Consider the following 57671-nt stretch of genomic DNA (forward strand, 5'->3'; position numbering starts at 1 on the left):
CAGTGAATCAAGACAATGTGTTTTAAAATAATCCATAAAAAATCAATTTATTTCAAATGATTTCAAAAGTGAGTTTTAACAAAACAGATGCTTGAAAATCACTTTTTTGAAGTATTTCTTTCAACAAATGCAATGCTTCTTAGTGAATTAATTTGAAATAATATGAAATAAAGTGGTTGTAAATGAAAAAAGTTTGTGCTATTCTGGGTCTATAATAAATGGCTAAGGAGAATGAAGATGAAGTTAGCAACGAGAATCAATTCATTTTTATCAATTTACGAAAATGATTTAGACAATGTATTTGGCGCATTCAAAGAATTGGGGCTTGATTATGTAGATTTAAATTATCCGGAGCACGTCGGTGGGACGGCTGCCTCTGAAATGAAAGAGAGATTGGAACAAGCTGATTTGAAATTGAATGGTGTTGCATTGCGATTTAGAGAAGAATTTATCAACGGTGAATTAGGCAATGCTAACTCACAGGTTGCGCAGCATGCCTTAACGTTATGCAAAGAAGCTGCTGATTATTGTCGTGCAGCAGGTGGAGAAGTCGTAACCATTTGGCTTGGTTTTGATGGCTTTGACTATAGTTTTCAAATCAATTACCAAAAGGTTTGGAATCAGATTCGAGATGCCTTTATTGAAATTGCTGACTACGCACCAGATTTGAAAATCAGTATCGAGTACAAACCATTTCAACCAAGAGCCTATGCGTTCATTGATAGTATGGGTGTCACTGGAATGATGCTTAATGAGATCAACCGCAAAAATGTAGGTGTGACCCTTGATTATTGCCATATGCTAATGAAACACGAAAATCCTGCTTTTGCTGCGGATCTGTTCGCGGGAAAAGGGTTATTATACGGTGTGCATCTGAATGATGGGTATGGGTTAAACGACGATGGATTGATGATCGGTTCAGCAACACCCTTCAAAACATTAGAATTCTTGTATTATGTCAAAAAGCATAACTATGACGGTGTGATTTATTTTGATACGTTCCCTGTAATTGAACACGCCTCAAAAGAGTGCGAACAAAACATGAAAATGATCAAGCAAATGGATCAAATGATCGATAACGTAGGCTTGGCTGCGATTCAAGCTGTGATCGATCAAAACGATGCAGTCGCAGCCAATCAGTTGCTGCTTGAATTTTTGTCACCAACAAATCAATCAAAATAAAAGGAGTGGGGAAGATGGATTACAAAGTGATGGCAAAAAATATTTTAGAAAAAATAGGCGGAGCGGAAAATGTTCGCAATATGACACATTGTGCCACTCGGTTGCGCCTAACGTTACATGACACCGCAAAAGCGGATGATCAAGCCGTCGAGAATATCGACGGAGTGATCAATGTCATTAATAAGGCGGGCCAGTACCAGCTTTTGATTGGGACAGAAGTTGGAAAGCTCTATGATGAGTTTGAGCCGTTAGTTAAAGGTAACGAAAGTTCTGGTAGCCCTACCAAGGAAGAACAAGCTTCTGGCAGTATTATCAGCAATATTTTTTCTGCCGTATCTGCTATTTTTGCGCCACTACTCCCAGTTTTGGCGGGCTCAGGGATTTTAAGAGGACTGCTGATTTTGTTTGTTCAGCTCGGGATTATCAGTGAAGACAGCGGCACTTATTCGATTTTATTTGTTGCTTCTATGAGTGTATTTTATTTCTTGCCCGTATTGTTAGCGTTTACTTCGGCGCGGCGGTTTGGTGCCAGTCCGTATATCTCGGCATTGATCGGGGCTGCGTTAATCAATCCTGATTTTATTGCATTGATGGGAGGAGCAGGCAACGGTGCAACGACGGAGTTTTTTGGGATTCCAGTCGTTTTGATGAACTACAATTCGACTGTCGTACCAATCATCCTTTCGATTTGGGCTTTTTCATACCTCTACAAATTCTTAGACAAACACATACCGGAGACTTTAAAATTAGTGGTCGTTCCGTTAGTCTCACTAGCTATTATGGTTCCATTGACAGTGATCGTTATTGGACCAATCGGGGTCTATAGTGGCGAAGCAGTTGCTAATGTGGTGAATTGGTTGATCGAGCGTAGTAGTGTGCTAACTGGAATCTTAGTTGGTGGTGGTTGGAGTGTTCTCGTAAGTTTGGGCATCCACTGGGCAGTCAATCCAATCATGATCAATAACGTTTCGACCTATGGCTTTGATTACATCGTTCCTTTTACTTTTGCATGCAACTTCGCCGTGATAGGTACAACGATTGGCGTTTACTTTAAAGCGAAAGATAAAAAACTGCGAAGCTTTGCTTTAACTGGCTTAGTCACGATCGCATTATCAGCGATTATCGAAGCTACTTTGTTCGGCTTACTTGTAAAAAATAAAAAACTTTTCTTAGCGCAAATTATTGGTGGTGCTGTGGGTGGTGCCTATTTAGGGTTGATGCAAGTTGTAACGAATGCCTTTGTCTTTGGTAGTGTCACCACTTTTCCCGCCTTTGTAGGCTCAACTTCCTCGAATTTCATACAAGCGATGATCGGCTTACTGATTTCAATGGTGGTTTCAGCAGTCTTAGCATTTGTATTTACCAATCGAGACGAGACATTGGCGTAGAAAGCAGGGGAAATATGGGTCTATTTAAGAAGAAAAATGTTATTTATGCACCAGCTAAGGGCGTGGTGAAAAGGATTGAACAAGTGAAGGACGAGATGTTTTCAACCAAACTATTAGGCGATGGGTTTGCTGTGGTACCAACAGATGATCTTGTTACAGCACCGATTGAAGGAACAGTGGTCTCTGTGTTTCCTACAAAACATGCGATTTCGTTAAAAGCCAAAAATGGCTTAGAAGTTCTAGTCCATATTGGGATCGATACTGTGGAGCTAAATGGCGCAGGGTTCGATACCAAAGTTTCTGAAGGTGACAAAGTTACTGCCGAGAGTGTGTTGGCAAACGTTGATTTTCCATTTCTGGCATCACAGGGCAAAGAAACGGATGTAATCGTTGTTTTCACTAATTCCGCACAGCGAACCTTAGTGATTACAGAGAAGCAAGGGCGTTGTGGACAAGCGATTGGCGTTATTAATGAGTGAGAGCATTTGCTGACAGGAGGTAGTGTTTTGAAGAAAAAAATCTTGTGTCCATCTATGATGTGTGCTGATTTTTCAATGCTAAAGGACGAGGTTGCCGCTTTACAAGCGGCGAAAATCGATATTTTTCATCTTGATGTTATGGACGGACGATTTGTTCCGAATTTTGGTATGGGACTTCAAGATATCGAAGCTATTTGCAAATGGTCAGAAACCTTAGTTGATGTCCACTTGATGATTGAAGATCCGGGAGCGTATGTAGAGAAATTTGCGGATATGGGTGTAGATATCATTTATTTTCATCCGGAAGCAGATCGCCATCCTACAAGAACTATCAACAAAATCAAGCAAAAGGGAAAACAAGCCGGAATCGCCATCAATCCTGGAACAAGTGTAGCAATGATCGAAGAACTGCTGCCATTGATCGATTACGTGATGGTAATGACTGTTGATCCCGGTTTTTCAGGTCAAGCATATTTGACACATGTGGAAGGAAAAATAAAGCAGCTTGCTGCAGTTAAGGAACGTTATTTCTACCAATTGATGGCAGATGGAGCGATTTCGCCTGCCGTAATGACTCGCTTAAGCGCCTTAGGCGTTGATGGGTTTGTTTTAGGGACCTCCGCTCTTTTTGGAAAAGAAGAATCGTATCAAGAACTGATCTCAATATATAAAGAGGAGGATCAAGCATGAAACTAGCAATCGATTGTGATCATGTTGGGTTTGAATTAAAAACTGATATCATCACCTATTTGGAGTTGTTAGGGCACACGGTACAAGATTTTGGGACACAAAGTGCTAAACGCGTTGACTATCCCAATTATGCGGCGGCTGTTGCAGAAGCGGTCGTAACCCAAAAGTGTGATTTGGGAATCTTGATTTGTGGCACAGGGGTTGGTATCTCAATTGCTGCCAACAAAATCAAGGGCATCCGAGCCGTGGTGTGCAGCGAACCCTATAGTGCTAAGCTCTCAAGAGAGCATAACAATACCAACGTACTGGCGTTTGGTTCGCGCGTCGTGGGCATCGAACTAGCGAAAATGATTACTAAGGAATGGCTGGCTGCTGAGTTTGAAGGTGGTCGTCACCAAAAACGGGTAGCAATGATTGGTCAGTTAGAAGTAGAATGATCAAAGGTTAGAGGATTCGCTAATGCGAATCCTCGTCTTTTTTTGTTAATGAGAAATTTATCTTATAATCGAGAGCAAATTGACGAACAATGAAAGTCCTTGCTCATACCAAGAGAAAAAGTATGGTATAATTTGAAAAAAAGTGAAGTTGACTAATTAATGGAGGTTGCTATGATTCCATATGAAAGACAAGAAAAAATTTTAGAAGCTTTGGCTCAAGATGAACTGTTAAAAATAGAGCAATTGCAAAGCATTTTGCCTACTGTTTCTATCTCAACATTGAGGCGGGATTTAAAAGAATTAGAAAAATCAGGAAGGGTTGAATTGTTGGCTGGTGGCGCAGTGAAGATTTGTTCAACGGCTTCCGAAATGCCGATTGCAGCTAAGGCTGCTTTGTATTCCCAAGAGAAAGAAGCGATCGCTACTTTGGCTGCTGAGTTGGTTCACGATGGCGATGTGATCTACCTAGATTCTGGTTCGACTTGTACAGCGTTACTGCATAAAATCATTAATAAAAAAATCACGATTATTACTACCAATACGAGTGTCTTTACAATTCAACAAGAAACTCCTGCCGAGATTTTACTTCTTGGTGGCCGATACAATCCCGTTATTTCATCCTTGAATGGTCCATTGACGGATGCAAATTTACAAACGTTTAACTTTCAAACAGCTTTTTTAGGTGCTAATGGTATTGATGCTGAAAAAGGTGTAAGCACCCCCAACTTGGTAGAGGCGAACAAAAAGCGTGAAATTCTAAATAATGCCAAAACCGCCTATTTATTGTGTGACAGCTCGAAATATGGACAAGTCGCCGCGGTAAAAGCTTTTAGTACAGAAGACGTTGTCATTATTTCTGATGCTTATAACGATAAGATTGGAGAACTGACGCAAATCATCTATCCGAATTAAAAACAGGATGGCATCTGAGTGGTATTGGTAATGTTGGAAATACAATTTAATAAAACGCATAATGGAAAATGAGTTTGGCGATGATCAAAACCAGTTAGGGATTATACCTAACTGGTTTTTTTTATTAAGGCAGCAAATTTGCTGATAGTTCCTTTATTCAACAACGTTGATTGCTGTATCGATGAATGGTGGAGTGACTCATGGTTCTTTAGATACCAGGGCGCAAAAATCAGTGGATTTATTAGTTAAAAATAACGTTGTTATCGTACTATTGATGAATTTCAATACCTTTATCAAGTGGTTTGTTGTTTTAAAATCATTGTTTTGGCGCTATTTTTCGTATTTAAAGATAACAAAGACATTTTTATATAAAAACAAAAATTTTGTTGACAGACAAAATGAAAGCGTTTATATTGGATATGTGGTTACTACCAGTTGAGAGTAAGGGGAGGACATAAGATGCTTGGTTTGGTTTTAACAGGTCATGGAGGATTTGCGCAAGGGATGGAAAATGCGCTTGCGATGATTGCAGGGCCGCAAGAACAGTTTCTAACAGTGCCGTTTTTAGAGGAAAATCCGTTAGCTGACTTTGAAAAAGAGTTGCAAGGAGCAATCGATCAATTAAAGGAAACCTGTGATGGGGTCGTGATTTGTGCAGACCTTGTGGGCGGGACCCCTTTTAATGTTGCGATGACCGCTGCCAATGAGGACCCGCAAGTCGAGGTCATCGGCGGCAGCAATCTGCTGATGCTAGTGGAAGGTTCGTTGACTAGATATACAGCAGCTGATCCAGAGCGTTTTTGCCAAGAACTGGCAGAGATTGGCAAGAGCGGTATTTTTCACGGAAAGATCAAAGGCCATGGGGAAATCAAGGAGGAAGAAGGGATTTAACGATGTGGGAAATGATCTTAGCAGCCTCAATCGTGGTGCTTGTTTTTCTCTTTCTCTTTTTGGGGGTCTCGTCTTTCTTGAATGGGAAACATCTGAAAAAGCAAAAAGGCTATTTCGCTGAATTGCAGCAGTCCTTGAAAAAGGGGCAGAAAATCAAATTATACGGCGGCATTATTGGGGAGATTCAAGCACTTGGGAAAGAGACAGTGGATCTAAGGGTGAAATCGGGAACGGTGATTGAAGTAGAACGTAGTGCGGTTGCAGAAATCATGCAGTAAATAAAAGGGGGAAATATTTATGGGAGAACCAAATATTTTATTGACGCGAATCGACAATCGGTTGATTCATGGGCAAGTTGCCACACAATGGAACGGTACGTTGGGGGCAAATCTAATTTTAGTGGCAAATGATAAGGTCGCCAAAGACAAAGTCAGACAAGGGTTGATGGATATGGCGGCGCCAGCTGGCGTCCAAACGAGGTATTTCTCGCTTCAAAAAACCATCGAGATCATTCATAAAGCATCGCCAAAACAAAAAATTTTCATGGTGGTTGAAAATCCGCAAGATGCGTTGAAATTAGCTGAAGGTGGGGTGCCGATCAAGAAACTGAACATTGGGAATATGCATATGTCAGAAGGGAAAAGACAGGTTGCTACGACAGTTGCCGTCGATGAAGCAGATGTCGATGCCTTTAAAAAACTGAAGGAAATGGGGGTGCAATTAGTGATCCAGCGGGTTCCAACGACACCTGTTGAAGATGAAAAGAAATTGTTTCAGTAATGCAGAGGTAAGGAAGGAGAAAGAAAATGGATTACACGATTTTTCAAATCATTTTAGTCTTCATAGTCACATTCATTGCCGCGATCGATCAATTTAGTTTTTTAGAATCATTGTACCAACCCATTGTTACTGGGATGGTTATCGGACTTATTCTTGGAGATCTTCAAACCGGCTTGATCGTTGGCGGAACCTATCAGTTAATGACGATCGGCAATATGCCGGTGGGCGGCGCGCAACCGCCAAATGCGGTGATTGGCGGAATTATGGCAGCAATCTTAGCGATCACGCTGCAGCTGGAACCCACAGTAGCGGTTGCTACGGCGATTCCGTTTTCTTTGCTGGGGCAATATGGGGTGACGATTATCTTCTCACTAATGTCGCCAGTGATGTCAAAAGCCGACAGCTACGCCCATGATGCCAATACGAAGGGCATTGATCGAATCAATTATTTAGCGATGGCGGGTCTTGGAACGATCTTCGGCTTGATCGTGGTCTTATTCTTTATCGGCGGTGCTGCCTTCGGGAATCAGGCGGTCGCAGCGATCCCTCAATGGTTGATGGGTGGTCTCGGCGCAGCTGGGGGCATGATGCGGTATGTCGGTTTTGCGATTTTACTAAAAGTGATGGTTTCCAAAGAAATGTGGGGCTTCTTCTTTATGGGGTTTGGTTTAGCCACGATCGTAATGGCGGCACCTTCTTTGCAAGGACCAGCCTTGATCATTCTAGCCTTTATCGGTTTTGCATTAGCCTTTTGGGATTATCAAATCCAGTCCAAGTTTAAAGTAGCAGCAGCCAATACCTATGATTTCGGAGGCGATGAAGATGGCATATAATATTCCCGATTCTTATAGCGAACAAGCGCCCGCAGAACAACTGGATAAAAAGACCTTGAACAATATGGTCTGGCGTTCCTTATTTCTACAAGCCTCTTTCAACTATGAGCGAATGCAGGCAGGAGGCTGGTTATTCAGTATTTTACCGGGCTTGAAAAAGATCCATAAAAATGAAAAGGACTTGGCTGCTTCAATGAGCCATAACTTAGAGTTTTTCAATACCCATCCATTTTTGGTGAACTTTGTGATGGGGATCATTTTATCGATGGAACAAAACAAAGCCGATATTCCCATGATTCGGGCAGTGCGAGTCGCCGCGATGGGACCGTTAGGCGGGATCGGTGATGCGTTGTTCTGGTTTACCTTGGTACCAATCACGGCGGGTATCACAGCCAATATGGCGATCAGCGGCAATATCGCTGCACCGTTTATATTCTTACTGGTATTCAATGCGGCCCAATTTGGTTTGCGGTACTTCTTGATGCACTGGTCCTATCGTTTAGGGACAGATGCAATTGGCATCTTAACGGAAAATGCCAAAGAGTTTACCCGAGCAGCGAGTATTTTAGGGATTTTTGTTGTCGGTTCCTTGACCTGCGTGTATGGAGCGACGTCTTTGGATATTCAGATCCCTAACGGCACTACCAATGAAGTGACGCAAGCGACGACGATCGTGGATGATCAAGCAGCCATTGCCGCTTACGAAGACATGCTGTATACCACGGATGAGAATGGTCAATTGACCGACACATTGCAAGAAAATGCTGCGGTCAATGAACTGGCTAACGGCAAATATGAATTGACGTTTAACAAAGTCAACGAAGTGCCTGTGACGATCGATATTCAAAAAATCCTCGATGGGATCTTGCCGCAAGTGATTCCATTGACCATCACATTGATGCTGTATTTCTTCTTATCAAAACGCGGCTGGACGCCGTTGAAATGTATCGCTTTGCTGCTAGTGATCGGCTTGATCGGTTCTGGCTTTGGCCTGTATCCATCCATTTGGCCGCAATAAGCAAGCTAGCAGAAGAAACGACGCAACACGTAGGAGGAGTTTTGCTAAGCAAGCAACAGCTGACTTTTCAGCTTAGCTCGTGCTGGCAATTGGTTCATTTTCCTGCGTGAAAAGACACAAATTCAGGAAACAGAGCCCCTGTAGACGATTGTTTGACACGCCTATCGGGAAATAGTACACTCGTTATGTGGTAGTAACCAGTTTGGAGGGGCTTATGAATATCAATAAAAATCGACAACCATTATACGATCAATTGTTAAATTTACTGATTGAAAAAATCGAAAATGAAATGGAAGCAGACACAATGCTTCCCTCAGAAAGAGAGCTGTCAAAGCGCTACGGATTAAGTCGGACCACCGTTCGCTTGGCTCTACAGGAGTTAGAAAAATTAGGCTATATTTATCGCCAACATGGCAAAGGCACCTTTGTCTCGGATATCCGCAAGCAGGCAACCAATTTATCAGGTTCGTATAGTTTTACCGAACAGATGAAAGCACTAGGAAAACAACCAGAAACTAGAGTATTGGCATTCAAAAAAATGGAAGCGACAAAATATTTTGCCACTCAGTTGCAAGTTTCCATCGGCGAGCCGATCTACAAGTTAAAACGATTGCGTCTTGCTGATGGCCAACCGATGATGATCGAGCGTTCTTATCTGCCCGTCAAACGCTTCATGCATTTAACGAGTGAGATGATCGAGCAAAAACCATTGTACGATATATTCCATGAAGACTTTCATCAAGTGATCCGCCTCGCGGACGAAGAATTTTTTGCCAGCATTGCCAGTGCGAAAGATGCGGCATTGCTGAAAATCCACGAAGGTGCGCCAGTGTTGAACCTGGTACGCAGCACGTTCAATATTGAAAATGAAGTGATCGAATACACCTTGAGTGTTGCCCGAGCAGACCAATTTAGATACAAAGTCCGCCACTTGCGTAACGACGAGTAGCGCATTTCCTAGACAGTCTGAAATGATCCACTCGAGCAAAGAAAAGGCGTGTATTCAAAACCAGTGAGGTCGGGGAAGGTTGCCCTTTGGGTGATCGCTAAGCATTCATCCAAGACAAGCGCTCCTCGCACCGTCACTGGGAATACATACTGGAAAAACAGTAGCTAGGAGGAAGAAAGATGTTTCAACTGTCAACAAAGGAATTAGCAGAATTAGGTGCGGAGATTACAACAAGAGAAATCAAACAACAGCCAGAACTTTGGCACGAAACCTTGACGATCTATCAAGAAAAGCAAGAGGCGATCGCGACTTTCTTACGTACCATCAAGCAAAAGACGGATAAACGCATTCGGGTGGTCTTCACGGGAGCGGGGACGTCGCAATATGTTGGAGATACGATCGTTCCTTACTTGAATAAGACGGGCGCAACTGCGGATTATCTTTTTGAAAGTATTGCTACGACGGATATTGTCGCAGCTCCAGAACAAGTTTTATTTGCGGATGAACCAACACTGCTCGTTTCTTTTGCTAGAAGCGGCAATTCACCAGAAAGTTTAGCAGCGGTCAAAATCGTCGATCAATTCGTTGCCGACAGTTATCATTTGACGATCACTTGTGCAGCCGACGGATCTTTGGCACAACAAGCTGTCGCTGATGAAACGAGCTATCTGTTATTGATGCCTGAGAGGTCAAATGATGCTGGCTTTGCAATGACGGGAAGTTTTTCTTGCATGGCTCTTTCCGCACTGCTGATTTTTGACCAGACGCCTCTGACAGAAAAGAGGCATTATGTTGAAACCCTTAGCCGATTGGGGCAAGAAGTGATCGACAGAGAAACAGAACTCCAAGTACTGACGGACCGTTCCTTTAAGCGGATCGTTTACCTTGGGTCAGGCACGTTGTCGGGGTTGACCAGGGAAGCACAGCTAAAAGTATTGGAACTGACTGCGGGAAAAATCGCCACCGTGTTCGATTCTTCGATGGGCTTCCGTCATGGACCGAAATCATTCGTAGATGATCAAACCCTCGTCTTTGTCTTTGTCAGCAATACGCCCTACACGCGGCAGTATGATCTTGATATGTTGGAAGAATTAAAGAGTGATGGCATCGCCGCCGCAGTGACTGCCATCGGACAGCCGGCAGCCGTGAATTTTTCAGGAACAAACTTTTTCTTTCCAGCTGATACATCATTGCCAGACGGTTATCTAGCCTTAGCAGACATTGTCTTTGCACAAACGATCGCACTGTTGGCATCGATCAAAGTCGGGAATACACCCGACACCCCTTCGCCAACGCGTACCGTCAATCGGGTGGTCAAAGGCGTGACGATTCATCCGTATAACAACGAACGATGACTGAGAAAGCCCACCACGAGCACGTATCTTTTCGTGTACGAAGTCGATACGTGCGGTGGTCAATCAGTTGAACGGCTTCATCAATAGACATTTTTATACGTGCTGACAACCGTTTCACCAACGCTGAAAAAAGTGAAAGCGGTTGATTCTTTGGCATGGACAAAAAAGGAGGAATTTTAATGAAAGCAACTGTAACGAAAGCCAAAAAAGCAGCGATGGATCGTCTGTCAACGAAAGAAGGAGTGATCGCAGCTTTAGCGATCGACCAACGAGGTGCCTTGAAAAAAATGATGGCAGCACTGGGCGCGGAGGCTGATGCAGAAAAAATCAGCCAGTTTAAAACGCTAGTCTCACAAGAATTGACCCCTTACGCGTCTTCTATTTTATTAGATCCAGAATATGGGTTGGCAGCTGCGCAAAGCCGTGATCCAGAGGCGGGGCTTTTGCTGGCGTATGAAAAAACCGGCTATGATGCGACTACGCCGGGACGTTTGCCTGATTTATTAGGGGAATGGTCGGTTGAGCGATTAAAAGCAGCTGGCGCAGATGCTATCAAATTTTTGCTTTACTATGATGTAGATGAAGATGCCCAGATCAATCAGTTGAAACACGTCTTTGTGGAACGACTCGGCAGCGAATGCCATGCGTCTGATCTGCCCTTCTTTTTAGAAGTCCTTTCCTATGATGCTAAGCTGCCTGAAGTCGACTCAAAAGAATATGCGCAACGCAAACCAGAAAAAGTCATCGGATTGATGAAGGAATTTTCAAAACCGCAGTACAAAGTCGATGTGTTAAAAGTGGAAGTACCAGTCAACATGAATTATGTGGCAGGTTTTGCCAAGGGAGAAGCCGTGTATACCAAGGAAGAAGCTGACGAGTATTTCAAAGCGCAAAGCGACGCGACGCATCTGCCGTTTATTTTTCTCAGTGCAGGGGTATCGGCCAGCTTATTCCAAGAAACGCTGGTTTTTGCCAAAGAAGCCGGTTCGACCTTCAATGGCGTCTTGTGCGGCCGGGCAACGTGGAAAGATGGTGTTGAACCTTTTGTAAAACAAGGAACAGAAGCAGCCAAAGAATGGCTAGCAAGTACTGGAAAACAGCACATCGAAGACTTGAATGAAGTGATCCAAAAGACCGCCACTTCTTGGTGGGATAAAGTCGCGGTCGAAGAATAGTTTTTTCGCTGTTTGACAAGAGAAATGGCCAGTAATCAGACATCTTAAGGGCTTTTGAGAAGAAGTGGTAGGCTTCTGACTTAAGGCTCTAGGGTGTCTTTTTCTAGTGAAAAAAGTTGATAGTATAACGGACGCTGACCTCATCTAGACAAAAAAGGGTTAGCAAAAAAATTATGAAAAAAAGTCAGAGCACTATGGATGATTTATCATAATTTTTTCATATAGACTAAGTTAACTTTGCTAGTTAAAAGAAAAAGAAGGGAAGAAAATCAATCCTAAAAGATTTGTTAACAGGTTAAGTCAAAAATCCCTCGAGATCTTTTCTCATTTTTTAGCAGTATTGCCAGTAGAAGATCGCTTGATAAAAAAGCCGTTGCTTGCTATTCTGTTCTGTAAATTGACAGAAGGAGATGGCGTATGAAGCAAATGGCAATCAAAGAGAATCCATTTTTGACGCGTCTGGATTATCAGCGGGCATTGGAAGACATGATCGCTCCTTTGCGAGAAGCGATCTTGGCAGATGACTATCCAGGATTGAATCTAGGTAGCAGTGGGGCCGTATATGATCGAACACGGGCTGAGATGGAAGCGCTTGTGCGTCCTTTGTGGGGGCTGGCGCCTTATTGGAGGGTTTGCCCAGATGATCCGTTACGAGCAGCTTACGTAGAAAAAGTGATAGCAGGGACAGATCCTGAACACGCGTTTTACTGGGGAAGGATCACGGATTATGATCAATACATCGTGGAAGCAGCCGCATTGTCATTGACCCTATTGTTGCAGAAGGACGCTTTTTGGACAGCGTTGCCGCAGAAGAACCAGCGAAAGCTAGTGGCTTGGCTTTCCCAAGCACTTGAGTGCAAGATTCCTAAGAACAACTGGACATTCTTCAAAGTGTTGATACGCGTTGCCTTGTTTCACTGTGGGGAACCGTTGGCAAAAAAAGAATTGTCCCAAGAGTTGGCATTGATCGATTCCATGTACGTTGGCGATGGTTGGTACGTAGACGGGAAAACGACGCAGCGAGATTACTACATTCCTTTTGCGTTTCATTATTACGGCTTGATTTACGCTACATTTATGCAAGACGAAGATCCAGAATGGGCGCAGCGTTTTAAAGAGCGAGCCACGCTATTTGCGCAAGACTTCGTCTATTATTTTGATGAAGACGGCGAAGCCTTGCCCTATGGCCGCAGCCTGACTTATCGGTTTGCGCAAGGGGCATTTTTCTCGGCACTGGTTTTCGCAGACGTCGAAGCGATCCCATGGGGACAGATGCGAGGACTACTGGCGAAGCACTTGCGCAATTGGATGGCACAAGAAATTTTCACTTTCGATGGTCGCTTGTCCATCGGGTACCACTATGAAAATCATGAAATGGCAGAAGGGTATAATGCACCAGGCTCGCCTTATTGGGGGCTGAAGACCTTTTTGCTTTTAGCGGTCGCAGAAACGCATCCTTTTTGGCGGGCTGAACCTGAGCCAATCAAAAGAGAGCCGCAAAAACGGATTGAAAAAGGCAATATGTTGCTGGTGCACAATGAAAAAAGCCATCATCTATTGGGGTATCCTGCAGGCTTGATGCTTGAACAGCAAGCCCATGCTCAAGCAAAATACAGCAAATTCGTCTATTCGAGCAAACTTGGTTTCAGTGTGCCGAAAGCTGGCGTCACGTATGCCGAAGGCGCCTTCGATAGCACATTAGCTATTGCTCGAGATGGCAGCTATTTTCGCACGAAGGGCGCAGTCATGGATTATCGAGTGACGGAAAAAGGGGTCTTTTACCAATGGGCGCCCTTTGAGGAGGTAGTGATTGAAACTGAGATTTATCCCTTTGGTCAGTGGCATGTGCGCGTGCACGAGTTGACGACGACGATTTCGTTGGACCTTCGTGAGGGCGGATTTAGTGTACCGCTGACAGGACGGTTGCCTCAGGCCCAAACAGGACCGACCTGGAGTCGAGTCAGTGAAGAAGGCTTTTGTTCTCAAATCATCAACATCAAAGGCTATCAACAAGCCAGTATTGTTCAGCCAGAAGCCAATACCTCCGTCTTTTTTCCAAGAACCAGTTTTCCATACTTAGCACAACATATCCTGCCAGGGAAGCACCGTTTGATTTGTTTAGTCGGTGGTATCGTAGAAAAAGAAAGGAGCGATCCAAATGATTACGCTAGCAATAAAAAATAAGCAGGACCAGGTGATCGTCGGTCGCATCGACCATGAAAAAGAACCAGCGCCGTTTCAAGTTTCTGGTGATGATTTGGCCGTATTAGCCATTAAAAACTATCCCTATGAGGAAGGAGATAAGATCGTCGTTGAGGTGACAGGGGAAAATCCGTATTATGTCCTTCAGCTTGATGAAACCTTAGCACCGTCACTGATCTATCTTTCCCAATCCACTTGGGAATATCAGATCCCTTGGACGGAATCTCATCGAAAGTCCTCGGTGGAAACGGCCTTTACCTCGCAGCGCCATCACCTGATGGTGCGCAAAGCCCAGGCGTTTGAGATCACAAATTATCAAAATTTATCTTTCAATGCCCATGATCAAAAGTCAGCGACAGGGGCGTATCCTCATGCTTCAGCGAATGTGGAGACGCGAGATGATTCCGTCTTTTTTGCCAAGAATGCGATCGATGGAAAATATGGCAACCGATCCCACGGTTCGTATCCGTTTGCTTCTTGGGGCATCAATCAGCAAGCCGATGCTGCATTGACCATTGATTTTGGTCGTCCCGTCTTGATCGATCGGGTTCGTTTTCTATTACGGGCAGATTATCCCCATGATAGCTATTGGACCAAAGGGACCTTGGTCTTTGCTGATGGAGAAGAGCTGGTGGTGGAAACGACAAATACGGCGTCATTTCAAGAAGTTCGTTTTCCGAAAAAAGAAACGACTAAGCTGACCTATAAAGAGCTGCAAAAAGCAGAGGATGATTCCCCATTTCCAGCTCTTACACAAATCGAAGTATTTGGTTGGAACTGTTAAAAAAAAGAGGACAAGAGCATGACAGGTCTGCATTTGTGGGCAGTTGTCATGCTCTTTTTTTAGGAATCAATGAAGGATGGTCGCTTTTTTTGTTCGTTTACGTTATAATAATTTCAGTTAATATGTTAACAAGTTAAGGAGAGGGTAAACATGCGTCTGCAAGAGAACAAACAACGCTTGATCCTGTTAGGAGAAAAAGTGACCGATGTGTGGTTAGCGGATAAAATCACCGCGTGCATCCAACAGATCGAAAAAAATAGTCAGCGCTTTGGCACACAGTTTCCTTCAGCCTGTGCCACCAATGGCAAATATCGGCTGAAAGGCAACGATGATTGGACCAATGGCTTTTGGACCGGGATGTTGTGGCTCGCCTATGAGTGGACCAAAGAAAAGAACTTTTTGACTCGAGCTATGGAAAATATCGACAGTTTTCAAACGCGTTTAGACGACCATTTTGTATTAGATCATCATGATATTGGTTTTTTATATAGCTTATCTGCCGGTGCGGGCTACAAGATCACTGGCGATGAACACTGCAAGCAAGAAGTCATTCAAGCAGCGGATGTTTTGCTGGCACGGTTTCAAGAAAAGGGGGAATTTATTCAAGCATGGGGCACTTATGGCGACCCACAAGAATACCGCTTGATTATTGATTCGCTACTGAACTTGCCGCTTTTATTTGCAGCAACTCAATTGTCGGGAGAGCCTCGTTACGCAGAGGCCGCGAGTAAGCATTATCAGACAGTCCGAAAGACCGTCATCAAGAATGACGCTACCACCTTTCATACGTATTATTTCGATCCTGAGACGGGGCAGCCAAGTCACGGTGCGACGCATCAAGGAAACAGCGACCAATCGATTTGGGCACGAGGGCAAAGCTGGGCGATTTTAGGGCTTCCTTTAAATGAAAGCTACTTGCATAGCCAGCCTTTTCCAGAAAATTATCCGCAGATCGTGGAGGTGTTCTTAGCGCATTTACCCGCAGATCTCGTGCCGTATTGGGACTTTGATTTTAACGACCAACATCCTGCTGAAAAAGACAGCTCAGCTTTAGCGATCGCAGCTTGTGGCTTGTTGGAAGCAGAGAAAATGGGGGCGTATCCCGATGCTAAAAAAATCGCTAAGGGGATGCTTTACCAATTAGGCGAGCAGTATGCAGCGAGCCAAGTGCCAGAAAATGAAGGCTTATTGCTGCATGGTGTGTATGCTCATGCGGAAGGCAAAGGCATCGATGAACCCAATCTTTGGGGTGATTATTTCTATTTAGAAGCATTGCTCCGATTGGCATTGCCTAATTGGCGAAGATACTGGTAAAGGGGAAGACGACATGCGAACGTTTGAGATAAAAGAAGATTTTTTGTTAGATGGAAAACCAATCAAATTGATTAGCGGAGCGATCCATTATTTCCGCATGACATCGGCGCAATGGGCAGATAGCCTCTACAATCTAAAAGCACTGGGAGCCAACACAGTTGAGACCTACATTCCTTGGAATCTCCACGAACCTCGTGAAGGAGTCTACGACTTTGAAGGAATGAAAGACATCTTTGCTTTTGTAAAGCAAGCCCAAGCGCTAGGCTTGATGGTCATTTTGCGGCCTTCCGTCTACATTTGTGCTGAATGGGAATTTGGCGGGCTGCCAGCTTGGCTGTTAAACGAACCGATGCGGTTGCGCTCAACCGACCCACGCTTCATGGCAAAGGTGCGTAACTATTTCCAGGTCTTGCTGCCAAAGCTTGTGCCGTTGCAGATCACCCATGGGGGACCAGTGATCATGATGCAGGTGGAAAATGAGTACGGCTCTTATGGAATGGAAAAAGCGTATTTGCGCCAGACCAAGGAGTTGATGGAAGAATGCGGCATCGATGTACCCTTGTTTACTTCAGATGGGGCATGGGAAGAAGTCTTGGACGCTGGGACATTGATTGAAGACGATGTCTTTGTCACAGGCAATTTCGGCAGTCGTTCCAAGGAAAATGCGGCTGTGATGAAAGAGTTTATGGCAAAACATGGCAAAAACTGGCCCATCATGTGCATGGAATATTGGGATGGCTGGTTCAACCGCTGGGGTGAGCCAATCATCAAGCGAGACGGTCAAGACTTAGCCAATGAAGTCAAAGAGATGTTAGCAGTCGGTTCCTTGAATCTTTACATGTTCCATGGAGGCACGAACTTTGGCTTTTCCAATGGCTGTTCCGCTCGGGGGGCGCTGGATCTACCACAAGTGTCCAGCTATGATTACGATGCTTTACTGACAGAAGCAGGAGAACCTACCGACAAATACTATCAGGTACAAAAAGCCATAAAAGAAGCCTGTCCCGAAGTGTGGCAAGCCAACCCACGGACCAAGCAATTAGCGGCATTAGGAACCTTTCCCATCGAAAACAGTGTCTCGTTATTGGCCATCAAAGACCAGCTGATGACACCGCAAGAAAACATGTATCCACTAACAATGGAAGCTGCCAGTACAGGCTACGGCTATTTGCTCTATTCGGTTCAGTTAAAAAACTATCATCGAGAAAACAAATTAAAAGTGGTAGAAGCTAGCGATCGGCTGCATATTTTTACCGACGGCCAATTACAGGCGATCCAATACCAAGAGACGCTAGGCGAGGAGCTATTGATCCAAGGGGCACCAGATAAAGAAACCATCGAGCTAGATGTCTTAGTTGAAAACTTAGGGCGCGTGAACTACGGGTTTAAATTGAATGGGCCTACACAAGCTAAAGGCATCCGTGGAGGTATCATGCAAGACATTCATTTTCATCAAAGCTATCATCATTACCCATTGACGCTTTCCGCAGAGCAGCTGCAAGCCATCGATTATCAAGCAGGAAAAAATCCGACACACCCCTCCTTTTATCAAACGACCTTCACGCTGACAGAGGTGGGAGATACGTTCATCGATTGCCGTGGGTATGGCAAAGGCGTCGTTATCGTCAACGGCATCAATCTTGGTCGCTATTGGCAACGTGGCCCCGTGCATTCCTTATACTGTCCGAAAGAATTTTTGAAAAAAGGCAGCAACGAAGTCGTAGTATTTGAAACCGATGGCGTGGAGATCAAGGAGCTCGTTTTCTGTGATCAACCTGTCGTGGAATAAAAAGATAGAAGTAGAGACCCAAATTTACGCGGGCTCTACTTCTATTTTTGTTTTGAAATATTTCCAATGCTTGTAGCTGACGATGTATTCAGCGACACTTCCATCTGCCAAATAGGAGTGCTTGACTTGTTTGACCGCAGGCTCTCTGAAGCTCAGTTGCAATAAGTTCAACAATTCAGCGTCATCAGGAAAGACGATTTCGTTGGTTTCAACAGAAGCTAATGAGAAAAGGTCGATCGCAAAGTCTTTTCGGACCCGCTCATAAACACTGGCATACCGGTTGAGGTTTTTGGCGATCGGTTCTTTCATCAGCTTCTTCGGCAAATGAGTGATGTGAACCAAGAAAGGAACTTCGCCAAAATAGCGGACCCGTTTGATTCGGTAGTAGGAAGCACTGGCAGCCAAGCCTAATTCTTTCAAAATCTCGGGGTCATTTCCTTCTTCCACCGCAAGGACCTTGACCTTTTCTTGGTCTAGTGAATGCAGCTCGATGTCGGAAAACTTCACACTCTGAGATACTTTTGCTTTTGAAACAAAGGTCCCTTTGCCTTGGATGCGATACAGATAGCCAGCACTCGTCAATTCATTCAACGCTTTGACTGCCGTGATCGAACTAACAGAATACATTCGCTTGATATCCGCCTCTGAATAAAACTTATCGCCGGGAATGAATTTATGGTCTTTGATTTCTTGTAAAAGATCTTGCTTGATCTGCTCATACTTTGGCAACACAGTGGTTTCCCTCCATTCCATATGAATACATCAAGCATAACATGTTAAATCCTTTCCTGCCACTTAATTATTGTAGAAAATATGTTGTTTTCCAGTCTGTACAGGCCTAAAAAATAAAATTCAATATGTTAAGATATTAGGTTTACGGATGGCTTGCCATGTGGTATAGTATCCTTACAAGGAACATAACATGTTAAGTGGGGCGACCTACGGAGTAGGAGGGAAATTAGTGGAAAACATTGTATTGATCAGTCATGGCGGCATGGCAGAAGGGGTCAAAAGCAGTCTGGAGATGATCGTAGGCCAACAAGCAAACGTTCACACCGTTTCATTGCGACCAGATAGTGACAATCTGCAGTTTGAAAAAGAATTGAACGAGAAAATGAAAGCCCTTAACGGTTCAACATTGATTATTGCGGATCTATTAGGAGGAACCCCGTGCAACGTTGCAGTCAAGAATTATTTAGAGGATGACAAAGTGGCGATTTTCGCTGGAATGACATTGTCCGTAGTGATCGAGGCAGTCGTCAATCAACGAGCGACGATCAACGAGCTGCTTTGCTTAGCCAAAGAAAACATCGTTGATGTCAAAGCAGGGATGAACCAGGCAGAACAAGAAATTTTAGAAGAAAAGCAAGAGGAATTAGGGGATTACAGTGCGTATGCTGGACAAGAAAATATTGTCAATAGTCGGATCGATGAGCGCTTGATCCATGGACAAGTCGCCGGTATCTGGTCCACCAGTTTAAACACGCAACGGATCATCGTGGCTAATGATGAAGCCGCCGCAGACCCATTACAAAAATCTTCTTTACGAATGGCAGCGCCAACTTCGATGCGACTTTCCGTCCTTCCAGTGGCAACTGCAGCCAAGAATATTCGCGCTGGTCGTTACGGCAAGCAACGGTTGTTTTTACTTTTCAAAAATCCCCAAGATGTTTTGCGTTATATTGAAGCAGATGGACCGATCAAAGCGATCAACGTTGGCAACATGAGCTACAAAGAAGGCGCACGGGAAGTGACCAAAAGCATTCAAGTGCTGCCAGAAGAAGAGCCGATCTTTGAAGCGATCGCCGCAAAAGGCATCACCGTCACGGCACAGCTTGTACCCAATGAACCATCGATCGACTTTATGAAGAAATTACGAGGATAAATCAGGCAGCGCTTCGATCGAGGAGAATATGTAGCGGAAGATTTGTCAAAAAACGAGTGTTTTTCACGATTTATCTGAGGCGACACAACGATCGATAACCAGTCAGTTAAGACTCGTTCATACAATTAGGAGGAAAATTCATGCATTTAGCAGCGTATCAAATCATTCTTATTACTGTTTATGCTTTTATTGCTATTAATGATTCACTTATTTCCAATACGTTGACCCAACCAGCGATCGCCGGAATGATTTCTGGAATGATCATGGGGGACTTGAAGACCGGTTTGATGGTCGGCGGTACCTTGCAGTTGATGCGTTTAGGGATCGCCGCATTTGGTGGTGCATCCGTCCCAGATTATTTTACCGGCGCAGTACTGGGAACGGCGTTTGCCGTGATCTCAGGAAACGGCGCGGAATACGGCATTGGCTTAGCAGTTCCAGTGTCCTTACTGATGCTGCAACTGGACGTCGTGGCTCGTTTTTGTAACGTATTTCTACTACACCGAATCGATAGAGCCATCGACAACATGCAAGTCAAACGAATCCCACGGTTAGTTTTATCGGGTTCTTTCTTATGGGGATTGTCACGGGCGATTCCGATTTTATTGATGCTTTTAGATGGAGATGCAGTCGTTACGACGATTACCGATAACACGCCAGAATGGCTGATGACTGGACTAAAAACCGCTGGTGGCGTCTTGCCAGTCGTCGGGGTAGCGATCTTATTGCGCTACTTGCCAACAAAGCACTACATTCCTTATTTGTTATTAGGCTTCTTTTTAGCTGCGTATCTGCAAGTCCCAATGCTCGGCGTTTCCATCATTGGGCTCGTAGCAGCAATGTTAGTCTTTAAACGAGATAGCGAAAAAGGCACCGTTGCAACGGCAGCTGCTGGAGATTTTGAAGGAGGATATGATGGCGATGAGTGATCAAAAACTGACAAAAAAAGAGTTGAATACCATTAGCTGGCGCTATATTTTGGCAAGCCAATTAAACTGGAACTATGAGCGAATGATGAGTTCAGGTTACCTTTACGGCATCCTGCCCGTCTTGAAAAAATTCTATGGCCACGATGAAACCCAGCTGCAAGATATGCTGCGGACCCACAATCAATTTTTCAATACCAATGCGATCTTTGGGAACTTGATCATGGGAATCGATGTCGCGATTGAAGAACAAGACGGACACAAAGCCAAAGAAACGATCATCGCCTTGAAAACGGCCTTGATGGGTTCCTTGGCCGGTGTCGGTGACTCCTTGTTCCACGTGATTTGGGGAACGATCTTTGGCTCTGTTGCTGGCACATTGGCGCAAAACGGTTCCGTCGTTGGCTGTGTCATCTGGATCATCGCCAACATCGCGTTACTTTTCGGTCGGGCAGCGTTGCTACCTCTAGGTTACAAACAAGGGGTCAAATTAGTGACGACCTTGAAAGACAAATTATCGGCCTTCACCAATGCCGCAACCGTTTTAGGGGTTACAGTGATTGGTGCCTTGATTCCCTCTGTGGTCAAAGCAACTGTTCCTTTTGTCTATAAAAAAGATGGCGTCGAATTGGTGATCCAAGACACGTTGGATGCCATCTTACCATCCCTTGTACCTATCTTGCTCGTCTTGCTGACCTACTGGATGTTAGGCCAAAAGAAACTAAATTCCACTCGAGTGATTTGGATCATCTTGATCTTGTCGATCGTTTTGAGTGCGTTTGGTATTTTGGGTTAGAATTAGCAGTAACAACTGATAGATAAGAATATGTAAATAGAAAAAGAGTGTGGAATATTTTTCCGCACTCTTTTTTTATAAAATAATTTTCTTATTTATACTCATAAATAATTTGATTTTAACAAAAAACCGTTATATTTACTCCTATAAATCAAATATTTTAATTATTTTTATTATATAATGATTGAAAAGCTATTTTTTGTTTGGGCAGTGGACTAGAAAAATGAGGATCTTTGGCTTGGTAACTAATTGACCAATTCACAAGGGTCTTACGGTGATTACGGTGATAATCTACTATTAGTGATAAAGCTGCCACCAAGCAATTCATAAAACAGCTAAAGGAGTGGGTAGGATTTGCTTGCAGTCAGATATGATGAACTATCATTAGAGTTTGAAACAAATGAAAGCGTATTTTCCCCAAAAGGGTTAGATGTAGGAACGAAAGCGATGTTAAAAGCAGCAGTTATCAATGACCAGGATAGAATTTTGGATCTGGGATGCGGTTATGGGTTTGTAGGAATTTATCTGGCAAAAAGGTATCCTGAAGCAGCAGTTACAATGACAGACATTTCAGCAAATGCCATCGACTTGACTACAAAAAATGCGCAACGAAATGACGTAGCACCAGAGATCGTCTTAAGTGAAGGATTTAAAGAAATCAGCGACAAAACGTTTGATGTTATTCTGTCTAATCCGCCGTACCATGTAGATTTTTCTGTACCAAAGGAATTTATCGAGAAAGCCTATCGTCAACTGGCACTCAACGGAAAGCTATACATGGTGACCAAGCGCCGAAAATGGTATGAGAACAAGATTCGCTCCGTTTTCGGTTACGTGAAAGTCACAGAAGCTGACGACTATTACGTATTTTACGCAGAAAAGCGGGCGAAAAATCCGTTAGTAAAAAAGAAAGAAAAAAAGATGTCAAAGAAGCTGCAACGGAAATATGGGAAGAGGAAAGGATGATATGTTAAAAGATTGATGAGGAAAAATTATACAAAAGAAAGTTCTGAAATTCACCTAGCATAGGCACTACAGTCACAAGGAAAATGGCAGTAAAGCTAAATAAGCTCGTTGATAGGACGCCCATTTCCTGACCCCAATTATTTCACTTGTAAGTTAGATTTTCTAAAAAGTGTTGCTAATTCTGGTAAGTTACTTAACGTATTGTTAGCGAATACATTGGTTCGAATAACAAACTTATAGAGGTAGATAAACCTCCAGGAGGAAGTGATAAATTCCCGTTGGCTCCTTCTCATGTATCTATTTTACTCTGAGAAATCACACCATAACGAAATAAATTAAGTTAGGAATATCTTGTTCAATTTTTTTTGCTTTTAAAGACAACTTTAAAAAATCGTTAGACAAATTTTAAATTTACGAGGAGAGCATAGAAATGGGAAATGACTTTTACACCAAAAACCAACAGTTTGACTATTTGGATTATATGGATGAAATGAAAAAACTAAGTAAAAAGAAATATATTGAAAAATTATTTAAAGAAGCGCCTGAAGATATTTATCTTTTTCTGCTTAAAATCAAATCACTTGGCTTAGAAATTAATGAGTATCTGTGTTCCTATAAACCAAATCCATATTTAGAAAAATACAATAATTTACTAAAAAAAAACACAGATACAGGAATGAATAAAGTTTTAGATAGACATTTAAAACAAGTTGACCAGCTACAAAATTTGTTCGTAGAATCTAATAAATCTATCAACAAAGAGCTTGATGAATCTATTATCGACCCCAACCATATTTTGGCTATATTTATAATTTTTTTGGAGAGACAAATGAGATTGTTAAGAGAACAAAATAATTTGGATATTAGTCTTGAACAGAGGGTTGATACTTATGATACTTATGTATTTAGTTCAGGAAATATCTTAAAGTATTTACTTCATAACATTTCTCTGGAAAAACAATGTGGAATTAATCGAATATTTTCAGAAAAAAATTTATTATGGAATATAAATGTATATTCGAAATATCAAGAAAGAGATAATTTAATGGATGCTTTTGAGTATTGGAAGTATTCAGATATACGAATTGAAGAAATTTATGAGAAAGTAATTATCGATTTTTTAGATGAGGATTTTAATAGAGCTGTTTTAGTATCTAATTTTAGATATAAAAGATTTATGACTAGCATTGAATTAGACATTTTAAATTATAAATTAGAAAAAGACAGACGAAGGATTGATGGAGCAATCGACGAAGAACTAACAACTTTTTTATCAGAAGAACTTTGTCGAAGATATATTGGACAAGAAAACTTAGATAAAAAAGTTCATGGCATTGAAATTAGAAAGTGGATAGAGGGAATTTATTTTTTGCAACATGAATCTATTCTATATTCCAATAAAAAGAAGAATAGAAATATTTACTCTGTTCAGAATTTATGTGTTGTAAAAACAAAGTATGATTGGATCAAAAAATTGTCTAAGTTTTCTCAAAATATATCAAAAAAAGAAGCAAAAATGATTTTAGAAAAGTTCATTTTTACTGGCAAATCAAAAGACTTAATAGATGCTCCATTAATAAAGATTCAAGATAAATTAATACTGTTACCAACGTTAGCTAAAGAAATTCGACCACTGTCTGTCATTTTATCTATGTTTTCAAGAGATGAAGAAGAGACCCAAAAAAATAGGGAAGACATTGCATTAGGGTTCAAAGGAGCTATGTTTGAACAACGTACCAAACACTTATTACAAGTTTGTAGTCAAATAGATGCTAAACGATTACATATTAAGATTACAAAGGAAAAAGACTTGGAAAGAGAGATTGATTTAGCATTTGTTTTAGATAAAACGCTCTTCTTATTTGAATGTAAGTCATTCAATCAACCGTATACGGTAAGAGAGCATGCTAAAACTAATAAGAAAATAAAAGAGGCAATTAAATAAAAATGCTGACTATTTTGAGGAGAATATTTCTATAACTCTAAAGCAATTGGGATTGAGTGAAGAAATATCAATAGAAAAAGTCCAGCGGGTATTACTTACCTCTACTATTCTTGGTGAAGCTGGGAAACAAGAGAATGTGTTGGTAGTTGATGAAGCTTCATTTAACGCATTTTTGTTAAGGAATCCTCCAACGGTTTCTCATATTGATGGAGCTATTAAAGAAAGAATATGTTTAGATACAGAAAATATTTATTCAGGTAAAATTACAGCAGAAAAATTGTTGGTATTTTTAAGAAGACAGCTCTCAGTTAAAATTATGCAAAGCTTTATAGTGAAAACACACGATTCAGATAGGAAAGTGGAATATAAATACTGTAAAAAAGACATTGAAGACTCCTATATAGAAAATGATGTGAAAATAAAGATAGCATTAGATAGAGTCTTTGCTACTTATGAGAAAAATTTATCAGAATGATTTTCTACTATGAAAAAATATAAAAAACCAATTGATATCAGACACAAAAAAGCCTTGGTAGGCCTTTTTATAGGAACTCCAAAGCTTTTTATACTATTCCCATTCCATGCGCTTGATGATTTATAAGGATTGATTTGTTGAGTTTATGCAGTTTTGTATCGTTTGGGAGTGATAGAAATTGTAATGTTCTTCTTGTGTTGGTTGCAAATTGGTTGCAGTAATAAAATTTTTTTGAATGAAATGCTTGAAAATGATTGAATTTATGTTATTGTAAGTTGTAGTAATTCAAATAAACAAAAGAGGTGGGGGTTTATGTTGTTCAAAGAAAATCTAGATAGAGTTTTTAAAAGTAGTGACCTAAGAATTCTAATTGATCCAGAATTTAAAATATTAATTGATAACTGGGGAAAGCTTCAATTAAATGAATACTTAAGTAGAGATGAACTAAAAGAATTATGCAGGGGTATAAAATATGCTTTAATCGAAGCGAATAAAAAGGTTGTGGAAAAAGAGAACTTTGTTTTTTATGATTTTGATGCCAAATATTTCATTGATGATGTGCAGTTTTTCTTACTTGCAAGTGCAAACGCAAAAGATTTGATTTGAGAATTTGAGAGGAAAAAAAATGTTATCTGAAAAACAAGAAAAATTAAAACAAATGCTGCTAACACCTATTGTGGTTGATAAACTTACCAATACAATTCAAAAAGAAGGCGACACAATAAAAAGCGCTCAAGTATATAGAGGTGTGGAAGACCCCGACATGTCTGATGTATCAATTGCTTTTTACGAAATCATCTATAAAAATACTATTCCCAAAAATCAACAAGGCGAATTTAATGTATTTGGAAAATCTGATGATAAAGGAAATATTTATATTAATGATTTTGCCAATGTTTCTTTTGCTGGTGATACAATGAACTCTTTTAAAACAATTTCTGGGAAATTGATTAAAGAGTTATCAATAGATGGGGAAAAAATAAATAAGCAATACTATATGCCCAATGATTCAAAAGGACGAATGAGATTGATATTTGACAGTGATGCTGATGAGTATACTCAAAAGATATTTTATGAGTTTTATAAACTGTATCATAGTTTAGCTAATTTTTGGATAATACCTATAGAGATGGGAAGAAAGAGTTCTAAAACAATTTCTATAGATAATTTTGAATTTAGAACACAAGATTATATGGGAAGGTTTTTGAGTGAAATTAGGAATAATTGGAACAGATTGAAAAAACAAGGATTATACAATTTCTATTTTAAAAATTTTGAAGATTACAGCGAATTTATAGAAAAGCATTTTATTATTGAAACGGACTATTTAGAATCTCCAAAAGATGAAACTGAAAACTTCGGTTCACTGAATGAAAAAGATGCTGTTAGCATTGTTTCAGGAATGATTACTGCAATTAAAAATAGAGCGGAACTGTTATCGAAATCAGAATACGCCGAACAATTATGGATTTTACTTAGCAATATCACAACAGATAGCTCTGATAAATTGTAAATAGGGAGTATGACAAATGGCAAGGGTATATAAAGCAGTCAGATTGGCTTATGAGGCTAAAATTTGGATAGACAAACTAATTATTCATAGAGAACGAGAACTAAAAAATGAACTAAAAAATGGCTTGATTAATAAACTAGAAACAGACATGCAAGAACATTACAGTGATTTGCTGGATGGGATATCATTCAATGTGGTGTTAAAAGTATCAGCTGGTAGTGTTATAGAACAAGCTTACAGATATTGTAAAAAACAAAATTTCACTGATGACGATTGGGAAAAAATTCAAAATCGCATGGATAGAACAATTGTAAAAGAAAATTATAAAGATAAATCTTCCGTTACGCCCCGACTTTATTTAGATGAAAATGTATTAGATGGCTTAGAGGAATATCGTTACCATTTTAAAAGTGATGAGCCTAGTAAACGTCTACCGCGATTAAGTTATATCATTAAATTAATTATTTTTGCCTTTTATAGTCAAATCGACTAGAAAGTTATTTTTCTAAATAGTTTAGTCGCTATTTAGAATTTTATTTCAAATAAATGTTTACATGTTGTACCACGATATCGAATAGAGGGTGTTATTATGAAAAAGTGGAACAAGCAAGCCTTATTCTAAAAGAAATCGAATACTACTTACAATTCGATACCCTATAACGTGAATACGCCGAAAAAGCATACTCAAAGCATTATCAAAAATTGAAAGGATTGAAAAAAATGAACGCTGATAATTTTCGTTTCTACTTTTTCTTAGCTCTAGGTATAGGGCTAGCCATAACAAAGGTGACTGGCTTAATGTTTGGTTTACTAGCCGTAGTCAGTTCCCTCAACAACAAATTAACCCCCTCGAAGTGAGTGAAATAGGGAGGTAGTCGCCCCAGCGACTAAACGGAGTGTCCGAGTCTTTTCACTCACTTTGTGGGGGCCAGTCGGGCGGTTTTTGCCTGACACTTAACTTGATATATAAAACAACATCTGCTCGTTTGAGCGCGCGCTGAGAGGTGTGTGATGTCTAAAGAAACTCGTGCGTATAATACTAAAATTATTGAAACTTCCACCTATATTGAGGTGTATCAGTATGATGAACCTATTTTCTATAGTTATTCTGTTGAAAATGAAAATGGTTCACGTCAATTAGATTGGTTAATTGATAGTAATACACGTCGAACTTATGATGAGCTACCAACTATTGAGAAATATGATAGCTTAAAGCGAAAATAACAACATTATGAAGAAATGCGTTGGTCGTTCGTAATCGCTTAGGTCATGAAGATATTCAAACAACTTTGGGAACTTACGGACATTTATATGAGAACGCTAACAAAGAAGTCGCTAAAAAATTAACGAATACTATTGAAATGCCTAAGGAAAATGCGCAACGGAAACTTACAGGCAATCAGTATGTGAAGCATAAAGAATGACGAGGTGTATCAATATGGAAAATACTGTTTTTGATTCAGACAAATTTAAAGGGTAAAAAATACCGAAATATGATTCTAAATCTGGTGTTTGGGCTGTTGATACAGGTAATCGTGTTGAATTTGGCGATATGTATTATGTTTTATCGGAATTTATTGAGGACGGGTTACATTATAGTTTTAATACCTTAATAGCCGGAGATGTACGGCGAGACCATGCACATTCTTTTGATTGTGTCGTTTCAGCTTTACTCAAGAATGTCACCCATTTTTCAATTGTCGGATTTGAGAAAGATTATTCTCAGCAAGAAATAAATTTTCTCAATGACATTCAGACCAAAATTTTAAAAGAAAGTCGGGATTGCCAACATGACAGAATATGATAAATTTAAAAATATGGCTATCGAGGTAGCGAAAAAAGCTAACGCTGGTCAAACTGACAAAGGTGGTGAACCTTACTTTTTTCATGTTCAACGAGTGGCAAATTCACTAACAGATAAAAATGCTAAGGTTGTTGCCTATCTTCATGATACTGTTGAAGACACGGATATTACTATTGAAAAACTGAAAGAGTTAGGTTTTTCAGACACGATTGTTTCGGCAGTACAGGGTTTGACGCATGAACGTTATCAACCCTATTTTGGCTATATTGTAGAAATTAAGAAAAATAAACTAGCCACTATGGTTAAACTTGCAGATTTAAAAGATAATATGAATCTTTCAAGAATTACTTCCCCAACTGAAAAAGATTTTGAAAGAGTTAAGAAATATCAAAAGGCGTTTAAAATATTAGAGTTAGAGGGAGAGTGATTCAAAATGAGAACACTTTTAGTGGGCGATTTACACTTAACAGCACAAATAATCTTGCCAATGGTTGAGCAGAAATTTAAAGAATTAGGCATTAAACAAGTGATTTTGCTAGGAGATTATACAGACGCATACGAGCAAGAAAAAAACGTTGATCTTTACATGAATGAATTAGACTATTTGTTCATATGGAAATCAAAGATGAAAGTTTTCGGTGTCGAAGTGATAAATCTCTTAGGAAATCATGACGTGTCTTATTTGACGGTTACACCTAGAAGGTATTCACTGCAAAGTGCAGATAGTATTGCTAAGTTATATGGCATTTTATTAGATTTTAAAAATGGTCGATGACTGTTGATGATAAAGAAATCTTTTTGAATAGAAAATATCTTTAGAACATAATTAGGAGGTTGTTGTATGCGGAAAAATCAAGTATCTATAAAAATTGAAAGATTTGGCAAAGATATACCAGATGAGTTTAAAGAATTGAATATGCAAGTCATGTCTGTTTATGCTGATGGAAATGATTTATATGAAACATTATGTGGAGCTTTTCAGTTAGCCTTAATTGAAGTTGCTAAATATGAGCATAATAATTTCGGATGTAGAGAAAGTTATGATTCTTTAGAACTTACACAAAGAAAAGTTAAGGGGTTAAAATTATGTAGAAAAATAAAACATGATTTTTCTGATTCTAACTCAAAAGAAGAGTAAAAGCTAATGGTTGAGTAACCTCGAGAAAAAGAGCCTAGACACCCTATAAATAAAGGGTTCTAAGCTCTTTTTTCTTATTCCCACTCCACAGTAGCAGGTGGTTTACTTGTAATATCGTACACGATCCGATTGACGTGTGCGACTTCGTTGACGATGCGGACGCTGATTTTTTGTAGGACTTCCCATGGGATGCGGGCAAAGTCAGCGGTCATGCCATCGATTGAAGTGACAGCACGGATGCCGACGGTATAATCGTAGGTCCGGCCATCACCCATGACACCGACGGAGCGGATGCCTGGTAAGACGGTGAAGTACTGCCAAATGTCGCGGTCTAAGCCGGCATTTGCGATTTCTTCCCGCAAGATTGCGTCCGAGTCGCGGACGATCGTTAGTTTTTCTTCTGTCAATTCGCCAAGGACACGAATGCCTAGACCTGGTCCAGGGAATGGTTGGCGCCATACGATGCTGTCTGGCATGCCAAGTTGAGTCCCTAATTCACGGACTTCGTCTTTGAACAAGGTGTTCAATGGTTCGATCAATTTGAATTGCATGTCTTCAGGTAAACCACCCACATTGTGGTGTGATTTGATGGTTTGAGCAGTCTCGGTCCCTGATTCGATGACGTCGGTATAAAGGGTTCCTTGGGCAAGGAAAGAAACGCCTTCTTCGCCAGCTAGTTTGGTTGCTTCATCATCGAAGACGTACACGAATTCATTTCCGATGATCTTGCGTTTTTCTTCAGGATCAGAAACCCCAGCAAGTTTTGATAGGAAACGTTCTTTGGCATCAACTTTGATGATGTTCAAGCCGAATTTGCCGCCTAAGCTTTCCATTACTTGCTCGGCTTCGCCTTTACGCAAGAGGCCGTGGTCAACAAAAATACAAGTCAGCTGATCGCCGATCGCTTTTTGTAAAAGAACACCAACGACAGAAGAATCGACCCCGCCTGAAAGACCAAGCAAGACTTTTTTGTCGCCCACTTGTTCGCGGATTTTTGCGATTTCCATATCGATGAAGTTGTCCATTGTCCAATCACCCGTACATTGACAAACGTCAATGGCAAAGTGACGCAATAAGTCGTTGCCGTATTCTGAATGGCGAACTTCTGCGTGGAATTGGATACCGTACATTTTGCGCTCGGCATCTTGGATAGAAGCGATCGGGCAATCTTTGCTCGTTGCCACGACATCAAAGACTGCAGGTGCTTGAGTGACCAAGTCTCCGTGGCTCATCCACACGGTTTGGGTTGCGGGCGTGTTTTGGAAAAGGGCCGCTGCATCAGAAGTGACTTCCAATTCTGCTTTGCCGTATTCACGGTTTTTGGCAGGTTCAACTTTTCCGCCTAATTTATAAGTAATCAACTGCATGCCGTAACAGATCCCTAAAACTGGGATGCCTAACTCAAAAATTTTCTCGTCGATGCCGAAAGAGTTCTCGTCGTAGACGCTGTTTGGTCCGCCAGATAAGATGATCCCTTTTGGGTTCATCGCTTTTACTTCTTCAGCGGTAATGCGGTGGCTCAATAATTCTGAGAAAACACCGAACTCACGAATACGGCGTGTAATCAGCTGGTTGTACTGACTACCGTAATCAAGTACGATAATTTTTTCGACGTTTGGCAAAGTGTCAACGTTTGTCACAATAAATTACCTCAATTCTTTTAGTTTTTATTGAAAAAAGGCTGGGCCTTTTCAACAGCATAATCATAAAAATGAAGCGGTCAATACTTGCGCAAGAACACTTCATCGATCAAATGGTGCTTTGTTTTATGAAGAATTATATCGGCTCTGCTGCGTGTAGGCAAGATATACTCGTGTAAATTCTTTAAATTCACATTTTTCCATACTTCTTTTGCCATTTTAATCGCTTCCTTGCGATCCCCGATCGCATATTGGTAATAATAATTGCTGGGATCTTGAAAGGCCGTGTCTAGTAATGATTCAAATCGTTCCAAATACCATTTTTCGATCAGTGCTGGTTGGGCATCCACGAAAATTGAAAAATCAAAAAAGTCACTGATATAGATTTGTTGGTTTGCAGGCAGTTGTAGGGTATTGATGCCTTCCACGATCAAGATATCTGGTTGACTGATCGTTTCATACGTATCAGGAATAATATTGTAGACTTCATGGGAGTAGACAGGGATCTGAATGTCTGGTTCTCCTGATTTGACCGCATTCAAAAAGTTGATCAAGGCTTCCATGTCATAACTTTCTGGAAATCCTTTGCGATTCAAGCTGCCGCGTTCCTCCAAGACTTCGTTCGGGTACAAAAAGCCGTCAGTGGTGATCAGTTGGACGGTTCTACGGGGAAACAAACGGGCCAACAAATTTTGGACGAGCCGTGCGGTGGTGCTTTTGCCGACGGCGACACTTCCAGCGATGCCGATGATAAAAGGCGGCATTTTGACGTAGCGGTGTAAAAAGAGTCCCTTGCTGAGGGTCAATGATTCAAACTCTTTCATATAAAGATGGATCAGATGGCACAAAGGCACGTAAACATCTTCCACATCTTGGACCGAGATCCGGTCGTTCAAACTTTTGATATTATCCAATTCTTCTTGAGTGAAAGGCATCATGCCGTTCGTATAAAACCCTTGCCATTGCTCACGAGGAATTTGATAAAAATTCATGGTTTCTTGCATAGTAGGCTCCTTTTTTGCGGCATCATCGGTTTCTGTTAGAAGCGACGGGCCACTGTTCGAAAGTATTTTACCATAGAAACTTGCGGAACTTGGAAAAAAGACATGATTTCCTTTGCAGAAACAACAAAAAACTGTTTTTTCGTTGTTTTTTTTGCTGGGCGTTTACTTCTGACTGTTTTTCGGTATGATTAGAAAGAAGCAGCAGACAAATCTTGCAGGGCTTTTTTACTGGTGATTTCACTATGTTCACTTGTTCGAATAGAAGAAACAAGGAAAAACTAGTAGAAACCAGTAGAAAAAACAAGCGAAGAGGAAATAGAAGAAAGGAGCATAACCATGAGTAATCATTACTATACAGAAAACCCTGATACGGCCCATGATTTTGAGCAGTGGTCGTTTGAATTAAGAGGAAAGAACTTTCATTTTGTGACAGATAGCGGGGTGTTTTCCCGTGACACGGTGGACTATGGCTCGCGGGTGCTGATCGATGCGTTTGAGTGGGGGGAGCTGCCAGAAGGAAGTCTGCTGGACGTTGGATGCGGCTATGGACCTGTTGGCTTAGCGTTAGCTTATGCGAGTCAACGACCTGTCGAGATGATCGATATCAATCAGCGGGCAGTGGATTTGGCAAAAGGCAATGCCCAGCGTAACGGCATTGAACAGGTAGATATCCATCAATCCAATATCTATGCCCAATTAAATCAACCTGCTTATGCGGCGATCCTCAGCAATCCGCCGATTCGGGCAGGAAAAGAAGTCGTTCATGAGATTTTGACGGGGGCGTTTCCTTTGCTTAAAGCAGGCGGGACTTTAACGATCGTGATCCAAAAGAAACAAGGGGCGCCGAGTGCTCAAAAGAAAATGCAAGAGACCTTTGGCAATGCCGAAATCATCAAAAAAGACAAAGGCTATTACATCATTCAAAGCGTAAAAGAAGCGTAGCTGCTCTTTGATTCTCAACAGATCAAAGGCATCGCCAAGACAAGCACTGGTTAGCGGCAACTGGACCAGTTGGTTTCTCAAAAAGCCTGTTGTCATCAGTCTTTGGAGCAATCGCAGCTCCGCTAAAAGAGCTGTCTGTATCATCGGGCCATTTTTGATCAACGAAAAAGAAAGTCGCACACTTGTTGAAAGTGTGCTATTTTTTTTGAGAAAAATTTGCTACACTTTAGGCAAGAGAGGAGAGAAGCAGATGAAATTGACGATTAAACAGATTGCTGAAATGGCTGGCGTCTCTGTCACGACCGTGTCGCAGATCCTAAACAATAAAGGCAGCCGTTTTAGTGAAGAAACCCGAAAGCGGGTCTTAGATATCGTAAATAAATATCACTATAAGCCGGATTTTTTTGCTTCGAATCTTATCAACCGCCATTCAAAAACGATCGGAATGATCGTGCCTGATGTGACGGATTTCTTTTTCTCTAAAGTCATTGAAGGGGCGGAAAGTTATTTCAATCCACTAGGTTACATGCTAGTGTTATGCAATTCGCGCCACAGCCAAGAAAAAGAGGTTCAATATTTGAATGAACTGTCTCATCGTTCGGTAGATGGCATCTTATTAGCGACGCCGCATTTGCTGCCAGAGGATTATTCCTTGAAGAGCGGGTTCTTTGATGACCGACCAATTATTTTAGTTGATCGTGGGATCAATCAGCGGGACAATGGTCGTTTGATCGTGAAAGAATACGAAGGCGCCTACCAAGCCGTCAGCTATTTGATCAAAAATGGTCACCGCAACATTGCGATGCTCAAAGAAATCACCGGCTACTATCAATTAGAGGAACGGTTCAATGGCTATCGCCATGCCTTAAAGGATCATCAGATCCCTTTTAAAGGCCGATATGTAGAAAATGCTGAATTAACGGTTACCGGCGGGTACGAAGCAACGAAGGAATTATTGAAGTATAAAGAGATCACAGCGTTCTTCTGTGGCAACGATGCCATGGCGATCGGCTGTTATCAAGCGATTTATGAGGCGGGCAAAAAAGTACCAGAAGACTACTCGGTGATCGGCTTTGATGCCTTGAAATTATCGGAATACATCACACCACCGCTTACCACGGTCATGCAGCCGACTTTTGAGATCGGGTTTACCGCAGCGAAGTTTTTAGTGGACGCCATTGAGTTTCCGACACGGCGAATTCCAAATAAGATTTTTGATACAAAATTAATTATTCGTGAGAGCGTGAAGACATTGACAAGCGAGAAATAATGCGGTATATTTCTTCTTGTAAGTGTTTTCATAGTTTTGCGATATTTAGTAAACTGTTTTACTAAAGTGGTTTACCCTACGAAAAATTATTGTATAATGTTAAAGGAAGCGAGGGTCATTTCGATGCGAATGGTGGATTTAATTGAAAAGAAACGTGACGGCAAGTCATTGACGAAGGAAGAAATTGACTACATTGTAACTGCGTATACTGAAGGAAGTATTCCAGATTATCAAATGAGTGCCTTGTTGATGGCTATTTTTTATGTAGATATGACAGATGAAGAGATCACGAACTTAACGCTAGCAATGGCAAATTCTGGTGAAGTGATCGACCTATCTTCAATTGAAGGAATCAAAGTCGATAAGCATTCGACCGGTGGTGTTGGTGATACGACCACATTGATCTTAGCGCCATTAGTGGCTAGTGTTGGCGTACCGGTTGCGAAAATGTCTGGGCGCGGCTTAGGCTATACCGGTGGGACGTTAGACAAGCTTGAAGCGATTCCTGGATTTAAAATCGAGCTTTCTGAAGCTGACTTTATCCGATTAGTTAACGAAAGCAAAGTGGCCGTGATCGGTCAATCAGGAGATTTAGCTCCTGCGGACAAAAAACTGTATGCCTTACGAGATGTGACGGCAACGGTTAGTTCGATCCCATTGATTGCCAGCTCGATCATGAGTAAAAAAATCGCGGCAGGTGCCGATGCGATCGTGTTAGATGTAACCACAGGCGATGGCGCCTTTATGAAAAACTTGGAGGATGCCAAACGCTTAGCCCAAACGATGGTCCGCATCGGAAAATTGGCAAATCGCCAAACGATGGCAGTCATTTCTGATATGTCACAACCTTTAGGGGAAGCGATCGGCAATAGTTTGGAAGTGGTGGAAGCCATTGAGACACTGCAAGGAAAAGGACCGAAAGACTTGGAAGAAATGTGCTATGCACTGGGCAGCCAAATGATCGTTTTAGCGAAAAAAGCTGATTCATTGGAAGAAGCACGCCAACTGTTGGAAGAAGCCCTGCATTCAGGCAAAGCGTTAGAAAAATTCAGACAGATGATCACAGACCAAGGCGGAGACGCTACAGTGATCGATGACCCGAGCAAGATTTTGACAGCGAAATATGAAGTGGAAGTCCCAGCGAAAACTAGCGGCGTGGTGACGAAATTAGTTGCCAATGAGCTAGGGATCGCGGCGATGATGTTAGGGGCAGGTCGTAAGACCAAAGATGAAGACATCGACCATGCCGTGGGCATCAAATTGCATAAGAAAGTTGGCGAATCCGTAAGCAAAGGGGAATCGCTATTGACGATCTATAGCAATACCGAAGCAATCGAGGATGTCAAAGCATTGATCGACCAAAATATTGAAATTGGGGAAGATGGCGCAGAACCGCCATTGATCCATGACATTATTACAGAATAAGGAGCGAATAAAAATGGAATTGAATCGCATGATCGACCACACGATTTTGAAAGCAGACGCAACGGAGGAAGATGTTTTACGAATCATCGAAGAGGCAAAAACCTATCACTTCTATTCTGTCTGCATCAATCCAACGTGGGTTTCATTAGCAGCAGAAAAATTACAAGGCGAACCAACGGCTGTTTGTACCGTGATCGGTTTTCCTTTAGGGGCAAACACATCTGAGGTCAAAGCTTATGAAACAACAGATGCGATCAAAAACGGCGCAGATGAAGTCGATATGGTAATCAACGTAGGTGCCTTGAAATCAAAACAATACAAAAAAGTTCAAGCAGACATCGAAGCAGTCGTTGAAGCAGCCAAAGACAAAGCGCTTGTCAAAGTAATCATTGAAACAGCGTTATTAGACAACGAAGAAATCGTCAAGGCTTGTGAATTAGCCAAAGCAGCTGGTGCAGATTTCGTGAAAACCTCAACTGGCTTTTCAACTGGTGGGGCAGTCGTTGAAGATGTTCGCTTGATGCGTGAAACAGTAGGACCAGAAATGGGTGTCAAAGCTTCTGGAGGCATCCACAACGAAGCAGAAGCTGCAGCTATGGTCGAAGCGGGCGCAAACCGCTTAGGAACAAGCGCAAGTGTTGCTATCGTGACTGGCTCAACAGGTGCTGGCTACTAAGCTTAGCATTATTAAGTAAAGTAGCAAAAAATAAAAATAAGAGCGGGGAAGACAATGACAATAGCGAAAAAAGAGTGGATCGACACCGCCGTTTCCGCCTTAGATAAAGCGTATGTGCCGTACTCTAAGTTTCCGGTCGGTGCTTGTCTCGTTGCCAAAAATGGTACGATATATCAAGGGATCAACATTGAAAATGCCTCATATGGCTTAACAAATTGCGCAGAACGAACCGCTTTTTTCAAAGCCGTTTCTGAAGGCGAAAAAGAGTTTCAACATTTGGTTGTGGCGGGTCATACGCCAGAACCGATCTCTCCTTGCGGTGCTTGCCGCCAGGTCATGGTGGAATTTTGTGCACCAGATATGCCGGTGACCTTAGTCGGCGATGATGGTGTCATCAAAGAAACCACGGTAGAAGGCCTATTGCCTTATTACTTCACGAACAAAGATTTATAAACCATGTTCATTCAGTCGATGCGGCTGTTGAAAAAAAACTATATTTTTAGGGGGCTTTACAGCAATGAAAAAAGCAAAATTATTTAGTTTCGGTATTGTTGCAGTAGCTGGGTTGACTTTACTTGGTGCTTGTGGCGGAGGAAATTCAGGTTCAACTGATTCAACTGGCGGCGGTTCTGCAGACGGTACGACTGATGCAGCGCATAGTGTCGCAATCGTTACCGACATCGGCGGGGTAGATGACCGTTCATTCAACCAATCCGCATGGGAAGGCTTAGAAGCATGGGGGAAAGAACACGGGATCGCTCGCGGTGCTGGTGGTTATGACTACGTGCAATCAAATGAAGCTTCAGAATACACAACCAACGTAAATGGTGCCGTTCAAAATGGTTTCAAAACGATTTTCGGTGTGGGTTACTTATTGAAAGATTCAATCGCAGCAGCAGCTGACCAAAACCCTGATACACAATTCGGGATCATCGATGATGTGATCGAAGGCAAAGACAACGTTGTTTCAGCAACATTTAAAGATAACGAAGCAGCTTACTTAGCTGGTTTTGCCGCAGCATATACAACCAAAACAAACAAAGTCGGCTTCATCGGTGGTGAAGAAGGCGTCGTTATCGACCGTTTCGAAGCTGGTTTCACGAAGGGCGTTCAAGACGCAGCTGAAAAATTAGGCAAAGAAATCACGGTTGATCCTCAATATGCAGCATCATTTGGTGATCCTGCTAAAGGGAAAGCATTGGCAGCTTCAATGTACCAAAGTGGCGTTGACGTAATCTTCCACGCATCTGGTGGTACTGGTGCAGGTGTCTTCCAAGAAGCAAAAGCAATCAATGAACAATTGAACGAAGCAGACCTAGAAGATAAAAAAGTTTGGGTCATCGGTGTAGATAGCGATCAACAAGACGAAGGAAAATACACAACTGCTGACGGCAAAGAAGATAACTTCACATTGGCTTCAACATTGAAAGGTGTTGGCGCAGCGGTACAAGATATCTCAACTCGTGCGTTAGAAGACAACTTCCCTGGCGGCGAACATATTGTTTACGGCTTGAAAGATGGCGGTGTAGACATTACTGAAGGATTCCTTTCAGATGATGCCAAAGCAGCGATCGAAACAGCGAAACAAGACGTGATCGACGGCAAAGTAGAAGTACCAGAAACACCTGAAAAATAAAGTTGTTTTTTCGGTTATCTTGCCCTAGTTTAGGGCAAGATGATCGTTGTTGGATTACTATGTTGATGAAAGCAACGGGTTTTCATGAGGATAGTAATCATCCTAAGCAATAGCAATTATTTTTTTGACATGACGAATGGTTTGTATAAGCGAATTAGAAAGTAAGGATGTGAGTAATTTGGCTGAGGAAAAATATGTTGTAGAAATGCGTCATATCACCAAAGAGTTTGGAACGTTCAAAGCCAATGACGATGTCAACTTGCAAGTAAGGCCAGGAGAAATCCACGCATTGCTTGGTGAAAATGGAGCGGGCAAGTCGACCTTGATGAATATGCTGTCAGGATTATTGGAACCAACATCTGGTGAAATCTGGATGAATGGTGAAAAAGTGAATATCACGAGTCCGACCGCAGCAAACAAATTGGGGATCGGGATGGTGCATCAGCATTTCATGCTGGTAGACGCCTTTACTGTAACAGAAAATATCATTTTGGGGAGCGAACCACATCATCTCGGTGTGTTAGATCGCAAGAAAGCCCGCAAAGAAATCAAAAAAGTTTCTGAACAATATGGTTTATCGGTTGATCCAGATGCTTATGTGCGTGACATCTCTGTCGGGATGGAGCAACGGGTAGAGATCTTGAAGACTCTTTACCGCGGCGCAGATGTACTGATTTTTGATGAACCAACGGCAGTTTTGACACCGCAAGAAATCGAAGAGCTGATCGAAATCATGCGCGGATTGGTGCGTGAAGGCAAATCGATCATCTTGATCACCCACAAACTGGATGAGATCAAAGCGGTGGCAGACCGTTGTACAGTTATCCGTCGGGGACAAGGGATCGGCACTGTCAATGTCAAAGACGTCAGCTCGCAACAGTTGGCCGATATGATGGTTGGTCGTTCTGTGTCCTTCAAGACACCGAAGAAAGAAGCGTCACCAAAAGAAGTCGTGCTTTCTGTTGAAAACTTAGTTGTAAAAGAAAACCGTGGCTTAGAAGCAGTCAAAAACTTAAGCTTAGAAGTACGTGCAGGTGAAGTATTGGGGATTGCTGGGATCGATGGCAATGGGCAATCAGAGCTGTTACAAGCCATCACTGGTTTACGGAAAGTCGAAAGCGGCAAGGTCTTGCTGAATGGTGATGACATCACTAACTTCAAGCCTCGGAAAGTCACCGAAGCCGGCGTTGGTCATGTGCCAGAAGACCGCCACAAATACGGACTTGTCTTGGATATGATGTTATCAGAAAACATCGCCTTGCAAACCTACTACAAAAAACCTTTGAGTAATGCAGGTGTCTTGGATTACGGAGAGATCAATGAGTTTGCTCGTGACTTGATTCAAGAATTTGACGTACGAACAGTTAACGAGATCGTACCAGCACGGGCATTGTCCGGCGGGAATCAACAAAAAGCGATCATCGCACGAGAAATCAGCCGCGATCCTGATCTATTGATCGTTGCCAATCCGACCCGTGGGTTGGATGTTGGAGCGATCGAATTTATCCACAAACGCTTGATTGAACAGCGGGATAAGTTCAAAGCGGTATTGTTAGTCAGCTTTGAATTAGATGAAATTTTGAATGTATCAGACCGCATTGCTGTTATTCATGCTGGTGAGATCGTTGGGGTCGTTGATCCGAAAGAAACATCAGAGAAAGAGCTTGGCTTGTTGATGGCAGGGTACTCCTTGGAGGAAGCAAGACGAGAGCTGCAAATGGAGGAAGTAGGTGGTTCGGTTGAATAACCGCAAAGAAAAGATCCGCAATATATTAGTGCCGATCATCGCTGTCTTGTTGGGATTCGTCCTTGGCGGGATCATCATGGCGGCCTTCGGCTATAGCCCGATCACAGGGTATACACAAATGTTTCGGACCGTTTTTATCAACGGACAAACAGGTGGGTTAAATGCCCGCAACATTGGTGAGATTTTTGTTACAGCAGGACCATTGATCTTTACCGCTCTGGGGTTTGCCGTTGCAAACTCAGCCGGATTCTTCAATATCGGTCTTTCTGGTCAAGCGCTAGCAGGTTGGGTTGCCAGTATCTGGGTCGCACTAGCGATGCCAGATGCGCCTCGGTTGGTGGTCTTGCCATTAGCCGTGATCGTAGGGGCTTTATGCGGGGCGATCGCAGCTGCGATTCCTGGTTTCCTACGGGCATTCTTTGGAACAAGTGAAGTCATCGTGACGATCATGATGAACTATATCTTGCTTTATACGGGGAACCATTTAGTCAATAATGTGATGAGCGAATCCATGATCACGACAAAAGGGGTCACAAAAATGGTGGGGGAAAATGCCTCCATGCAGACGCCGTTTCTAGCAAGCATCACGAGCAACTCTCGCTTGAACTTAGGGATCTTCTTAGCCTTGATCTTCTTAGTTTTGGTTTGGTTCTTGATGAAAAAAACCACTCTTGGTTATGAAATCCGCGCGGTGGGCTTGAACCCAAGCGCTTCTGAATATGCGGGGATGAGCAGCAAACGGACGATCATTATCTCCATGATCATCTCTGGAACGCTTGCTGGATTAGGTGGAGTCGTTCAAGGACTAGGAACGTTTGAAAACTTCTTCGTTCAAGGGTCATCATTGAGCATCGGGTTTGACGGTATGGCTGTATCCTTGTTAGGAAGCGGCTCATCGATCGGAATCTTGCTTTCAGCCCTCTTGTTCAGTATTTTGAAATTAGGTGGACAAGGCATGCAGTTTGCAGGTATTCCATCTGAATTAGTCGATGTCAATATCGCAATTATTATTTTCTTCGTAGCGATCAGCTTTGTGATTCGTTTCTTGTTAGCAAAAATCTTTGACGGCAAAAAAGAAGCGCTGGTCGTACAGGAGATTGAAGCCCAACCAAACGATCAAGATCAGGAAGGAGGAACCATCTAATGGATATTAGTTTAATTTCTTCGATCGTCACTCAAACATTGATTTATGCGTCTCCTCTGATTTTGACGGCGCTAGGTGGCGTGTTCTCAGAGCGCAGCGGGATCGTTAACGTGGGTCTTGAAGGAATCATGGTTATGGGTGCTTTTAGCTCGATTGTTTTCAATATTGAATTTGCGTCACAATTTGGTGCGTGGACACCATGGTTAGGGATGCTCGTCGGCGGACTTGTCGGTGTGCTTTTCTCCTTGCTGCATGCGGTGGCAACCATCAACTTCCGTGCCGACCACATCATCAGTGGTACGGTGATGAACTTGATGGCACCAGCTTTGGCTGTGTTCTTAGTCAAAGCGATCTACAACAAAGGGCAAACGGATAACATCCAACGGACATTGGGGTATTTCAATTTCCCGATTCTTAAAGATATTCCTATCATTGGCCCGATTTTCTTTAATCAAACATTCTTACCGGCGTACTTCGCTATTTTGATCTCAGTGATCGCGTGGTTCGTGATTTTCAAAACACGCTTTGGGTTGCGTCTTCGTTCTGTCGGTGAGCATCCACAAGCAGCGGATACCTTAGGGATCAATGTTTACGTGATGCGCTACTCAGGTGTCTTGATCTCTGGTTTCCTTGGCGGGATGGGCGGTGCCTTGTTTGCTCAATCGATCGCGGGTCGCTTTGCCGTGACAACGATCGCCGGTCAAGGATTTATCTCGATGGCTGCGATGATCTTTGGTAAATGGAATCCACTTGGTGCAATGGGAGCTGCGATTTTCTTCGGTTTTGCGCAAAACATCAGTATCGTAGGTGGCCAACTGCCAATCATCTCTTCCATTCCAGCGGTTTACTTACAAGCTGCGCCTTATGCCTTGACGATCATCGTGCTCGTTCTTTTCCTTGGAAAAGCCGCTGGTCCGAAAGCTAACGGGAAGAACTACATTAAATCTAAATAATTTTTTCAGTATGAAAGGGTGGGGCTATGGGACATGAATGTGTTGCTGTGTCCTGCCCTTTTTCTATCCTCTGGGTGAAAGGAACGCATCAGGAAATTTCCAAAGCAACCCAGCGCAATTTTTGCTTAAGTTTAGTATGATAGAAGTAGTAGATCCGCTTGTAAAAGCATAAAATAAAGAAAGTAGGGAATAGAATGTTTAAACGTGTACACTTGATCGTGATGGATTCAGTCGGAATTGGTGAAGCACCTGATGCGGCAGCTTTTGGTGATGTCGGTTCAGATACGTTAGGCCATATTGCAAAAGAAGCAGGCTTGACGATCCCTCACTTGGAACAATTAGGCCTAGGGACGATCCGTCCTTTAGAAGGCGTGAAGGCGGTAGCTGACCATGATGGGTATGCAACCAAATTGGAAGAAGTTTCCGTTGGGAAAGATACGATGACGGGGCACTGGGAGATCATGGGCTTGAATATCCAAAAACCTTTCCGCGTATTTCCCGATGGGTTTCCCGATGAATTGTTGCAACAGATCGAAGCGTTCTCTGGACGTAAAATCGTCTGCAATGCGCCGTACTCAGGGACAGCAGTCATTGATGATTTCGGCGAACATCAAATGAAGACAGGTGATCTGATCGTTTACACCTCGGCTGACCCAGTGTTGCAGATCGCCGCGCATGAGGAAATCATTCCATTAGAAGAATTGTATCGTATTTGTCAGTACGTTCGGGATATCACGAAAGATGAGCCATATATGATCGGCCGCATCATCGCGCGTCCGTATGTCGGTGAGCCTGGAAACTTTACTCGTACGAGCAATCGTCATGACTACGCACTCGATCCATTTGGCCATACAGTGTTAGATTCCTTGAAAGAAGCTGGAAAAGACGTGATCGCCGTTGGGAAGATCAATGATATCTTCAACGGGCAAGGAATCACCGAGTCTGTACGGACGAAGAGCAATATGGACGGTGTGGATCAATTACTGAAGGTAATGAAACAAGACTTTACGGGTCTAAGCTTTACGAACTTGGTCGACTTCGATGCGCTTTATGGTCACCGTCGCGATGTTGTAGGGTATGCCCATGCCATTGAAGATTTTGATTTGCGTATTCCAGAACTTTTAGAAGCAATGGGAGACGAGGATCTATTGTTGATCACAGCTGACCACGGCAATGACCCAACCTTTACGGGAACGGATCACACGAGAGAATATGTGCCATTATTAGCGTACAGCAAGAAATTCCAAGGCCAAGGCAAATTGCCACAAGGCTACTATGCGGATATTTCCGCAACGATCGCTGAAAACTTTGGTGTTTCAGCTACAGAAAACGGAACAAGCTTTTTACAACATTTAAACTAGAGGTGATGAAATGACAACGTTACATGAGAAATTACAAGAAACAACGGCATTTATCCAAGAAAGCGGCGTCGGTGAAGTGGAATTTGGGTTGATTTTAGGATCTGGCTTAGGTGAATTAGCCGATGAGATCGAAAACCCAATCGTGTTGCCTTACAACGATATCCCGCATTTTCCTGTTTCGACAGTGGTTGGTCATGCAGGACAATTGGTCTATGGAACATTAGCTGGGAAAAAAGTCTTAGCGATGCAAGGACGATTCCATTATTATGAAGGCCATTCGATGCAGACGGTCACTTACCCCGTCCGTGTGATGGCGGCATTGAAAGCTCACTCTTTAGTCGTGACCAATGCCTGTGGCGGCGTAAACGAAAGCTTCCAGCCGGGAGACTTGATGTTGATCACCGATCAAATCAACTTTATGGGGGACAACCCACTGATTGGTGAAAACGAAGAAGAAATGGGTCCGCGTTTCCCAGATATGAGCCAAGCCTACCATTTGCCTTATCGGGAAGCGGCACAAAAAGTTGGTGCATCAAAAGGATTGCACTTAAAAGAAGGCGTTTATATGGGCTTCTCAGGTCCTACGTATGAAACGCCAGCAGAGATCCGCTTTGCTCGGACGATCGGCGCCGATGCTGTCGGTATGTCGACTGTCCCGGAAGTGATCGTTGCTGTTCACAGTGGCTTGAAAGTCTTAGGTGTTTCTTGTATCACAAACTTGGCTGCTGGTATGCAAGCGAGCTTGAATCATGAAGAAGTCGTGGAAACGACGGAACGGGTCAAGGCAGAATTTAAAGCGTTGATCAAAGAAACGTTAGCAGTACTATAAAAAGCAGACCAAAGGAGAAAAACGAATGAGCGTTCATATCGAAGCAAAAGCAGGCGAGATCGCAGACAAAATCTTGTTACCAGGTGATCCACTGCGGGCAAAATATATTGCTGAAACATTTTTAGAAGACCCGATCTGTTACAACAACGTTCGGGGAATGTTGGGCTATACAGGCGTTTATAAGGGCGAGCGGGTCTCTGTCCAAGGAACCGGCATGGGCATGCCTTCAGCGAGTATCTATGCCCATGAATTGATCAACTCTTACGGCGTGAAGAAATTGATTCGGGTCGGTACGTGTGGTGCCATCTCAAAAGATGTCCACGTGCGTGATCTTGTGATTGCCCAAGCGGCAGCAACAAGTTCATCGATGGTAGCAAAAAACTTCCAAAGTTTCCATTTCCCACCAATCGCTGACTTTGCACTGTTGCGTAAAGCCTATGATACAGCGATTGAATCAGGATTTACGACTCACGTCGGTAACATCTTATCTGAAGATACCTTCTACAAAGATGACATGACGGAAACGTTACAGTTGGCAGACCTTGGGGTGATGGGTGTTGAGATGGAAGCCGCAGCCTTATACTATTTAGGGGCGAAATTCCACGTTCAAACCTTAGCGATCTGTACCGTCAGCGACCACATCATCACTGGAGAAGAAACAACGCCAGAAGAAAGACAAACGACATTTAACGACATGATCAAAGTTGGCTTAGAAACAGCGATCGCGTAAAAAAGATACCGCAGGATCGGTGCATGAACGATGCGAAGGCTGCTTGCTTTTGATAGAGCAAGCAGCCAAATCGTATTGGTTTGCATGCAACCGAGAATGTGTTATCTTTTTTTGTTGGCAAAAAGCCACGAAGAAGCGTTGCACTTTTGCCAGAAAATGGTTTAATGAAAAGAAAAGGTGTAAAAGGAGACGAGACAATGAATAATTTTACGTTTCATGTAACGACGGACATTCGTTTTGGGAAAGACCGTCTGAACGAGCTGCCAGAAGTACTGAATACATTTGGAAAAAACGTCTTGCTAGTCTATGGTGGCGGCAGTATCAAGAAAAACGGTTTGTACGATGCAGTCATGGCGCAATTGACTGCCAACGGCAATCAAGTCACTGAATTGACTGGTGTCGATCCAAATCCACGAATCGAAACCGTTCGTCAAGGAGCCGCTCTTTGTCGTTCAGAAACGATCGACGTCATTTTAGCTGTTGGCGGCGGTTCTGTAATTGATTGCAGCAAAGTGATCGCTGGGGCGGCTTGCAGTGAGCAAGAGCCTTGGGACTTAGTTCTTTCCAGAAGCTATCAAGGACCAGCGATTCCATTAGTAACGATCTTGACCCTTGCGGCTACTGGCAGTGAAATGAATCGCGGCGCGGTGATCTCTAATCTAGAAACGAAACAAAAACTTGGTGTGCACGGACCCGAATTTTTACCGAAAGTATCTTTTTTAGATCCAACAACGACCTTTAGTGTCAGTCGCTATCAAACGGCTGCCGGTTCAGCGGATATCATGAGCCATCTGATTGAAAATTATTTCAGTAAAACAGAAGGAACAGATGTCCAAGACGGTGTAGCAGAAGGATTGCTAAAAGCAGTCATTAAAAATCTGCCCATCGCATTAAATGCCCCCACAGACTATGATGCACGGGCGAATTTGATGTGGGCGAGCACCTTAGCCTTAAATGGTTTGACTGGAAGTGGCAAGGGTGGTGCTTGGTCTTGTCATGCGATGGAGCATGAGTTGAGTGCGTTTTATGACATTACCCATGGCATCGGCTTAGCGATCCTGACCCCACGCTGGATGCTTCATGTATTGAATGAAGAAACGGCGCCGAAATTTGCGCGGTTTGCCAGAGAAGTCTTTGGTGTCCAAGAAGCAGTGCCAGAATTAGCTGCCCGAATGGGGATTCAAAAACTGTATGACTTTTTTGCTTCTTGCGATATTCCAATGACTTTGCCAGAAGTAGGGATCGCCGATGACACCCATTTTGCTGAAATGGCGGCTCAAGCAGTTCAATTCAGCTCTATTGCAACAAATGCGTATGTACCGCTGCAAGAAGAAGACGTGATCGCAATCTACCAAGATTCCTTGACTCCTTCAACCTATCTTTAATCATAAAAAAGACCGTTCCTGCGACTTGGTTGTCGCGGAGCGGTCTGTTTATTTACCCTTCAGAAGAAAAAGCCAAACGGGCCATTAGCTGATCTGCAATCAAGGCGTGTCCAGCAGGAGTGGGGTGCACACCGTCATCGCCTGTCAGTGCCTGCGGGGAGCTAGCAACGGCAGCTTCGGCAAATAAGCCATCCAGCGGCAGCAGCTGACAATGAAAGGCGGCAGCTAAGCGACGAACGATTTGGATTTTCGGATCAAGATCGATCCGCCAAGTTTGGCGATCCTCAGGATATGTCAAAACAAAAGGTTCCAGCAAGAAAATACGCGTGATCCCCTGTTGGGTCACTTGTTCCAGAATTTGACGGTAGGTTGCCTCAAAGGACGTTGCGGCCTCTTCTGAACCAAAATTGGGACCACCGGCATTGTGCCACGTGTCGTTGATCCCAATCATAAAGATCAAGACGTCAGGTGCTAATTGAAGGCAATCTTCTTGGAGACGGGCTAAGACGTCGGCAGCTTTGTTGCCGCCGATCCCCCGATTATAAAAGGTAAATCCTGCAGTGGGGAATGTTTCTGCCAGCTGATCGGCAACGAGACGGGCAAACCCATGTCCTAAATCGTGGGGATCTTGGCGATCACGATCGCAATCTGTGATGCTGTCACCTAAAAATAAAACGGTATCATTTTTGACTAGTTTCATAATAAGCTCCTTTCGAGTACGCCCTCAATTATAAAAGAGGGGGGAGGAAATGCCAATAAAAAAACTGCCCTTTTTTAAAAAAGGGCAGCGATAAGCGAGGCTTATAAGTAGTATTTTTTCGCAACAGTCAAATCATCGTTCAATTCATAAACAAGTGGTTGACCAGTTGGGATCTCAAGATCCATGATATCTTCGTCAGAAATACCTTCGATATGTTTTGCTAATGCACGTAGAGAGTTTCCGTGAGCCGCAACTAAGACAGTTTTGTCGTCTTTTAATGCTGGGGCGATTTCATCTTGCCAGAAAGGCAATGCACGTTCTAAAGTAACTTTTAAGTTTTCTCCACCAGGTACGTCGCGAGGGTCAAGCATTGCATAACGACGGTCGTTTGCAGCAGAACCTTCATCTGAAGCTTCCATCAATGGAGGTAAAACATCGTAAGAACGACGCCAGATGTGTACTTGTTCGTCACCGTATTTTTCAGCAGTTTCTTTTTTATTTAAACCTTGTAATTTACCGTAATGACGTTCGTTTAAGCGCCATGATTTGATCGTTGGTACCCAAAGTTGATCAGAATATTCTAAAATGTAATTACAAGTTTTGATGGCACGAGTTAAAACAGATGTGTAAGCAACGTCAAATTCGATGCCTGCTTCTTTGATTTTACGTCCGCCTTCGATTGCTTCTTCGACACCTTCTGGCGCTAGATCAACATCAGCCCAACCGGTAAACTGGTTTAATTTGTTCCATTCGCTTAGTCCATGACGAGAAAATACTAATTTTGGCATGTAAAACTCTCCTTTAGATATTCGATATTTTTCTGAAATTTTCAATTCCGTATTTATTGTACACTCTTTCTCAAAGAATTTCCATGGTTTTGGAGGAAAAGCTGGGGGAAAACGCCATTCTTAAGGAAAAACAAAAGGGGATCATTAAAAAGAGGACCGCTTTTGTTTCATGCTGTTCTAGGGGGAGTCGACAACTATGAACGTAACTTGTTCCATTCTTCTTCGGATAATTTTATGTATTTATAGCATGTACCTACAGAAACACCGCATTTTTCAGAAATATATTGAATCGTTTCTTTTTTCTCGTAGTACAATTGACGGATTTTTTTGATCGTTTTCGGATCGATTTTTGGACGACCACCAATTTTGCCTTTTTTGCGGGCTTTATTTAAGCCGACCAGCGTGCGCTCTTTGATGAGTGAGCGTTCCATGATCGCAAGTCCTTCCATTAAATTGAAGTAAACCTGTCCCATCGGACCGCGGGTATCGATTTGTTCTGCCAGTGAAACCAGATGAAGCTCTCGCTGTTTTAATAGATCAGTGAGATCGGTCAGTTGTCTGGTGGTTTTCCCTAAACGATGCAGTTCCGTAACGACTAAGGTGTCGCCGGGCTGCATTTGTGCCACCACTGACTCCAATGAATGATTTTCTTCACTTTCTTCCACGCTAAATGTCTCATGGAAAAATTCATGACACCCAAATTCTTCGAGCTTGTTTAATTGTTCACTTGTTGAGTTGTCGGTGATCGTTGAACGAGCATAGCCTATGATTTTCATAAACCCTCCTACCTTTCCCTTTTTATTGAATGTATCATAATTATTTCTTAAATGATAGGGTAATTTGCACAAAAAATAATAAAAATTAAGTCGATTGAAGAAAAATAACGAAAAAAAGAGAAGCATTATCGCTCCTCTTTTTTTGTTTCCTTTATCTAACGTGCTTGGTACTCGGGCCTTCAGGCAATCCGACAATGATCGTATGGACCATATCCAAAAACAGACCGTGTTCAACCACGCCCACTGTAGCATCTAATTCCTGTGCCAACTCAGTAGGAGCGGTGATCGTTTCTAGATGAAGATCGATGATGTAATTGCTGCAATCGGTTTTTAACGGTTCGCCTTCTTCATTCAGACGCAGTTTTGGATGGTAGTTTTTCTTCTCGAACAGACGCAGCAGCTGTTGGCTGCCATAAGGGATCACTTCCACTGGCAACGGGAAGGCACCAAGTGTTTCGACCATTTTCGATTCATCAACGATCCACAAGACTTTTTTTGAGTTAGACGCCACGATTTTTTCGAATAAAAGGGCTGCACCGCCGCCTTTGATGCCATGATAATCCTTGCTGATCTCATCTGCACCGTCGATCGTTAGATCCACAGCGTCCACTTCATCGATGGTGCGAATCGGGATACCTAATCCTTCTGCTTGTTTTTTCGATGCCCAAGAAGTTGGGACACCCGTGATCGATAGACCTTCTTCTTTTACACGTCGACCCAGTTCTTCAATCATGTAGTAGGCTGTTGAGCCAGTGCCCAAGCCAACCACCATGCCATCTTTTACATAACTAGCCGCTTCAATGCCGACCATTTCTTTTAGGTTCATTTTCTTCCCGCCTTTTTTAAATAAATGCTTTGTCTCTATTATATAGGAAGAAGCGCAAAATTTGCGGATTTTTTCGTAACAGATTTCTTTTGAAAAAAGCTTAGGAGGATACTTGACAGGTAAGAATAAGCATGATATTCTATCAAAGGTGCTTTATCTACAGGTCTCTCGTTGGAGACGTGCTGACTGTCTATCAAAGCATAGTTGATATGAATGCAGAGAATGCATTATTTTTTATCGCAAAAAAAGAACCACCTGGATGTGTGGGACTATAAAGCGAATCAAGGAAGGAGGACAACTAGGGATGCCTACAATTAATCAATTAGTACGTAAACCTCGTAAATCCAAGGTTGAAAAATCAAATTCACCAGCATTGAACAAAGGATATAACAGTTTCAAGAAAGCTCAAACGAATGTTAACTCACCTCAAAAGCGTGGGGTAGCTACTCGTGTGGGAACTATGACACCGAAAAAACCGAACTCAGCTCTACGTAAATATGCGCGTGTTCGTTTGTCAAACTTGATTGAAGTGACAGCTTATATTCCAGGTATCGGACACAACTTACAAGAACACAGCGTGGTCTTGTTACGTGGTGGACGTGTAAAAGACTTACCAGGGGTACGTTACCATATCGTTCGTGGTGCATTGGATACTGCCGGTGTTAACGATCGTAAACAATCTCGTTCTAAATATGGTACAAAACGTCCTAAAGCTTAATCTTTAAGACAAACAGATCAAATGAATCTTATTTAAATCAGAACTGATATCTCGGAAGGAGGAGTTACGGATGCCTCGTAAAGGTCCTGTTGCAAAACGTGATGTTTTACCAGATCCTATTTATAACTCAAAATTAGTAACTCGTTTGATCAACCGTGTAATGGTTGATGGTAAACGCGGTGTTGCTGCAAATATTATCTACAATGCTTTTGGCATTATCAAAGAATCTACAGGAAATGATCCATTGGAAGTTTTCGAACAAGCAATGAAAAACATTATGCCTGTATTGGAAGTTAAAGCTCGCCGTGTCGGTGGTTCTAACTACCAAGTACCAGTAGAAGTACGTCCTGAACGTCGTACAACTCTAGGTCTTCGTTGGGTGGTAAACTACGCTCGTTTGCGTGGCGAACACACAATGGAAGAACGTCTTGCAAAAGAAATCATGGATGCAGCAAACAACACTGGTGCTTCTGTGAAAAAACGCGAAGACACACACAAAATGGCGGAAGCCAACCGCGCATTTGCTCACTATCGTTGGTAAGATCCTCACTGCTTTTTATTGGAAGGTACTGAGACAACCTTAGCTTAAGTTAAGTAAGAATGAGAGGGGAACAACCTAGAATGGCAAGAGAATTTTCGCTAGAAAAAACTCGTAATATCGGGATCATGGCCCACGTTGACGCTGGTAAAACAACGACAACTGAACGTATCCTTTATTACACAGGTAAAATCCATAAAATTGGTGAAACACATGAAGGTGCTTCTCAAATGGACTGGATGGAACAAGAACAAGAACGTGGGATCACAATCACTTCTGCTGCGACAACTGCGCAATGGAAAGAAAACCGCGTAAATATCATCGACACACCAGGACACGTGGACTTCACAATCGAAGTGCAACGTTCATTGCGTGTACTTGATGGTGCTGTAACTGTGTTGGACTCACAATCAGGTGTAGAACCTCAAACAGAAACAGTTTGGCGTCAAGCGACAGATTACCGCGTACCGCGTGTTGTATTCTGTAACAAAATGGACAAAATTGGTGCAGACTTCTTATACTCTGTATCAACTTTACATGATCGTTTACAAGCAAATGCTCACCCAATCCAATTACCAATTGGTGCGGAAGATGACTTTACTGGTATTATCGACTTAGTAAAAATGAAAGCTGAAATCTACACAAATGACTTAGGAACTGAAATCCAAGAGACTGAAATTCCTGAAGAATACGTAGAATTAGCTGAAGAATGGCGCGAAAAATTAATCGAAGCTGTTGCTGATACTGATGAAGAACTAATGATGAAATTCTTGGAAGGTGAAGAAATCACTGAAGAAGAATTGAAAGCTGGTATTCGTCAAGCAACATTGACTGTTGACTTTTTCCCTGTTCTTTGCGGATCTGCCTTTAAAAACAAAGGGGTTCAATTGATGTTGGATGCAGTCATCGACTACTTGCCTTCACCACTTGATGTTCCTGCGATTAAAGGGATCAATCCTAAAACAGACGAAGAAACTGATCGTCCGGCTGACGATGAAGCACCATTTGCTTCATTAGCATTTAAAGTAATGACTGACCCATTCGTAGGTCGTTTGACATTCTTCCGTGTGTATTCAGGTATCTTGAACTCTGGATCATACGTATTGAATGCTTCAAAAGGCAAACGCGAACGTATCGGTCGTATCCTACAAATGCACGCCAACACTCGTGCTGAAATCCAAACAGTATACTCAGGCGATATCGCCGCTGCTGTTGGTTTGAAAGACACAACAACTGGGGATACACTATGTGATGAAAAATCACCAGTAATCCTTGAATCAATCGAATTCCCAGAACCAGTTATCGAAGTCGCTGTTGAGCCTAAATCAAAAGCTGACCAAGATAAAATGGGGGTTGCTTTACAAAAACTTGCTGAAGAAGATCCATCATTCCGTGTGGAAACAAACGCTGAAACAGGCGAAACTGTTATCGCTGGTATGGGAGAACTTCACTTGGACGTCTTAGTTGACCGTATGCGTCGCGAATTTAAAGTTGAAGCAAACGTAGGTGCGCCTCAAGTTTCTTATCGTGAAACATTCCGTGCAGCAACACAAGCGGAAGGTAAATTTGTACGTCAGTCTGGTGGTAAAGGTCAATACGGTCACGTATGGGTCGAATTTACACCAAACGAAGAAGGTAAAGGCTTCGAATTCGAAAACGCGATTGTCGGTGGTGTGGTTCCTCGTGAATACATCCCAGCAGTTGAAAAAGGACTTGAAGACTCAATGGCGAACGGTGTCTTAGCCGGTTACCCATTAGTAGACATCAAAGCAAAACTTTATGATGGTTCATACCATGATGTCGATTCAAGTGAAACTGCCTTCCGTGTTGCAGCTTCTATGGCTTTACGTGCTGCAGCGAAGAAAGCAAACCCAGTAATTCTTGAACCAATGATGAAAGTAGTTATCACTGTACCAGAAGATTACTTAGGTGATGTTATGGGTCACGTAACTGCTCGTCGTGGACGCGTAGAAGGAATGGAAGCACACGGTAACTCACAAATCGTGAACGCAATCGTGCCATTAGCTGAAATGTTCGGTTACGCAACAACACTTCGTTCATCAACACAAGGTCGCGGTACGTTCATGATGACATTTGATCACTATGAAGATGTACCTAAATCTGTTCAAGAAGAAATCATCAAGAAAAACGGCGGCAAAGCTGAATAATTGATGGAAGTATAGGAAATTAAGTAAAAAGCTATATTTTTTTCTGAGTTTCGTGTACAATATTATCGATGATAAGGGATGGGGAGCTGCGGCTCCCTACCTATCAAATATAAAAAATAAACTGCATTTTTAGGAGGAACATTTTAAAATGGCAAAAGAAAAATTTGACCGTTCTAAACCCCACGTAAACATTGGTACGATCGGACACGTTGACCATGGTAAAACTACACTTACAGCTGCTATCACAACTGTATTATCTAAAAAAGGTTTGGCTCAAGCTTCAGCTTACGACCAAATCGATGGCGCTCCAGAAGAACGCGAACGCGGAATCACTATCTCAACTGCTCACGTTGAGTACGAAACTGAAGCACGTCACTATGCTCACGTTGACTGCCCAGGACACGCGGACTACGTTAAAAACATGATCACTGGTGCTGCTCAAATGGACGGCGCGATCTTAGTAGTATCTGCTGCTGATGGTCCTATGCCTCAAACACGTGAACACATCTTGTTATCACGTAACGTTGGTGTACCATACATCGTTGTTTTCTTAAACAAAATGGATATGGTTGATGACGAAGAATTACTAGAATTAGTTGAAATGGAAGTTCGTGACTTATTGTCAGAATATGACTTCCCAGGCGACGATGTTCCTGTAATCGCTGGTTCTGCTTTGAAAGCTCTTGAAGGCGATGCTTCATACGAAGAAAAAATCATGGAATTAATGGCTGCAGTTGACGAATACGTTCCAACTCCAGAACGTGACACTGACAAACCATTCATGATGCCAGTCGAAGACGTATTCTCAATCACTGGACGTGGTACTGTTGCTACAGGCCGTGTTGAACGTGGACAAGTTCGCGTTGGTGACGAAGTTGAAATCGTTGGTATTGCTGAAGAAACTGCTAAAACAACTGTAACTGGTGTTGAAATGTTCCGTAAATTGTTAGACTATGCTGAAGCAGGGGATAACATTGGTGCATTGTTACGTGGTGTTGCTCGTGAAGACATCCAACGTGGACAAGTATTGGCTAAAGCTGGTACAATCACACCTCATACAAAATTTAAAGCTGAAGTTTACGTTTTAACAAAAGAAGAAGGTGGACGTCATACACCATTCTTCACTAACTACCGTCCTCAGTTCTACTTCCGTACAACTGACGTAACTGGTGTTGTTGAATTACCAGAAGGAACTGAAATGGTTATGCCTGGTGATAACGTAACAATCGACGTTGAATTGATCCACCCAATCGCTATCGAAGACGGAACTCGTTTCTCAATTCGTGAAGGCGGACGTACTGTTGGTTCAGGCGTTGTAACTTCAATCCAAGCTTAATTTGATTGATCGAAGAGCAAAAGCGTACGCGCTTTTGCTCTTTTTTTGACTCTTGTAGAAAAAAAGCCGCTCTCTCTAGCGTGGATGAATCCGTTACGGTTCATCGAAGCTAAAGAGAGCGGTGCTTTTTATTTTATTAGATTTTGCTTCTTCAAGAAGGCGTCAAATCCTTGGTCAGGACGATTGCTGTAAAAGCCAGCGAATTTTTCTGACCATGGTTTGGTCTCGCGGGCTTCTCCAAAAGCAGTCATCGTTTGATCGTACGCTTCGATCGCCTCATAAGAATAGTCCTGATAATGGTTGTAATGAATGACCGCTTCTTCTGGCAAGCGAGGTTTGACCTTCATTTCTACGATTGGTTTACCGATGCTCAAGCCAGCCACAGGATAGACATATTCTGGTAAGTGCAACAATTCAGCGATTTTGGCGCTGTCTTTGCGGACACTGCCAGAAATGACGGTGCCTAAGCCTAGTGATTCAGCAGCGATCGCACCAGATTGCAAAGCGATGCTGGCATCAGTGGTGGCGATCAATAATGGCTGATAGCCCTCATCGATTGGATAGGGAGTCTGTTTTTCGTCAGCAACTTTTTTGGTTCGGTTTAAATCAGCTAAGAATAGCAGAAAGAGTGAACTTGCTGCGATATGAGTATTGCCAGGATTCCATTCGACCATTTGTTGGCGAATCTGCGGGTCGTCGATCACTAAGATCGAATAGGCTTGCCCGTTCATCCAGCTAGGTGCTTGACGAGCCGCAGTCAAAATCGCGGTTACTTGCTCTTGGCTCAAGCGGTAGTCAGGGTCAAATTGTCGGTAAGTGCGGTGATTGTGCAAAAGCTCAATGGTTTCGTTCATAGGTTTGCTCCTTTAACTGTTGGGTGATTTTTGTGAATCGTTCTTGAAATCGCGGTAAATCATCTTTGGCTAAGCGGGTATAGTTCAAACGCAAGCCATTCGTATCGTTACTGAAAAGAAACGCAGGTGCTACTAAGCAATCGTTCGCCAAAAAGAGTGACCAATCTTTGCGAGTCAATGTGCGGTGACGCCAAGTCAACCACAGGTAAAGACCACCTTTCGTCGGCTGCCATTGCCAATCCTCCTGAAATGCCTGCAAGAGTTGGAGTAAGTCTTGCTGACGCTGGGCCATTTCTGCAAGCAGTGTCCGCTGCTGCTGGTGGTAATCAGAGGAGCGTAAGGCGATGTTGGCAAGGACTTGCGGGAAGATCGTGGTATCGATCGCCATCCGTTTTTTTGCTTGGGCAAATTGGTCGGCTAACGCTTCTGGCACCAAAAGCCAGCCGATTTTGATGGATGAACCTAGTAATTTTGAAAGCGAGCCTAAATAAATGACGGTTTCGGGAGCCATGGATTTTAGCTTGGGCGGTACTTTATCAAAAGCCAACTCGCTAAAAACATCGTCTTCTATGATCGGTACTTGGTAGGTTTGGCAAAGGCGGATGATCGCTTGGCGCCGATGGTCACTCATAGTATGTCCCGTTGGATTTTGGAAGGTGGGATTCAGATAGACGAATTTGATCTTCTTTTCCTTCAACACTTTTTCCAATGCCGCAGGCCGCATCCCTTCGCTATCTTGCTTGATCCCGATCAGCTGGACATTCATCGTGGAAAACAAGGGGAGAGAGAACAAGAAAGAAGGGTCCTCTGTCGCGATACAATCCCCCGCATGCAATAAGACTTGCATTAGCAAGGTGATTCCTTGTGTCGATCCAGCAGTGATCACTAGTTTTTGTCCGTTGGTGGGCAAATTGAAGGAATCAGCAAGGTGCTGCAATAAGATTTCTTGCAAAGGTTCATAACCCGTCGGTAATACTTTGGTGCTTTCCTTGCGAATCTCTTCCCAGGTAAAGGCAGGAAACGTGAAATCGGGGATCAGATCGGCAGGTAGATCACCTGTGTACAGATCCAGAACATCCTTCTCGGTGCGCAAATGCTGAATCTGTTGAACGTAAGGGTCTTGCTGCAGATAAGGGCTGCTTAAAGACGAGCGCAAATAAGAAAGTGGCGTTTGGCGGTTCCCCCAACGACCTTCCAATACACGAGAGCCGCTGCCTTGTTTTCGTTCGATCCATCCTAAGCTTTTCAATTCATCTAACGCTTTGACGACGGTGGAACGATTGACGCCAAAAGTCTGGGCGAGGCTGCGCTCTGGTGGCAAACGATCCCCAGGTCCATAGATTCCCGCTTGGATCTCTTCGATAAAATGAGTCACGATCTGCTGGTAAATCGGTTGTTTCTTCTGTTTGTCGATACTTGATGAAGCCATCCTGCACCACCTTTTTCAATTGGATGGTTTAAAAATAAGCCAAATGGCTCTTTTCGTCAAGGGGAAGATTGACTATACTTAGCAAAAAGCACAAGGAGATGAGGAAGATGGAAAAAGTCCTATCAATTGCTGGGTCAGATTCAACCGGAGGTGCCGGTATCGAAGCAGATTTAAAAACATTTCAGGAATATGGTGTCTTTGGTTTTGCCACGATCGCTGCGATCGTCACGATGGACCCGCAAGCAGGTTGGAGCCATGAAGTAACGGCGATGGAAACAGCGCTTGTCGAAAAACAATTGATCTCTGCTTTTGCAGGTGATCCGATGGATGCTCTAAAAACGGGCATGTTAGGCAATGAAGACAATATTGTCCAAGCTGCACAGATGATCCAACAGCAGCAAGTCAAAAATGTGGTGATCGATCCTGTCATTGCTTGCAAAGGGACTGCAGAAATCTTACAGCCAAAAAGCGTCGATGCCATCATCACGCATTTGTTGCCTTTAGCAGATGTTGTCACCCCTAATTTAGTAGAAGCGGGGATTCTTTCAGGTTTGGGTGATTTGACGAGTGTGGAGGCCATGAAGCAAGCTGCTGGAAAAATCCATGAATTAGGTGCTAAATACGTCGTGATCAAAGGGGGACATCGCTTGCCAGGAGCAAAAGCCATTGACCTCGTTTATGATGGGCAATCCTTCCTCTTGTTAGAAAGTGAAAAAATCGCTACCGATTTCAATCACGGGGCAGGCTGCACCTTTTCAGCAGCGATCGCTGCGGGTCTTGCAAAAGGCAAACCCGTCGTGGAAAGCGTTCGGTTAGCGAAAGCCTTTGTCACAGCGGCAATCAAAGAAGGAGTGGTGATCAATCCTTATGTGGGTCATGTGTGGCATGGTGCCTATACCCACGCCCAAGACCGTATGCAGGAGGAAGCGCCGCAATAGCAGGTTTTCTTCTATAATAAATAGGAAATGAAGAAGTGCTTAAAAGAAGCGGTCAACGCTTCTTTTTTTGTGTTACGAAACCAAAAGAAAATTTTCTGAAAGAAATGCAAAAGAATCCCGGTTTTTCCATAAAAAAAGCTTGCAATCAATGTTTATCCGTAATATAATCATAAAGGTGCTGTTTACGTAAATACGTAAGTCACACTGGCAGCAAAGAAATTTTCTGCCGGCT

At 42.6% G+C, this 57671-nt stretch carries 58 protein-coding genes and 1 pseudogene; 50 read left to right on the plus strand and 9 right to left on the minus strand.

Annotated features, from left to right (window positions below):
* Window positions 1-237: 237 nt before the first annotated feature.
* The 18 genes from Q1X33_RS05100 (at window position 238) to Q1X33_RS05185 (ending at window position 18178) form a co-directional block, all read left to right on the plus strand.
* Entirely contained in the window at window positions 238-1182 is a 945-nt protein-coding gene (locus Q1X33_RS05100; RefSeq protein ID WP_005226756.1) for a sugar phosphate isomerase/epimerase, read from the plus strand.
* A 14-nt stretch (window positions 1183-1196) separates the two neighbouring features.
* The gene (locus Q1X33_RS05105; protein WP_005231695.1) at window positions 1197-2570 is read left to right on the plus strand and encodes a PTS transporter subunit EIIC; all 1374 of its coding nucleotides are present in this window, start codon (window positions 1197-1199) and stop codon (window positions 2568-2570) included.
* A 14-nt stretch (window positions 2571-2584) separates the two neighbouring features.
* Window positions 2585-3049, plus strand: a complete 465-nt coding sequence (locus tag Q1X33_RS05110; RefSeq protein WP_005226760.1) for a PTS glucose transporter subunit IIA — start codon at window positions 2585-2587, stop codon at window positions 3047-3049.
* A gap of 27 nt (window positions 3050-3076) precedes the next feature.
* Complete coding sequence (locus Q1X33_RS05115; protein ID WP_005226763.1) at window positions 3077-3739, plus strand: ribulose-phosphate 3-epimerase; 663 nt, start codon at window positions 3077-3079, stop codon at window positions 3737-3739.
* Window positions 3736-4176, plus strand: a complete 441-nt coding sequence (gene rpiB, locus Q1X33_RS05120; protein WP_005226764.1) for a ribose 5-phosphate isomerase B — start codon at window positions 3736-3738, stop codon at window positions 4174-4176. Before Q1X33_RS05115 ends, rpiB begins: the two co-directional genes overlap by 4 nt.
* 171 nt (window positions 4177-4347) lie before the next feature.
* Window positions 4348-5088, plus strand: coding sequence for a DeoR/GlpR family DNA-binding transcription regulator (locus Q1X33_RS05125; RefSeq protein WP_241761021.1), 741 nt, complete (start codon window positions 4348-4350; stop codon window positions 5086-5088).
* Between the two features lie 459 nt (window positions 5089-5547).
* On the plus strand, window positions 5548-5979 hold the full coding sequence (locus Q1X33_RS05130; protein WP_005226767.1) for a PTS sugar transporter subunit IIA: 432 nt from the start codon (window positions 5548-5550) through the stop codon (window positions 5977-5979).
* A gap of 2 nt (window positions 5980-5981) precedes the next feature.
* Window positions 5982-6257 (plus strand): preprotein translocase subunit YajC, encoded by a 276-nt coding sequence (yajC, locus tag Q1X33_RS05135; RefSeq protein ID WP_005226768.1) that lies wholly within the window; start codon window positions 5982-5984, stop codon window positions 6255-6257.
* Window positions 6258-6276: 19 nt separating this feature from the next.
* Window positions 6277-6759 carry a PTS N-acetylgalactosamine transporter subunit IIB gene (agaV, locus tag Q1X33_RS05140; protein ID WP_005226769.1) on the plus strand — a complete coding sequence of 161 codons (483 nt, stop codon included), beginning with the start codon at window positions 6277-6279 and terminating at the stop codon, window positions 6757-6759.
* A gap of 26 nt (window positions 6760-6785) precedes the next feature.
* Window positions 6786-7592, plus strand: a complete 807-nt coding sequence (locus Q1X33_RS05145; RefSeq protein WP_005226770.1) for a PTS sugar transporter subunit IIC — start codon at window positions 6786-6788, stop codon at window positions 7590-7592.
* Entirely contained in the window at window positions 7582-8610 is a 1029-nt protein-coding gene (locus Q1X33_RS05150) for a PTS system mannose/fructose/sorbose family transporter subunit IID (protein ID WP_005226771.1), read from the plus strand. Before Q1X33_RS05145 ends, Q1X33_RS05150 begins: the two co-directional genes overlap by 11 nt.
* Window positions 8611-8824: 214 nt before the next feature.
* Complete coding sequence (locus Q1X33_RS05155; protein WP_005226773.1) at window positions 8825-9559, plus strand: GntR family transcriptional regulator; 735 nt, start codon at window positions 8825-8827, stop codon at window positions 9557-9559.
* 179 nt (window positions 9560-9738) lie between these two features.
* Window positions 9739-10914 carry an SIS domain-containing protein gene (locus tag Q1X33_RS05160; protein ID WP_005226774.1) on the plus strand — a complete coding sequence of 392 codons (1176 nt, stop codon included), beginning with the start codon at window positions 9739-9741 and terminating at the stop codon, window positions 10912-10914.
* A 179-nt stretch (window positions 10915-11093) separates the two neighbouring features.
* Window positions 11094-12089: a tagatose-bisphosphate aldolase gene (gene lacD, locus Q1X33_RS05165; RefSeq protein WP_005226777.1), complete on the plus strand. Its 996-nt coding sequence runs from the start codon at window positions 11094-11096 to the stop codon at window positions 12087-12089.
* 417 nt (window positions 12090-12506) lie between these two features.
* Window positions 12507-14273, plus strand: coding sequence for a DUF2264 domain-containing protein (locus Q1X33_RS05170; RefSeq protein WP_301969568.1), 1767 nt, complete (start codon window positions 12507-12509; stop codon window positions 14271-14273).
* On the plus strand, window positions 14248-15075 hold the full coding sequence (locus Q1X33_RS05175; RefSeq protein ID WP_005226780.1) for a hypothetical protein: 828 nt from the start codon (window positions 14248-14250) through the stop codon (window positions 15073-15075). Before Q1X33_RS05170 ends, Q1X33_RS05175 begins: the two co-directional genes overlap by 26 nt.
* A gap of 150 nt (window positions 15076-15225) precedes the next feature.
* Complete coding sequence (locus tag Q1X33_RS05180; protein WP_005226782.1) at window positions 15226-16389, plus strand: glycoside hydrolase family 88 protein; 1164 nt, start codon at window positions 15226-15228, stop codon at window positions 16387-16389.
* A 13-nt stretch (window positions 16390-16402) separates the two neighbouring features.
* Entirely contained in the window at window positions 16403-18178 is a 1776-nt protein-coding gene (locus Q1X33_RS05185; RefSeq protein ID WP_301969569.1) for a beta-galactosidase family protein, read from the plus strand.
* A 24-nt stretch (window positions 18179-18202) separates the two neighbouring features.
* On the opposite strand, the gene Q1X33_RS05190 is transcribed toward Q1X33_RS05185, so the two are convergent.
* Window positions 18203-18910 carry a GntR family transcriptional regulator gene (locus Q1X33_RS05190; protein ID WP_005226792.1) on the minus strand — a complete coding sequence of 236 codons (708 nt, stop codon included), beginning with the start codon at window positions 18908-18910 and terminating at the stop codon, window positions 18203-18205.
* A gap of 190 nt (window positions 18911-19100) precedes the next feature.
* Between Q1X33_RS05190 and Q1X33_RS05195 the strand changes: the two genes are divergently transcribed.
* The 14 genes and pseudogenes from Q1X33_RS05195 (at window position 19101) to Q1X33_RS05260 (ending at window position 29626) form a co-directional block, all read left to right on the plus strand.
* Entirely contained in the window at window positions 19101-20063 is a 963-nt protein-coding gene (locus Q1X33_RS05195) for a PTS mannose/fructose/sorbose transporter subunit IIAB (RefSeq protein WP_005226794.1), read from the plus strand.
* Window positions 20064-20203: 140 nt separating this feature from the next.
* Window positions 20204-20992 carry a PTS sugar transporter subunit IIC gene (locus Q1X33_RS05200; RefSeq protein ID WP_301969570.1) on the plus strand — a complete coding sequence of 263 codons (789 nt, stop codon included), beginning with the start codon at window positions 20204-20206 and terminating at the stop codon, window positions 20990-20992.
* The gene (locus Q1X33_RS05205; RefSeq protein WP_005226799.1) at window positions 20976-21785 is read left to right on the plus strand and encodes a PTS system mannose/fructose/sorbose family transporter subunit IID; all 810 of its coding nucleotides are present in this window, start codon (window positions 20976-20978) and stop codon (window positions 21783-21785) included. Before Q1X33_RS05200 ends, Q1X33_RS05205 begins: the two co-directional genes overlap by 17 nt.
* Window positions 21786-22139: 354 nt before the next feature.
* A complete protein-coding gene (locus Q1X33_RS05210) occupies window positions 22140-22751 on the plus strand; it encodes a class I SAM-dependent methyltransferase (protein ID WP_005226804.1) in 612 nt (203 codons plus the stop codon).
* 430 nt (window positions 22752-23181) lie between these two features.
* Window positions 23182-24696: a hypothetical protein gene (locus tag Q1X33_RS05215; RefSeq protein WP_301969571.1), complete on the plus strand. Its 1515-nt coding sequence runs from the start codon at window positions 23182-23184 to the stop codon at window positions 24694-24696.
* A gap of 52 nt (window positions 24697-24748) precedes the next feature.
* Entirely contained in the window at window positions 24749-25171 is a 423-nt protein-coding gene (locus Q1X33_RS05220; protein WP_301969572.1) for a hypothetical protein, read from the plus strand.
* Between the two features lie 312 nt (window positions 25172-25483).
* Entirely contained in the window at window positions 25484-25777 is a 294-nt protein-coding gene (locus Q1X33_RS05225) for a hypothetical protein (protein ID WP_005226807.1), read from the plus strand.
* A 19-nt stretch (window positions 25778-25796) separates the two neighbouring features.
* The gene (locus tag Q1X33_RS05230; RefSeq protein WP_005226808.1) at window positions 25797-26684 is read left to right on the plus strand and encodes a hypothetical protein; all 888 of its coding nucleotides are present in this window, start codon (window positions 25797-25799) and stop codon (window positions 26682-26684) included.
* A 16-nt stretch (window positions 26685-26700) separates the two neighbouring features.
* Window positions 26701-27177: a hypothetical protein gene (locus Q1X33_RS05235; RefSeq protein ID WP_060791603.1), complete on the plus strand. Its 477-nt coding sequence runs from the start codon at window positions 26701-26703 to the stop codon at window positions 27175-27177.
* Window positions 27178-27695: 518 nt separating this feature from the next.
* Entirely contained in the window at window positions 27696-27908 is a 213-nt protein-coding gene (locus Q1X33_RS05240) for a hypothetical protein (RefSeq protein ID WP_236596103.1), read from the plus strand.
* A 14-nt stretch (window positions 27909-27922) separates the two neighbouring features.
* A pseudogene (locus Q1X33_RS05245) lies at window positions 27923-28108 on the plus strand (site-specific integrase); the annotation flags it as partial.
* A gap of 366 nt (window positions 28109-28474) precedes the next feature.
* Entirely contained in the window at window positions 28475-28915 is a 441-nt protein-coding gene (locus Q1X33_RS05250) for an HD domain-containing protein (protein WP_236596102.1), read from the plus strand.
* A gap of 6 nt (window positions 28916-28921) precedes the next feature.
* A complete protein-coding gene (locus Q1X33_RS05255; protein WP_005226819.1) occupies window positions 28922-29263 on the plus strand; it encodes a metallophosphoesterase family protein in 342 nt (113 codons plus the stop codon).
* 66 nt (window positions 29264-29329) lie between these two features.
* Window positions 29330-29626, plus strand: coding sequence for a hypothetical protein (locus Q1X33_RS05260; protein ID WP_005226821.1), 297 nt, complete (start codon window positions 29330-29332; stop codon window positions 29624-29626).
* A gap of 74 nt (window positions 29627-29700) precedes the next feature.
* On the opposite strand, the gene guaA is transcribed toward Q1X33_RS05260, so the two are convergent.
* Complete coding sequence (gene guaA / locus Q1X33_RS05265; protein WP_301969573.1) at window positions 29701-31266, minus strand: glutamine-hydrolyzing GMP synthase; 1566 nt, start codon at window positions 31264-31266, stop codon at window positions 29701-29703.
* An 80-nt stretch (window positions 31267-31346) separates the two neighbouring features.
* Window positions 31347-32270, minus strand: coding sequence for a type I pantothenate kinase (gene coaA / locus Q1X33_RS05270; protein ID WP_005226828.1), 924 nt, complete (start codon window positions 32268-32270; stop codon window positions 31347-31349).
* 336 nt (window positions 32271-32606) lie between these two features.
* Here coaA and Q1X33_RS05275 point away from each other — a divergent pair, with 336 nt between their 5' ends.
* From Q1X33_RS05275 to Q1X33_RS05335, 13 genes are all read left to right on the plus strand, one after another.
* Complete coding sequence (locus Q1X33_RS05275) at window positions 32607-33212, plus strand: class I SAM-dependent methyltransferase (RefSeq protein WP_005226831.1); 606 nt, start codon at window positions 32607-32609, stop codon at window positions 33210-33212.
* A 250-nt stretch (window positions 33213-33462) separates the two neighbouring features.
* Entirely contained in the window at window positions 33463-34482 is a 1020-nt protein-coding gene (locus Q1X33_RS05280; protein ID WP_005226832.1) for a LacI family DNA-binding transcriptional regulator, read from the plus strand.
* A gap of 123 nt (window positions 34483-34605) precedes the next feature.
* A complete protein-coding gene (locus Q1X33_RS05285; RefSeq protein WP_301969574.1) occupies window positions 34606-35907 on the plus strand; it encodes a pyrimidine-nucleoside phosphorylase in 1302 nt (433 codons plus the stop codon).
* Window positions 35908-35920: 13 nt separating this feature from the next.
* Window positions 35921-36583 (plus strand): deoxyribose-phosphate aldolase, encoded by a 663-nt coding sequence (deoC, locus tag Q1X33_RS05290; protein WP_005226835.1) that lies wholly within the window; start codon window positions 35921-35923, stop codon window positions 36581-36583.
* A gap of 54 nt (window positions 36584-36637) precedes the next feature.
* Window positions 36638-37036 (plus strand): cytidine deaminase, encoded by a 399-nt coding sequence (locus tag Q1X33_RS05295; protein WP_005226837.1) that lies wholly within the window; start codon window positions 36638-36640, stop codon window positions 37034-37036.
* A gap of 64 nt (window positions 37037-37100) precedes the next feature.
* A complete protein-coding gene (locus tag Q1X33_RS05300) occupies window positions 37101-38219 on the plus strand; it encodes a BMP family protein (RefSeq protein ID WP_016609144.1) in 1119 nt (372 codons plus the stop codon).
* Between the two features lie 178 nt (window positions 38220-38397).
* Window positions 38398-39966, plus strand: a complete 1569-nt coding sequence (locus tag Q1X33_RS05305; RefSeq protein ID WP_005226842.1) for an ABC transporter ATP-binding protein — start codon at window positions 38398-38400, stop codon at window positions 39964-39966.
* On the plus strand, window positions 39959-41110 hold the full coding sequence (locus Q1X33_RS05310) for an ABC transporter permease (protein WP_005226844.1): 1152 nt from the start codon (window positions 39959-39961) through the stop codon (window positions 41108-41110). Before Q1X33_RS05305 ends, Q1X33_RS05310 begins: the two co-directional genes overlap by 8 nt.
* Complete coding sequence (locus Q1X33_RS05315; RefSeq protein WP_005226846.1) at window positions 41110-42063, plus strand: ABC transporter permease; 954 nt, start codon at window positions 41110-41112, stop codon at window positions 42061-42063. The genes Q1X33_RS05310 and Q1X33_RS05315 overlap by 1 nt, the downstream gene beginning before the upstream one ends.
* 194 nt (window positions 42064-42257) lie before the next feature.
* Window positions 42258-43424 (plus strand): phosphopentomutase, encoded by a 1167-nt coding sequence (gene deoB / locus Q1X33_RS05320; RefSeq protein WP_005226847.1) that lies wholly within the window; start codon window positions 42258-42260, stop codon window positions 43422-43424.
* A gap of 10 nt (window positions 43425-43434) precedes the next feature.
* Entirely contained in the window at window positions 43435-44253 is an 819-nt protein-coding gene (locus tag Q1X33_RS05325) for a purine-nucleoside phosphorylase (protein WP_005226849.1), read from the plus strand.
* A gap of 25 nt (window positions 44254-44278) precedes the next feature.
* Window positions 44279-44983: a purine-nucleoside phosphorylase gene (gene deoD, locus Q1X33_RS05330; protein WP_005226852.1), complete on the plus strand. Its 705-nt coding sequence runs from the start codon at window positions 44279-44281 to the stop codon at window positions 44981-44983.
* Window positions 44984-45180: 197 nt separating this feature from the next.
* The gene (locus tag Q1X33_RS05335; protein WP_005226860.1) at window positions 45181-46368 is read left to right on the plus strand and encodes an iron-containing alcohol dehydrogenase; all 1188 of its coding nucleotides are present in this window, start codon (window positions 45181-45183) and stop codon (window positions 46366-46368) included.
* Window positions 46369-46420: 52 nt separating this feature from the next.
* Here the strand turns inward: Q1X33_RS05335 and Q1X33_RS05340 are convergent, their stop codons facing one another.
* The 4 genes from Q1X33_RS05340 to rpiA form a co-directional block, all read right to left on the minus strand.
* The gene (locus Q1X33_RS05340) at window positions 46421-47068 is read right to left on the minus strand and encodes an SGNH/GDSL hydrolase family protein (RefSeq protein WP_005226862.1); all 648 of its coding nucleotides are present in this window, start codon (window positions 47066-47068) and stop codon (window positions 46421-46423) included.
* 101 nt (window positions 47069-47169) lie between these two features.
* Window positions 47170-47856: a 2,3-diphosphoglycerate-dependent phosphoglycerate mutase gene (gene gpmA / locus Q1X33_RS05345; protein WP_005226871.1), complete on the minus strand. Its 687-nt coding sequence runs from the start codon at window positions 47854-47856 to the stop codon at window positions 47170-47172.
* Window positions 47857-48050: 194 nt separating this feature from the next.
* Complete coding sequence (locus Q1X33_RS05350; RefSeq protein ID WP_005226873.1) at window positions 48051-48632, minus strand: recombinase family protein; 582 nt, start codon at window positions 48630-48632, stop codon at window positions 48051-48053.
* A gap of 151 nt (window positions 48633-48783) precedes the next feature.
* The gene (rpiA, locus tag Q1X33_RS05355; protein WP_005226875.1) at window positions 48784-49458 is read right to left on the minus strand and encodes a ribose-5-phosphate isomerase RpiA; all 675 of its coding nucleotides are present in this window, start codon (window positions 49456-49458) and stop codon (window positions 48784-48786) included.
* Between the two features lie 304 nt (window positions 49459-49762).
* Between rpiA and rpsL the strand changes: the two genes are divergently transcribed.
* The 4 genes from rpsL (at window position 49763) to tuf (ending at window position 54218) form a co-directional block, all read left to right on the plus strand.
* A complete protein-coding gene (gene rpsL, locus Q1X33_RS05360) occupies window positions 49763-50176 on the plus strand; it encodes a 30S ribosomal protein S12 (protein WP_003127956.1) in 414 nt (137 codons plus the stop codon).
* Between the two features lie 70 nt (window positions 50177-50246).
* Complete coding sequence (gene rpsG, locus Q1X33_RS05365; RefSeq protein WP_003127957.1) at window positions 50247-50717, plus strand: 30S ribosomal protein S7; 471 nt, start codon at window positions 50247-50249, stop codon at window positions 50715-50717.
* Between the two features lie 80 nt (window positions 50718-50797).
* Window positions 50798-52882, plus strand: coding sequence for an elongation factor G (fusA, locus tag Q1X33_RS05370; protein ID WP_005226900.1), 2085 nt, complete (start codon window positions 50798-50800; stop codon window positions 52880-52882).
* Between the two features lie 148 nt (window positions 52883-53030).
* Window positions 53031-54218, plus strand: a complete 1188-nt coding sequence (gene tuf, locus Q1X33_RS05375; RefSeq protein WP_005226902.1) for an elongation factor Tu — start codon at window positions 53031-53033, stop codon at window positions 54216-54218.
* Between the two features lie 128 nt (window positions 54219-54346).
* Here tuf and Q1X33_RS05380 read toward each other — a convergent pair whose 3' ends face one another.
* Together Q1X33_RS05380 and Q1X33_RS05385 are read right to left on the minus strand one after the other, a co-directional pair.
* Window positions 54347-55072, minus strand: a complete 726-nt coding sequence (locus Q1X33_RS05380) for a nitroreductase family protein (protein ID WP_270787903.1) — start codon at window positions 55070-55072, stop codon at window positions 54347-54349.
* The gene (locus Q1X33_RS05385) at window positions 55056-56501 is read right to left on the minus strand and encodes a PLP-dependent aminotransferase family protein (protein WP_005226907.1); all 1446 of its coding nucleotides are present in this window, start codon (window positions 56499-56501) and stop codon (window positions 55056-55058) included. The genes Q1X33_RS05380 and Q1X33_RS05385 overlap by 17 nt, the downstream gene beginning before the upstream one ends.
* 107 nt (window positions 56502-56608) lie before the next feature.
* On the opposite strand from Q1X33_RS05385, the gene thiD reads away from it, so the two are divergent.
* Window positions 56609-57439, plus strand: coding sequence for a bifunctional hydroxymethylpyrimidine kinase/phosphomethylpyrimidine kinase (gene thiD / locus Q1X33_RS05390; protein ID WP_005226908.1), 831 nt, complete (start codon window positions 56609-56611; stop codon window positions 57437-57439).
* Window positions 57440-57671: the final 232 nt, after the last annotated feature.

Source organism: Enterococcus sp. B2E4 (genome assembly GCF_030499455.1).
Taxonomy (GTDB): Bacteria; Bacillota; Bacilli; order Lactobacillales; family Enterococcaceae; genus Enterococcus_D; species Enterococcus_D casseliflavus.

Bases quoted from the DNA above. Each gene is read 5' to 3' on its own strand.
- coaA (WP_005226828.1), bottom strand. From the start codon at position 32,270: ATGCAAGAAACCATGAATTTTTATCAAATTCCTCGTGAGCAATGGCAA.
- Q1X33_RS05170 (WP_301969568.1), top strand. From the start codon at position 12,507: ATGAAGCAAATGGCAATCAAAGAGAATCCATTTTTGACGCGTCTGGAT.
- Q1X33_RS05335 (WP_005226860.1), top strand. From the start codon at position 45,181: ATGAATAATTTTACGTTTCATGTAACGACGGACATTCGTTTTGGGAAA.
- Q1X33_RS05380 (WP_270787903.1), bottom strand. From the start codon at position 55,072: ATGAACGAAACCATTGAGCTTTTGCACAATCACCGCACTTACCGACAA.
- Q1X33_RS05280 (WP_005226832.1), top strand. From the start codon at position 33,463: ATGAAATTGACGATTAAACAGATTGCTGAAATGGCTGGCGTCTCTGTC.
- lacD (WP_005226777.1), top strand. From the start codon at position 11,094: ATGAAAGCAACTGTAACGAAAGCCAAAAAAGCAGCGATGGATCGTCTG.
- rpsG (WP_003127957.1), top strand. From the start codon at position 50,247: ATGCCTCGTAAAGGTCCTGTTGCAAAACGTGATGTTTTACCAGATCCT.
- Q1X33_RS05200 (WP_301969570.1), top strand. From the start codon at position 20,204: ATGCATTTAGCAGCGTATCAAATCATTCTTATTACTGTTTATGCTTTT.
- Q1X33_RS05185 (WP_301969569.1), top strand. From the start codon at position 16,403: ATGCGAACGTTTGAGATAAAAGAAGATTTTTTGTTAGATGGAAAACCA.
- Q1X33_RS05340 (WP_005226862.1), bottom strand. From the start codon at position 47,068: ATGAAACTAGTCAAAAATGATACCGTTTTATTTTTAGGTGACAGCATC.
- Q1X33_RS05180 (WP_005226782.1), top strand. From the start codon at position 15,226: ATGCGTCTGCAAGAGAACAAACAACGCTTGATCCTGTTAGGAGAAAAA.
- Q1X33_RS05260 (WP_005226821.1), top strand. From the start codon at position 29,330: ATGCGGAAAAATCAAGTATCTATAAAAATTGAAAGATTTGGCAAAGAT.
- Q1X33_RS05250 (WP_236596102.1), top strand. From the start codon at position 28,475: ATGACAGAATATGATAAATTTAAAAATATGGCTATCGAGGTAGCGAAA.
- deoC (WP_005226835.1), top strand. From the start codon at position 35,921: ATGGAATTGAATCGCATGATCGACCACACGATTTTGAAAGCAGACGCA.
- Q1X33_RS05240 (WP_236596103.1), top strand. From the start codon at position 27,696: ATGTCTAAAGAAACTCGTGCGTATAATACTAAAATTATTGAAACTTCC.
- Q1X33_RS05255 (WP_005226819.1), top strand. From the start codon at position 28,922: ATGAGAACACTTTTAGTGGGCGATTTACACTTAACAGCACAAATAATC.
- gpmA (WP_005226871.1), bottom strand. From the start codon at position 47,856: ATGCCAAAATTAGTATTTTCTCGTCATGGACTAAGCGAATGGAACAAA.
- Q1X33_RS05175 (WP_005226780.1), top strand. From the start codon at position 14,248: ATGATTACGCTAGCAATAAAAAATAAGCAGGACCAGGTGATCGTCGGT.
- Q1X33_RS05145 (WP_005226770.1), top strand. From the start codon at position 6,786: ATGGATTACACGATTTTTCAAATCATTTTAGTCTTCATAGTCACATTC.
- Q1X33_RS05100 (WP_005226756.1), top strand. From the start codon at position 238: ATGAAGTTAGCAACGAGAATCAATTCATTTTTATCAATTTACGAAAAT.
- Q1X33_RS05160 (WP_005226774.1), top strand. From the start codon at position 9,739: ATGTTTCAACTGTCAACAAAGGAATTAGCAGAATTAGGTGCGGAGATT.
- yajC (WP_005226768.1), top strand. From the start codon at position 5,982: ATGTGGGAAATGATCTTAGCAGCCTCAATCGTGGTGCTTGTTTTTCTC.
- Q1X33_RS05125 (WP_241761021.1), top strand. From the start codon at position 4,348: ATGATTCCATATGAAAGACAAGAAAAAATTTTAGAAGCTTTGGCTCAA.
- fusA (WP_005226900.1), top strand. From the start codon at position 50,798: ATGGCAAGAGAATTTTCGCTAGAAAAAACTCGTAATATCGGGATCATG.
- Q1X33_RS05230 (WP_005226808.1), top strand. From the start codon at position 25,797: ATGTTATCTGAAAAACAAGAAAAATTAAAACAAATGCTGCTAACACCT.
- Q1X33_RS05225 (WP_005226807.1), top strand. From the start codon at position 25,484: ATGTTGTTCAAAGAAAATCTAGATAGAGTTTTTAAAAGTAGTGACCTA.
- rpiB (WP_005226764.1), top strand. From the start codon at position 3,736: ATGAAACTAGCAATCGATTGTGATCATGTTGGGTTTGAATTAAAAACT.
- agaV (WP_005226769.1), top strand. From the start codon at position 6,277: ATGGGAGAACCAAATATTTTATTGACGCGAATCGACAATCGGTTGATT.
- Q1X33_RS05300 (WP_016609144.1), top strand. From the start codon at position 37,101: ATGAAAAAAGCAAAATTATTTAGTTTCGGTATTGTTGCAGTAGCTGGG.
- deoD (WP_005226852.1), top strand. From the start codon at position 44,279: ATGAGCGTTCATATCGAAGCAAAAGCAGGCGAGATCGCAGACAAAATC.
- Q1X33_RS05150 (WP_005226771.1), top strand. From the start codon at position 7,582: ATGGCATATAATATTCCCGATTCTTATAGCGAACAAGCGCCCGCAGAA.
- Q1X33_RS05105 (WP_005231695.1), top strand. From the start codon at position 1,197: ATGGATTACAAAGTGATGGCAAAAAATATTTTAGAAAAAATAGGCGGA.
- rpsL (WP_003127956.1), top strand. From the start codon at position 49,763: ATGCCTACAATTAATCAATTAGTACGTAAACCTCGTAAATCCAAGGTT.
- Q1X33_RS05130 (WP_005226767.1), top strand. From the start codon at position 5,548: ATGCTTGGTTTGGTTTTAACAGGTCATGGAGGATTTGCGCAAGGGATG.
- Q1X33_RS05155 (WP_005226773.1), top strand. From the start codon at position 8,825: ATGAATATCAATAAAAATCGACAACCATTATACGATCAATTGTTAAAT.
- Q1X33_RS05215 (WP_301969571.1), top strand. From the start codon at position 23,182: ATGGGAAATGACTTTTACACCAAAAACCAACAGTTTGACTATTTGGAT.
- Q1X33_RS05110 (WP_005226760.1), top strand. From the start codon at position 2,585: ATGGGTCTATTTAAGAAGAAAAATGTTATTTATGCACCAGCTAAGGGC.
- thiD (WP_005226908.1), top strand. From the start codon at position 56,609: ATGGAAAAAGTCCTATCAATTGCTGGGTCAGATTCAACCGGAGGTGCC.
- Q1X33_RS05350 (WP_005226873.1), bottom strand. From the start codon at position 48,632: ATGAAAATCATAGGCTATGCTCGTTCAACGATCACCGACAACTCAACA.
- tuf (WP_005226902.1), top strand. From the start codon at position 53,031: ATGGCAAAAGAAAAATTTGACCGTTCTAAACCCCACGTAAACATTGGT.
- Q1X33_RS05275 (WP_005226831.1), top strand. From the start codon at position 32,607: ATGAGTAATCATTACTATACAGAAAACCCTGATACGGCCCATGATTTT.
- Q1X33_RS05295 (WP_005226837.1), top strand. From the start codon at position 36,638: ATGACAATAGCGAAAAAAGAGTGGATCGACACCGCCGTTTCCGCCTTA.
- deoB (WP_005226847.1), top strand. From the start codon at position 42,258: ATGTTTAAACGTGTACACTTGATCGTGATGGATTCAGTCGGAATTGGT.
- rpiA (WP_005226875.1), bottom strand. From the start codon at position 49,458: ATGAACCTAAAAGAAATGGTCGGCATTGAAGCGGCTAGTTATGTAAAA.
- Q1X33_RS05235 (WP_060791603.1), top strand. From the start codon at position 26,701: ATGGCAAGGGTATATAAAGCAGTCAGATTGGCTTATGAGGCTAAAATT.
- Q1X33_RS05195 (WP_005226794.1), top strand. From the start codon at position 19,101: ATGTTAAGTGGGGCGACCTACGGAGTAGGAGGGAAATTAGTGGAAAAC.
- Q1X33_RS05325 (WP_005226849.1), top strand. From the start codon at position 43,435: ATGACAACGTTACATGAGAAATTACAAGAAACAACGGCATTTATCCAA.
- Q1X33_RS05285 (WP_301969574.1), top strand. From the start codon at position 34,606: ATGCGAATGGTGGATTTAATTGAAAAGAAACGTGACGGCAAGTCATTG.
- Q1X33_RS05205 (WP_005226799.1), top strand. From the start codon at position 20,976: ATGATGGCGATGAGTGATCAAAAACTGACAAAAAAAGAGTTGAATACC.
- Q1X33_RS05385 (WP_005226907.1), bottom strand. From the start codon at position 56,501: ATGGCTTCATCAAGTATCGACAAACAGAAGAAACAACCGATTTACCAG.
- Q1X33_RS05315 (WP_005226846.1), top strand. From the start codon at position 41,110: ATGGATATTAGTTTAATTTCTTCGATCGTCACTCAAACATTGATTTAT.